Source organism: Peribacillus muralis, assembly GCF_001439925.1.
Taxonomy (GTDB): Bacteria; Bacillota; Bacilli; order Bacillales; family DSM-1321; genus Peribacillus; species Peribacillus muralis.
Genome location: NZ_LMBV01000010.1, coordinates 65,906 through 116,335 on the forward strand (window position 1 = coordinate 65,906; position 50,430 = coordinate 116,335).

46 protein-coding genes and 1 tRNA gene are annotated in these 50,430 nt (G+C 41.7%); 15 read left to right on the forward strand and 32 right to left on the reverse strand.

Annotated features, from left to right (window positions below):
- The first annotated feature begins 137 nt into the window (after positions 1-137).
- Positions 138-476, forward strand: a complete 339-nt coding sequence (locus ASU00_RS13950; protein WP_057914084.1) for a DUF485 domain-containing protein — start codon at positions 138-140, stop codon at positions 474-476.
- A gap of 13 nt (positions 477-489) precedes the next feature.
- Positions 490-2,028, forward strand: coding sequence for a solute symporter family protein (locus ASU00_RS13955; RefSeq protein WP_057914085.1), 1,539 nt, complete (start codon positions 490-492; stop codon positions 2,026-2,028).
- A gap of 66 nt (positions 2,029-2,094) precedes the next feature.
- On the opposite strand, the gene ASU00_RS13960 is transcribed toward ASU00_RS13955, so the two are convergent.
- Entirely contained in the window at positions 2,095-2,541 is a 447-nt protein-coding gene (locus tag ASU00_RS13960) for a threonine/serine exporter family protein (RefSeq protein ID WP_057914086.1), read from the reverse strand.
- Between the two features lie 19 nt (positions 2,542-2,560).
- Positions 2,561-3,316: a threonine/serine exporter family protein gene (locus tag ASU00_RS13965; protein ID WP_057914155.1), complete on the reverse strand. Its 756-nt coding sequence runs from the start codon at positions 3,314-3,316 to the stop codon at positions 2,561-2,563.
- Between the two features lie 409 nt (positions 3,317-3,725).
- Here ASU00_RS13965 and ASU00_RS25780 point away from each other — a divergent pair, with 409 nt between their 5' ends.
- The 3 genes from ASU00_RS25780 (at position 3,726) to ASU00_RS13975 (ending at position 6,491) form a co-directional block, all read left to right on the forward strand.
- The gene (locus tag ASU00_RS25780; RefSeq protein WP_169792913.1) at positions 3,726-3,863 is read left to right on the forward strand and encodes a hypothetical protein; all 138 of its coding nucleotides are present in this window, start codon (positions 3,726-3,728) and stop codon (positions 3,861-3,863) included.
- A 220-nt stretch (positions 3,864-4,083) separates the two neighbouring features.
- Positions 4,084-5,430: a hypothetical protein gene (locus ASU00_RS13970; RefSeq protein ID WP_057914087.1), complete on the forward strand. Its 1,347-nt coding sequence runs from the start codon at positions 4,084-4,086 to the stop codon at positions 5,428-5,430.
- A gap of 98 nt (positions 5,431-5,528) precedes the next feature.
- A complete protein-coding gene (locus ASU00_RS13975) occupies positions 5,529-6,491 on the forward strand; it encodes a class F sortase (protein WP_057914088.1) in 963 nt (320 codons plus the stop codon).
- Positions 6,492-6,578: 87 nt separating this feature from the next.
- Here ASU00_RS13975 and ASU00_RS13980 read toward each other — a convergent pair whose 3' ends face one another.
- Complete coding sequence (locus ASU00_RS13980) at positions 6,579-7,415, reverse strand: alpha/beta fold hydrolase (RefSeq protein WP_057914089.1); 837 nt, start codon at positions 7,413-7,415, stop codon at positions 6,579-6,581.
- A gap of 167 nt (positions 7,416-7,582) precedes the next feature.
- On the opposite strand from ASU00_RS13980, the gene ASU00_RS13985 reads away from it, so the two are divergent.
- From ASU00_RS13985 to ASU00_RS14020, 7 genes are all read left to right on the forward strand, one after another.
- Positions 7,583-8,851, forward strand: coding sequence for a dicarboxylate/amino acid:cation symporter (locus ASU00_RS13985; protein WP_057914090.1), 1,269 nt, complete (start codon positions 7,583-7,585; stop codon positions 8,849-8,851).
- An 88-nt stretch (positions 8,852-8,939) separates the two neighbouring features.
- Positions 8,940-9,143, forward strand: a complete 204-nt coding sequence (locus ASU00_RS25680; protein ID WP_057914091.1) for a hypothetical protein — start codon at positions 8,940-8,942, stop codon at positions 9,141-9,143.
- Complete coding sequence (locus ASU00_RS26940; RefSeq protein WP_082630323.1) at positions 9,061-9,294, forward strand: lysoplasmalogenase family protein; 234 nt, start codon at positions 9,061-9,063, stop codon at positions 9,292-9,294. Before ASU00_RS25680 ends, ASU00_RS26940 begins: the two co-directional genes overlap by 83 nt.
- Before the next feature lie 227 nt (positions 9,295-9,521).
- Positions 9,522-9,803 (forward strand): uberolysin/carnocyclin family circular bacteriocin, encoded by a 282-nt coding sequence (locus ASU00_RS13995; RefSeq protein ID WP_057914092.1) that lies wholly within the window; start codon positions 9,522-9,524, stop codon positions 9,801-9,803.
- Between the two features lie 81 nt (positions 9,804-9,884).
- Positions 9,885-10,892, forward strand: coding sequence for a hypothetical protein (locus ASU00_RS14000; protein ID WP_057914093.1), 1,008 nt, complete (start codon positions 9,885-9,887; stop codon positions 10,890-10,892).
- A gap of 489 nt (positions 10,893-11,381) precedes the next feature.
- Positions 11,382-11,966: an ATP-binding cassette domain-containing protein gene (locus tag ASU00_RS14010; RefSeq protein ID WP_057914095.1), complete on the forward strand. Its 585-nt coding sequence runs from the start codon at positions 11,382-11,384 to the stop codon at positions 11,964-11,966.
- 501 nt (positions 11,967-12,467) lie between these two features.
- A complete protein-coding gene (locus ASU00_RS14020; RefSeq protein WP_236712735.1) occupies positions 12,468-12,851 on the forward strand; it encodes a lysoplasmalogenase family protein in 384 nt (127 codons plus the stop codon).
- Positions 12,852-13,147: 296 nt separating this feature from the next.
- Here ASU00_RS14020 and ASU00_RS14025 read toward each other — a convergent pair whose 3' ends face one another.
- The 15 genes from ASU00_RS14025 to ASU00_RS14095 all read right to left on the reverse strand — a co-directional run bounded on the left by ASU00_RS14025 (position 13,148) and on the right by ASU00_RS14095 (position 30,739).
- Complete coding sequence (locus ASU00_RS14025) at positions 13,148-13,747, reverse strand: class I SAM-dependent methyltransferase (protein ID WP_236712732.1); 600 nt, start codon at positions 13,745-13,747, stop codon at positions 13,148-13,150.
- Positions 13,744-14,943 (reverse strand): class I SAM-dependent rRNA methyltransferase, encoded by a 1,200-nt coding sequence (locus ASU00_RS14030; protein WP_057914098.1) that lies wholly within the window; start codon positions 14,941-14,943, stop codon positions 13,744-13,746. The genes ASU00_RS14025 and ASU00_RS14030 overlap by 4 nt, the downstream gene beginning before the upstream one ends.
- A gap of 110 nt (positions 14,944-15,053) precedes the next feature.
- Positions 15,054-16,046 (reverse strand): PTS transporter subunit IIC, encoded by a 993-nt coding sequence (locus ASU00_RS14035; RefSeq protein WP_236712736.1) that lies wholly within the window; start codon positions 16,044-16,046, stop codon positions 15,054-15,056.
- Positions 16,047-16,453: 407 nt separating this feature from the next.
- Positions 16,454-17,374, reverse strand: coding sequence for a ribose ABC transporter substrate-binding protein RbsB (gene rbsB / locus ASU00_RS14040; protein ID WP_057914100.1), 921 nt, complete (start codon positions 17,372-17,374; stop codon positions 16,454-16,456).
- A gap of 15 nt (positions 17,375-17,389) precedes the next feature.
- Positions 17,390-18,334, reverse strand: a complete 945-nt coding sequence (locus ASU00_RS14045; RefSeq protein WP_057914101.1) for an ABC transporter permease — start codon at positions 18,332-18,334, stop codon at positions 17,390-17,392.
- 1 nt (position 18,335) lies between these two features.
- Positions 18,336-19,817 carry a sugar ABC transporter ATP-binding protein gene (locus ASU00_RS14050; RefSeq protein WP_057914102.1) on the reverse strand — a complete coding sequence of 494 codons (1,482 nt, stop codon included), beginning with the start codon at positions 19,815-19,817 and terminating at the stop codon, positions 18,336-18,338.
- A gap of 18 nt (positions 19,818-19,835) precedes the next feature.
- Positions 19,836-20,228, reverse strand: coding sequence for a D-ribose pyranase (rbsD, locus tag ASU00_RS14055; protein WP_057914103.1), 393 nt, complete (start codon positions 20,226-20,228; stop codon positions 19,836-19,838).
- On the reverse strand, positions 20,225-21,109 hold the full coding sequence (gene rbsK / locus ASU00_RS14060) for a ribokinase (protein WP_057914104.1): 885 nt from the start codon (positions 21,107-21,109) through the stop codon (positions 20,225-20,227). The genes rbsD and rbsK overlap by 4 nt, the downstream gene beginning before the upstream one ends.
- Positions 21,106-22,095, reverse strand: coding sequence for a LacI family DNA-binding transcriptional regulator (locus ASU00_RS14065; RefSeq protein WP_057914105.1), 990 nt, complete (start codon positions 22,093-22,095; stop codon positions 21,106-21,108). The genes rbsK and ASU00_RS14065 overlap by 4 nt, the downstream gene beginning before the upstream one ends.
- Before the next feature lie 255 nt (positions 22,096-22,350).
- A complete protein-coding gene (locus ASU00_RS14070; protein WP_057914106.1) occupies positions 22,351-24,168 on the reverse strand; it encodes an IucA/IucC family protein in 1,818 nt (605 codons plus the stop codon).
- 22 nt (positions 24,169-24,190) lie between these two features.
- Positions 24,191-25,519, reverse strand: coding sequence for a lysine N(6)-hydroxylase/L-ornithine N(5)-oxygenase family protein (locus ASU00_RS14075; protein WP_057914107.1), 1,329 nt, complete (start codon positions 25,517-25,519; stop codon positions 24,191-24,193).
- Positions 25,494-26,078, reverse strand: a complete 585-nt coding sequence (locus tag ASU00_RS14080) for a GNAT family N-acetyltransferase (RefSeq protein WP_201786298.1) — start codon at positions 26,076-26,078, stop codon at positions 25,494-25,496. The genes ASU00_RS14075 and ASU00_RS14080 overlap by 26 nt, the downstream gene beginning before the upstream one ends.
- Positions 26,068-27,870 (reverse strand): IucA/IucC family protein, encoded by a 1,803-nt coding sequence (locus tag ASU00_RS14085; protein WP_057914108.1) that lies wholly within the window; start codon positions 27,868-27,870, stop codon positions 26,068-26,070. Before ASU00_RS14085 ends, ASU00_RS14080 begins: the two co-directional genes overlap by 11 nt.
- A gap of 2 nt (positions 27,871-27,872) precedes the next feature.
- Complete coding sequence (locus ASU00_RS14090) at positions 27,873-29,381, reverse strand: pyridoxal phosphate-dependent decarboxylase family protein (protein WP_057914109.1); 1,509 nt, start codon at positions 29,379-29,381, stop codon at positions 27,873-27,875.
- A 5-nt stretch (positions 29,382-29,386) separates the two neighbouring features.
- On the reverse strand, positions 29,387-30,739 hold the full coding sequence (locus tag ASU00_RS14095) for an aspartate aminotransferase family protein (RefSeq protein ID WP_057914110.1): 1,353 nt from the start codon (positions 30,737-30,739) through the stop codon (positions 29,387-29,389).
- Positions 30,740-31,597: 858 nt separating this feature from the next.
- Between ASU00_RS14095 and ASU00_RS14100 the strand changes: the two genes are divergently transcribed.
- A complete protein-coding gene (locus ASU00_RS14100; protein ID WP_057914111.1) occupies positions 31,598-33,073 on the forward strand; it encodes an alpha-amylase in 1,476 nt (491 codons plus the stop codon).
- 155 nt (positions 33,074-33,228) lie between these two features.
- Positions 33,229-34,464, forward strand: a complete 1,236-nt coding sequence (gene pepT / locus ASU00_RS14105; RefSeq protein WP_057914157.1) for a peptidase T — start codon at positions 33,229-33,231, stop codon at positions 34,462-34,464.
- A gap of 52 nt (positions 34,465-34,516) precedes the next feature.
- Here pepT and ASU00_RS14110 read toward each other — a convergent pair whose 3' ends face one another.
- The gene (locus ASU00_RS14110; RefSeq protein WP_057914112.1) at positions 34,517-36,580 is read right to left on the reverse strand and encodes a catalase; all 2,064 of its coding nucleotides are present in this window, start codon (positions 36,578-36,580) and stop codon (positions 34,517-34,519) included.
- Positions 36,581-36,916: 336 nt separating this feature from the next.
- Positions 36,917-38,365 (reverse strand): DEAD/DEAH box helicase, encoded by a 1,449-nt coding sequence (locus ASU00_RS14115; protein ID WP_057914113.1) that lies wholly within the window; start codon positions 38,363-38,365, stop codon positions 36,917-36,919.
- A gap of 249 nt (positions 38,366-38,614) precedes the next feature.
- Between ASU00_RS14115 and ASU00_RS14120 the strand changes: the two genes are divergently transcribed.
- Entirely contained in the window at positions 38,615-38,947 is a 333-nt protein-coding gene (locus tag ASU00_RS14120; RefSeq protein WP_057914114.1) for a heme oxygenase, read from the forward strand.
- Positions 38,948-39,007: 60 nt separating this feature from the next.
- Here ASU00_RS14120 and rlmN read toward each other — a convergent pair whose 3' ends face one another.
- The 12 genes from rlmN to ASU00_RS14170 form a co-directional block, all read right to left on the reverse strand.
- Positions 39,008-40,075 (reverse strand): dual-specificity RNA methyltransferase RlmN, encoded by a 1,068-nt coding sequence (gene rlmN, locus ASU00_RS14125; RefSeq protein WP_057914115.1) that lies wholly within the window; start codon positions 40,073-40,075, stop codon positions 39,008-39,010.
- A gap of 68 nt (positions 40,076-40,143) precedes the next feature.
- A complete protein-coding gene (rlmH, locus tag ASU00_RS14130; protein ID WP_057914116.1) occupies positions 40,144-40,623 on the reverse strand; it encodes a 23S rRNA (pseudouridine(1915)-N(3))-methyltransferase RlmH in 480 nt (159 codons plus the stop codon).
- A 52-nt stretch (positions 40,624-40,675) separates the two neighbouring features.
- On the reverse strand, positions 40,676-40,813 hold the full coding sequence (locus ASU00_RS25470; protein ID WP_161809739.1) for a hypothetical protein: 138 nt from the start codon (positions 40,811-40,813) through the stop codon (positions 40,676-40,678).
- Between the two features lie 175 nt (positions 40,814-40,988).
- The gene (locus ASU00_RS24560) at positions 40,989-41,150 is read right to left on the reverse strand and encodes a CxxH/CxxC protein (protein ID WP_081092338.1); all 162 of its coding nucleotides are present in this window, start codon (positions 41,148-41,150) and stop codon (positions 40,989-40,991) included.
- 149 nt (positions 41,151-41,299) lie between these two features.
- Positions 41,300-42,520 (reverse strand): S1C family serine protease, encoded by a 1,221-nt coding sequence (locus ASU00_RS14135; RefSeq protein ID WP_057914117.1) that lies wholly within the window; start codon positions 42,518-42,520, stop codon positions 41,300-41,302.
- A gap of 269 nt (positions 42,521-42,789) precedes the next feature.
- Entirely contained in the window at positions 42,790-43,584 is a 795-nt protein-coding gene (locus ASU00_RS14140; RefSeq protein ID WP_057914118.1) for an MBL fold metallo-hydrolase, read from the reverse strand.
- Between the two features lie 6 nt (positions 43,585-43,590).
- On the reverse strand, positions 43,591-44,388 hold the full coding sequence (locus tag ASU00_RS14145) for a two-component system regulatory protein YycI (protein WP_057914119.1): 798 nt from the start codon (positions 44,386-44,388) through the stop codon (positions 43,591-43,593).
- Positions 44,375-45,712, reverse strand: coding sequence for a YycH family regulatory protein (locus ASU00_RS14150; RefSeq protein ID WP_057914120.1), 1,338 nt, complete (start codon positions 45,710-45,712; stop codon positions 44,375-44,377). Before ASU00_RS14150 ends, ASU00_RS14145 begins: the two co-directional genes overlap by 14 nt.
- On the reverse strand, positions 45,709-47,541 hold the full coding sequence (gene walK, locus ASU00_RS14155) for a cell wall metabolism sensor histidine kinase WalK (RefSeq protein WP_057914121.1): 1,833 nt from the start codon (positions 47,539-47,541) through the stop codon (positions 45,709-45,711). The genes ASU00_RS14150 and walK overlap by 4 nt, the downstream gene beginning before the upstream one ends.
- Before the next feature lie 5 nt (positions 47,542-47,546).
- Entirely contained in the window at positions 47,547-48,257 is a 711-nt protein-coding gene (yycF, locus tag ASU00_RS14160; protein ID WP_057914122.1) for a response regulator YycF, read from the reverse strand.
- 282 nt (positions 48,258-48,539) lie between these two features.
- On the reverse strand, positions 48,540-49,958 hold the full coding sequence (locus ASU00_RS14165) for a peptidoglycan DD-metalloendopeptidase family protein (protein ID WP_057914123.1): 1,419 nt from the start codon (positions 49,956-49,958) through the stop codon (positions 48,540-48,542).
- Between the two features lie 403 nt (positions 49,959-50,361).
- Positions 50,362-50,430: transfer RNA gene (locus ASU00_RS14170), tRNA-Phe, on the reverse strand.

The following is a 50,430-nucleotide window of genomic DNA, read 5'->3' on the forward strand; positions in this document are numbered from 1 at the left end:
GACCATTTGATGTCGAACGAAAAGTGGATTGTTAAAGGATTTATAATTTACAATATATTCTGAAAAATGTATACTGAGATTGTTATGGTAAAAATAGGAATGTAAACTAAATTAGTGTTGATGAAGGGGGAACCAACTTGGCAGCAAACGATTCAATTGCTAAGGAAACCGAAGTAGACGCTTCCACAGACTACACCAAAATCGTCCAAACCCAATCATTTCAAGAGCTCCTGAGGAAAAAACGTAATTTCATCGTCCCGTTATCGATCTTTTTCATGGTCTTTTATTTCACTTTACCTATCCTTACTTCCTATTCAAAAGTTCTTAACTCTTATGCTTTTGGGAACATCAGTTGGGCATGGGTTTTTGCCTTTGCACAATTTATCATGACCTGGACCTTATGTATTCTTTATTCCAGGAAAGCGGCACGCTTTGATCTATTAGTTGAAAAAATCGTTAAAGAAGCGAAAGGATAAAGGTGAATTTACAATGAATGTACTTGCTTTTATATTATTTTTAATCATTGTCGGATTAACATTGGTGATTACCTTTTTTGCTTCTAGGCGCACTAAGACGACAGCTGACTTTTATACGGCCGACAGCTCCCTGACTGGTTGGCAGAATGGCTGGGCGATTGCGGGTGATTATATGTCTGCCGCATCCTTTCTCGGGATTGCCGGGATGGTCGCACTCTCTGGATTTGATGGTTTTTTTTACAGCATAGGGTTTCTTGTCGCTTATCTGGTCGTTCTTTATATCGTGGCCGAACCGCTGCGTAACCTTGGCAAGTATACATTGGCGGATATGATCGCCGCCCGTTTCAATGAAAAGAAAGTACGCGGGGTTGCTGCCCTTAACACCATTTCCATTTCAACCTTTTATATGATTGCCCAACTAGTCGGTGCAGGTGCCCTTATAAAACTCTTACTTGGAATTGATTATCTATACTCCGTCATCATTGTTGGTGTTTTAATGACCGTCTACGTCGTTTTTGGCGGTATGACGGCCACCAGCTGGGTCCAGATCGTTAAGGCCGTTTTATTGATGGCGGGAACCTTCATCATCTCCTTCATCGTTTTGGCGAAATTCGACTTTAGCGTGATCGAGATGTTCAAGCAGATGAAAACAGCCACTCCTTTAGGCGGGGATTTCCTCAATCCGGGTAATAAATTCAAGGATCCTTTGGATACTTTATCCCTTAATTTAGCACTTGTACTCGGTACAGCTGGACTTCCTCACATTCTCATCCGTTTCTTTACGGTTAAAGACGCCATTACAGCGAGAAAGTCCGTCGTATATGCCACTTGGATCATCGGCATCTTTTATATCATGACCATTTTCCTTGGATTTGGAGCGGCTGCCTTTGTTGGGTATGACAAAATCATAGCTGCGAATGCTGCGGGCAATATGGCCGCCCCGCTGCTTGCCGAAGCCCTTGGCGGTGACTTCCTATTCGCCTTTGTGTCTGCAGTTGCCTTCGCTACCATACTGGCTGTTGTCGCAGGTCTTGTTCTATCGGCAGCATCTGCCTTTGCCCATGACTTTTATGGCCATATCATCCGCAAAGGCCAGGCCACTGACAAAGAACAAATCGTTGCGGCTCGTTGGGCATCAATCGGGGTATCGATTCTTTCCATCATCCTTGCCTTATTTGCCCAAAACATGAATGTCGCATTCCTTGTCTCCCTTGCCTTTGCAGTCGCTGCCAGTGCCAATCTGCCCATCATCATCTTCACGGTGTTCTGGAAACGCTTTAACACCGCTGGGGCTGTCACCGGGATGATTGTCGGGCTGGCCAGCTCTTTAATTCTTGTTTTCCTAAGCCCCAATGTGTGGTCACCGATAGAGGGAGCGGCCATATTCGTCGGAGAGCCATTATTCCCGCTTGCCAATCCAGGCATCGTCTCGATTCCAATCGGTTTTATCGCCGCCATCGCCGGAACATTGCTGTCCAGCAAGAAAGCCGATGCCAAAAAATATGACGAAATTTTGGTGACGGCCAACACCGGCATGAAAGATTCTTTATAAGTGTAAATCAAAAAAGAGAAAGGAGATCCAGGACTCACCTCCTGATCTCCTTTCTCTTTTGTTTATCTAACCTCTCATTCTTATCTTTCTTCTATTGTACTTGAGTACCAGCTGGTTCATTACTTCCGCAAAGATCAAGCCCATCGCAATGGCACCAGCCAGCATGAAAACCTTAGCCGCCATTTGAACCGCTACATAAAAGTCATTCACGACAAAATGCTTCATTGCATTATATGATAAACCGCCCGGTACGAGGGGGATGATGCCCGATACATTGAATATGGTGATCGGCGTTTTAAACCTTTTAGCAAAATACTGGCTGATGACCGCTACGATAAAGGCAGAGGCCATCGTCGCCATGATGCTGTTTATATCGTTTTCAACCAAGAGATAATATACGATCCATCCTATCATGCCTACTAGACCACATTGAAACAATGAACTTTTCGGTACATTGAAGATGATCCCAAAGGCGGCAGAGGCAATGAAACTTGTTATAAGCTGTGCTAACATCCTTCTTCCTCCCCTTCAATCATAAGAAAACAAAGGCAGCCGATATTCCTGCGCCAATGGCTAAAGCAGTCAACCCTGCATCCGCTCCCTTGGAAAGACCCGAAACTAAATGACCTGCAATGAGATCCCTGGCTGCATTCGTAATTAACAGTCCTGGAACAAGCGGCATCACCGCACCAATGATGATCGTGTCCAAATGACTTCCTACGCCAATATGGACAAAGAAAATGGCGGCCAAGCCTACCACTAAAGAAGCAATGAATTCAGCAAAAAAACGAACTTCCAATAGCCTATGTAAATAAAGCAGACAGGAAAAGCCCATGCCTCCAGCTATACAGGACCAAATGAAGTCAGTCCACTGTCCCTGGAACATGATCAAAAAACAACCGCTCGCTATAAAAGCGGCAAAGATTTGTCCCCATAGCGGATAACCCATTCCAGCCCTTTCAATTTGCTTTAAGCGTGAAAAAGCCTCCGCTGGCGTCATTTCCTTGCTCGAAATGCTCCGGGATATACTGTTCACAAGGGTTACCTTATGTAAGTCAGTAGATCGGTGGGAAACCCGGATCAATTTAGAGGCTGGGTGCATGCCATCGAGCGAAAAAATAATTCCCGTAGGGGTCGAAAAGCTGTGTGAGTCCCCGCATCCGAACGCCGCAGCAATCCTGACCATCGTATCTTCAACCCTTGATGTTTCCGCTCCATTTGAAAGCATGATTTTACCCGCAAGCAAACATACATCTATAATTTCATTGTATTGTATCTGATCATCCATTTTATCCTCTCCATCACTTTCCGTATGAGGTACTCTCATCTTAAGAATCACGAAATTACCCGCTAAATCCACCTCATAATAGCCCAATTCCCGTGAAAAGGATATAAAAATGTTTTCCATATGCTTTTCACATCATGACTTACATGAAGACGATTGTCCTTCGTTCCAGTATTCCCCTTATTGCTTGCTGAAACCAATTAAATGGTTGTAGCTTAGACAAGCCATTCGACAGCACCAATATACTAACGAAGCAGCCGTTTGGTTAATTGTGGTAAAATATTAATTAAGTAGACTTGTTTAACAAGACATTTGATAGGAACGATATTACCATTATTATTTTTTTATTCAGTAATAATAAGCATATGAAAGCAGGTGCTAATTTTCAGCTCCGATTTCAAAGGAGGGAAATATGGAATTACTAGTTGGGATAGCTCTAATACTTATCGTATTTTTTTCTTCAAATATCATTGAAAAAAGATTAAAGAATATAGAAAAACAAAACAATCGTATAATAGAAGTTTTAGAAGAAATTAGAAATCAGAAATAATGGCTCTTTCATTAACAGATCCTCCAATATTGCGTTAGCGTATCGTACTGAATGCCCTTTTCTTCTATCTATAACCGTTGGAAAACACCGTTACCTACCCTATGAAAACAAAAAAAAAAATTCTTTTTAATAATAGTGATCCAAACCCATCCCTCTCTCCGTTTATTAGGTGTAAAGAAAAACGGAGTAAAAAACATGATAAAAGAGGAGAGTGGATAAAATGAGATTCAGTAAAAAATTTATTATTCCTGTATTGGGTGCTTCACTACTAATGCCGACGATGGCAAATGTAAGTGCTGCTGAAATGAAGCCAACAGCCGTTACACCGGCAGCCGATTTACGATCTGACTTGGACTACTTATTATCCGAACACTTCACATTAGCAGTAGCAGCAATGACAACGGCTTACGACGGATCTGAAAACGCAGACGAAGCATTCAAGGCATTGGATCAAAATGCGGTTGATATGGAACCGGCCATTGCATCCATTTATGGAGAAAAAGGCGCTGCTGAGTTTGAGAGAATTTTCAGGGAGCATAACAACTATACAGATGATTTTGTGAAAGCTACAAAGGATAATGACCAAGCTGCGATGGCTGAAGTTGATAAAGAGGTTGAACAATTTGTAAATGAATTTGCGAAATTCTTAAGTACGGCGACTGAAGGTAAACTACCTGAAGCTGCTGCAAAAGAAGCACTTCGCACGCATGAAGACCAAGTAAAAGAGACATTTGAAGACTACGTAGAAGGCGATTATGAAGGTGCTGCAAAAACATATCGTGAAGGCTTCCAACATATGTTTGCCATCAGTAAAGCACTATCCACTTCCATTGTAACGCAAATGCCGGATAAATTTGAAAATACAAAAGCGGATACACCGGCTGCTGATTTACGTTCTACATTGAATAGTCTAGCAGCTGAACACTTTGCTTTAGCAACAATGGGCATGCAAAAGGGCTTCGAGGGTGCTAAGGACTATGACTATATCGGATGGTCTGAAAATGCGAATACAGCTGATTTCAAAGCAGCGATCGGTTCCGTATATGGTGAAGAAGGTGCAGCCCAATTTGAAAAAATTTGGCAAGGTGATCACATCAATGCACAAGCTGAATTCGTAAGTGCACAAATAAAGGATGATAAAGAAGGCGAACAAGCAGCAAAGGAAAAACTCCATAAGTTTGCACAAGAGTTTGGTACATTCTTAGGTGGTGCAACAGAAGAGAATCTGCCAACGAAGGCAGCTCAAGATGCAGTTAAAGCACATGAAGATACAGTGATCAAAACGTTTGAACAATATGTGGAAGGCGATTATGCTGGAAGCTATGACACATACCGTGAAGGATACAAATTAATGTTTGGTGTCGGCCAAGCGCTTGGTGATGCCATTGTAAAGCAAAACCCAGACAAGTTTGCCGGAACAGCAATGCCAACCGATATGCCTAAAACAGGTATGGGCGGTGCATCCGAACAAACAACGAACCCATTAACAATCATTTGGACTGCGTTAGGTTCATTAGCCGCGTTAATGGCAGTAGTGGTCGTACGTAAAAGACAGCTGTCTAAATAAGAAAGATCAAACCTTCCTTACCCTATAGATTAATGAAAAAAAAGAGAGTATTCCCTCTCTTTTTTTTTCAAATTGAGTGATTGAAATGAGGTAATGATATGAATAAGCTAATTCATTTCGCTTGTTTTATCTTAATAGCCATTATTTTAGTAAGTGGAACGATTTATGTGAAACAATTAATGGTTCAAGCATCAGAAACGAAAGAACAGGATTTGAAACAAGTTAAAGAGAAACAAACACAAAAGGAAAATTTAAAAAGTCGTATCACACTTGCAGAAGAATTTACGGTATTGAAGGAGCATAAGACGGAAAAGAAACCGCTCAATAAAAAATTCACTGGCATTATCCCAACAAATGTAACCATTCCTTCCATTGATGTGAATGCTTCAATTGAGCAAGTCGGTTTATTGGAAACCGGTCAAATGGCTGCCCCTTCGACTGAAGACGGTGTCGCTTGGTTTGAACCTGGTTCAAAACCAGGGACGAAAGGAAATGCCGTATTGGCAGGGCATGTAGATAGTAAGTCAGGACCGGCCATTTTTTATCATTTAAAAGACCTCGAAAAAGGCGATGAAATTACGATTAAAGACAAACAAGGAACAACACTCACGTTTGTGGTCAAAAAGAAGCAAAGCTATCCACGAGACAAAGCCCCTCTTAACGAAATCTTCGGATATAGCAAAGGGCGCCATTTGAATTTAATTACTTGCACGGGTACCTTCGACCGATCAAAAGGCACGCATCAAGAAAGATTGGTCGTATATACAGAGTTAAAAGCAGAAGAAGCGATGCAGCTTGAAGATGAAGCTAAGCTTCCAGTTACACCAACGAATGTAAAAATAAGCGGAAATTTGTTAACATGGCACGCCGTACGTGAAGGAAACATCATTGGTTACCGAATATACAAAAAAGTGCCTGGCAGGACATTCACGCATATTGGCAGCATATCAGAGTATGAGCGTAAGAGCTATGTAGATAAAAACAGCTCCAATGCTCACTACTATGTGACAGCAGTTGATGAATATGGCCTAGAATCAGCTCCGTCCAGCATGGCTAAATGATAAAATGAATCTGCACTTACTGCCTTCAAGGATCGAGTCCGGCATTGCACCGGACCGATCCTTTTAATTTTGTGATCAGCGCTTATTTTAAGGGTTTTTCGCGCCCTCCATACCGTCATCTGTTTCCTTTTGAATAAAGTCATTTACGGTTTTATTAAACAAATCGCTTTCTTCCAGGAAAGGACAATGGCAGCTATTTTCGAAGATCACGAGTTGCGAATCCGTGATGTTATCATGCAAATGCTCCCCGGCAGCTACCGGAATGACTTTTTCTTCCCTTCCAAAACAGAGAAGGGTGGGAACAGTAATATTGGGCAGGAATTCACGATAATCAACGATCGATTGGTCGAATAAGATGCTGCTGGCAATCGATTCAGGCATTTTAGTTACTTCCTCGAGCATCCAGTTTACATCCTCCTCGGATAATTCATTTTTAAACATGGAGGATAGGAACGTTCGTAAAAAAGGGGTGCGATTCGTTTGAATCTCTGTCATGAAGGCTATTAATGTGCCAATATCAAATGCACCTATGTCAAAATCGGGCCATTTAAAATCAGAGGCCAATTCATCAACGATAACCGTGCTATGAACATTTCCCTCGCCAAATTGCTTGAGATAATCCCAGACGATAAAAGCTCCCATCGACCAGCCTACGAGTATAACATCCTTTAGTCCCCGTTTACTAATGAACGCATGAAGATCTTTTGCATAAACCGAAACCGTATTGCCATGATGAACATGATTTGATCTGCCGTGGCTTCTTAAATCAAGTAGAATCGTTTTATATTTCCTTGAAAAGTACGGTAGTTGCTTTGCAAAGAATCGGCTGCTCATCCACACTCCATGAATAAAAATAATTGGTCTCCCTTGACCCTCTTCTTCATAATACAACCGGACTCCTTCTTCAACCTCAAATAGTGCCATTGTACCCCTCCCGAACGTTTTTTCTATAATGCATTCCCTATTATTATTTATTTCGTTTCAGCTATTAACAGACCTTCCTATAAAAAAATATTGTCAAACCGCTTTTTAGAGTTGATAATGAAGTATATTTTTATTGACATCTTCAGCCTGAAAGGACGGAATTTTTCATGAAGAGCTTTTTCAAAAACTATCGATCCTCTTTAATCCTTCTCACAGCCATTATTATCGGCGGAATAGCGGGTGTCGTTTTCGGTGAGAAAACCTCGGTCATACAGCCGCTAGGGGACTTATTTCTAAACCTGATGTTCACGATCATCGTGCCGTTAGTGTTTTTCAGCATTGCTTCCGCGATTGCAAATATGAGCGGAATGAATCGTCTTGGCAAGATCATGGGCAGTATTGTTGTCGTTTTCCTGACAACTGCCGCTTTGGCTGCCATCATTGGATTTATTGGGACAACCATCATCAATCCTTTGGAGGGTACAGATACGACAGCCATCAAAGAATTGATGGAAAACAGTTCCTCTGAGGAAAAGATTGAAGAAGTTTCTTTCTTCAGTCAACTCGTCAACACAGTAACCGTGTCCGATTTTCCAGAGCTGTTCTCTAGGAGCAATATGCTCCAGCTTATCGTTTTCTCGGTATTAATTGGACTTTCAACAGCGTTGGTCGGCGAGAAGGCTAGACCGATCACTGAATTTTTGACAGCTGGTACAGCTGTGATGATGAAGGTCGTGAAGATCGTCATGTACTATGCACCAATTGGACTTGGCGCTTATTTTGCGACGATCATCGGGCAGCTCGGGCCGCAGATTTTAGAAGGCTATGCCCGTACCTTCATTCTTTATCTCGTCTTAGCCTTGATTTATTATTTCGGCTTCTTCACGTTGTATGCGTTTATCGCAGGAGGGAAAGAAGGCGTTAAACTTTTTTGGAAAAATGCCCTGGCACCCTCCGTTACAGCCATCGCAACTTGTTCCAGTGCCGCGTCCATTCCAGTCAACCTGGAATCAGTCAAGAAAATGGGCGTACCAAAGGATATCGCGGAAACTGTCATCCCACTCGGGGCCAACACTCATAAAGATGGGTCCGTATTTGGCGGGATAATGAAAATCGTTTTCCTATTCACCTTATTCGGTAAGGATATGACCAGCATTTCAAGCATATTGAGCATTCTTGCCGTTGCCTTTTTGGTTGGTGCTGTCATGGGTGCCATTCCTGGAGGAGGGATGATCGGGGAAATGTTGATTCTGAGCGTATTCGGATTCCCGGTTGAAGTGTTGCCGATCATTGCTGTAATATCCACGATAATCGATGCACCTGCTACACTGCTTAACTCAACAGGAAACACGGTTTGTGCCATGCTTGTCACCCGACTCGTCGAGGGCAAGAACTGGTTAAAGCAAGCATTTGTTAAAGAAGATTCCGCCGTTTGATTGAAAAGACGCCTGGTTAACCAGGCGTCTTTTTTTTAGGGGCAAGGAGTTCCTTCCCGATGCATATAGCAGTGAAGGAGGGATTCCGATGCTATTGAAATGGTTGCTTGTGGCCATCCTTATTACGGGACTAGCCTATATGTTCGTCATACCGGAAGAGCCATTGCTTATGAAAATCATCTGTAAAGTGATTCCGATGCTATTGATTTTTGCTTTACGCCAGCAAAACAGGAGAGAAAAGGAATCGATACCAAATTGCGATACTTCTTGGACTATTCATTTGCATACTTGAAGATGGTTTGTTAATTTGGTTTCTTATCGGCCTCTCCGCATTCTTGATCGGACATCTTTTCTATTATTTAAGCGTAATACCTTTTACCAGTTCAAACTTTAACGACTCTTCATGTCCATTATTAAAACCGCTATATAAGTTGGAGGAGTAGTTAGAGACACTAAGTATTTTTAACTCGTAATTGGTTTACTCGTAAATAATAACTATACGGAGGAGAAGACTAATTTGTTGTGCCATCAAATAATTGATTATTAGTAATAAAGTTCTAGCACTATAATAATTAAAATAATTTATGGGTATATTGTAACGTTTAGTAGGTCTATTGTAATGCGGTTTTTTTCTGATATACTCAAATTGAAACGGGAGGTGAATTTTACCATGAATTTAACTTTAAACAAAAGTTCTTTATTTTATGTTACAGGGATGATTTTGGCATTATCGTTTTTAACTGTATCTTTTCCATATTTAGCAGCTAATTTAGGTATTTCTACAGCTGTTGCTGGAAAAATAATTACAGTGATTGATACCTACAGTACTATAGCAACAATTGTAAGCCTAGCTTCTATCATTGTTGGATATGGGGTTATATCAACAGCATTAGTCATAACTGCAAAAAAAGTTATCTCTAAGTATGGTAAAGGCTACGCTACGACTTGGTAAATTAAAAGAGAAAAAACATACTTACTAATAGTATGTTTTTTCTAGGTTTTATAAAATGAAGGAGAATTAGGGATAACAGGTATGATAAAAGCTATATTAAAACTCAAAAAGGAAGAGATTAATGCTGTTTTTGACAGCTTATTAATAGGATCTCCAATTAATAAAATTTTTTTTAAATATATTATGTTTGTACTTCTATTTTTTTTGTTCATTATTTTTATTGTTTTTCCTGAACAACTAATAGTGTTATTTACAACTTTAAATTTATCAATCTTTTCAATAGAAATAAATTTATTATATCTTATTTCAATATTATCCATTCTTAGTGGTAACAAGAACCTTTTATCTGTTTTAAACAATGAAGTTTTTAAATTTTATGGTAATAAATATTTATTTATTTTTTATTATTTAAAAGAGAAGTTTTTTATCTTATTTCTAATACTTATTGTTGAATTATTTATTCTTGAAAGCTTTATTTTCTCTTTTATTTCTTTAAAAAGTTTTTTAATATCAATCATTTCAACCGTGCTTTTTATAATTATTAATACTTTTCACCTTAAATATTCAACTAAGTACTCTTTCGACATTGAAAGATTGAAATTGATGTTATTATTAGTAGTTTTTTCAACCATACTTTTATTAATATCTATAGACTTTTCAATTTTAAAAAGGATTCCAGTTTATTTAATAATTAATATCCCTTTATTTATTTTTGTTGCGAATCTTTTTATATATTCAGAGTTAATTTTTTTAAATCTAAATTATAGACAGTTATTTTTCATGCATAAATATTTAAAAACTTCAATTTTAAAACATTATAAAAATTCAATAATATATAGGAAAACTTGGCCTATATATTTTAGTATGTGTTTTTTAATTGTTCTTTTTTTACTTTTTAACGATTTAGCATATAAAAATATCGGTATATATATTTTAAATTCAATTGTTAGTTTTTTTATCTTATTATTTCTAACTTACAAAATTGTCATTAATGAGTCTTATAAAGGAAAGAAAAACTATGTTATGTATTTTATTTTTATGGAGGTATTCTTTGTTTTTATCGCAATCAATATTTTTTATTTTAGGTGATTTTTATTAAAAAGCTAATAAAAAAAATTAATTTATTATTTATCTTAAACATAATTATCTTCCTTTCTTTTTTTCTTATTTTAGAGGTGGATAAAGAGGATACTAATGTAGTTCCCTACGGACATCAAAATACATTTTTTTTCAATGTATTAATTATTTTCAAAAATAATTTTATGGCAATATTCTTTTACCTTATACCAGTTATTGGTGCCGGCAAATTTTTATTAGATGTTTTTATTACAGTTAGCTCTATAAAGGTCTTTATGCTAAATCATTCTGCTAGTGATTTAATCTTCTTATTTTTACCACATTTTTTCATAGAATTTTACGTTATGTCTATATGGTTATATTTATCTTGGGCATTATTTAATGTTTTTTTTTATAAGTCTTGTGAAGGATACAATAAAAACTATTTCTATTTAATATTATTATCAATTTTGTTGCTTTTTTTCAGTGCAATAATAGAAGTATTAGAAGGGAGTTTCTTTTTTGATTGAGTTAAAAAATATTGACTTTTTTTATAAAGAAAACGAATTTTTATTAGAAAATTACACTTTATTCTTGAATGATAGAACTAAATATTGGCTAAAAGGGAAAAATGGAACTGGGAAAACAACTTTACTAAAAATTATATTAGGTATATTAAAGGTTAAAAATGGATCATGTGTATTGAATTACAATAAAAAGAAAACCTTATTTATTCCATCTACTCCGTTTTATGAACCTTATATGTCTTTGGAAGACTTTTTAACATTTTATTTAAATAAAATGTTAAACATGAATCTAGGTCATAATAGCATTAAGAAATTAATTGTGAAATTGGAATTAGAAAGCAATAAACAAACTTTATGTAAAGATTTATCAAAGGGAACTATACAAAAAATTATAATATCCCCACTTTTTACAGATTTTCAGTGGGACTATTTATTTATGGATGAACCCTTTGAACATTTAGATATGGATACTTGTAATTTATTAAGAAATAAAATAATAAGTCTGAATTCTTTTTTATTAATTATTAATCATAAGGAACACTTATTAGATAATGTTGACTTCGAGAGGATAAATCTATGAAAACCAGTTTTTCTATAAATTTCATTGCATTATTCGCTATACATATCCTAATTTTATTTGAAATAAAAGATTTATTTGATTTTGAATGGAATTTAACTACTTTTATAGTTTCTATATTCGCATTCTTTTTTGTAATGTTAATTTTAATAATTTTTATAAATATATTATTTAATTTTATTCTAACTCACTTCACATCATATAAATTAGACTATGAAGAAAATCAAGGAAAAGTCCTAAATTCAATTTTCTTAGTCAATGAAATCCTGTTCTTATGTTTGTATGTTTTACTGTTATTCGATAAAAATTTATTTTTCACTTTACAAGATTATAAATATATAACGCCTTTTATATTTTCAATTTTGTTTTCGATATTATTAAATTTAAGATTGAAAGATATATTTCTTTTTAATTTTGGAATACTATTGGCAAATGGAATGTTAATGGTATCCCAGAAATTATTTCTTTATATTTTTACTAATTCATTATAATTTACTAGGTTATATCTCCTTTTCCTGGCTTCGATTCGCAACGATTGTGCCGATTGCCGTTTACTCGACAGTGATAGGCCGTGAAATCGTCCTGTCCTTGATTGATACAGGTGAAACTGGCCTCATCATTCCTGTAATCGGTTATGTGACGGTCATCTCCCTCATGGGCTGGACGGCCATTATGAGTGGAAATGCCACCGTGATCACTGGCGGAATCCTGTTTGTGATTTCCGACTCCATCTTAGCTTGGAACAAATTCATCGACGTTATTGCCTTTTCCGGTCCACTGATCATGCTTACCTATTATGCATCCCAGTTTTTCGTCGCTGATAGCATTCGCAGCGTGCCTTCCTTCGGGTTGGCGAACGATCTGAAAAATGACACTCCTATCCAATGAAACAATGATGCTGGTTTTAGTTCCACATGAAACAATAAAAAAGGCAGTCACAGCTCTATTTGTATTAAATTTGGTTTTTCCCTTAAAAACAATAACCATCTATCGACTTATTAGATAGATGGTTGTTTTTAATGACTTATGTTATTTCAAAACATGAAAAATAAATGATTTCGTTTCTGAAGTCGCTTCTTGAAAGACCCAATCACCATAAACTCGGATTTGTGAAAAACCTATATTCTTTAATGAATCATAAATCGCTTCTCGTGGCCGAAACTTTAATCGCATTTTTTGAGAAATTAATACTTCAGTCGTTTGAGGATTTTTAACACTTTCATGAAATGTATAAATGTCTTCAACAAAGCCATCATTTCTGTCCAAATTTCAAGGCGCTCACGAGTCACTGGATGCATGGCCACATCAGGCGTAGAGTCTTTTTCCCATTGTTCCCATACTTGTGCTAATGGGTTGCGCGTATCAAAAATAAAATGTCCTCCAGGTTTTAATGCGCGATAAGCATCTGAAATGACTTGTTCCCAACTTTCATCTGTAAGAAATACTTGTGCGACATTCGCAGTCATAATAACTACATCATAGGCGCTGGTTTGTAAATTCGAGCTATCTCCAACAATCCAAGTAACTTTGTCTGCACCGTTCTTAATTCTTGCCTGTTCAATCGCTTCATCATTTGGGTCAATCGCTGTAATTTGATAGCCTGCTCGTGAAAAATGGGTTGTCAGTCTACCTGTTCCGCAGCCTAAATCAGCTAGTTCTTTACAGTTTAATTTTTTTAAAAGTTCTAAGAAAAACTCATCATCTTTTCCCCAGCCATTAATTTGGTCATATACTAACGGAATTATATGATTACCTTCTCTCTTCATTTCATTGAAATTTTTCAACCCTTGATTTTCTTAATGAAGACCACCTTTAAATAATTGCCTTCCTTATATTCCGAAACTGTTTTAAAATCGGTTGGTAAAGAAAATTCCTCGATAATCTCGTACTTCCCGTTCATTTCCCTGAAGGCTGCATCAATGAAGCTCTTGAACTTTTTCATGTCAAACGTGCTGCAGTTCGTTGATGCGATAATGACCCCATTGTCTTCCGTAATGGCAATGGTATCCTTCAATAGATTCGTATAGTCTTTTCCAGCACTGAAAGTAAACTTCTTCGATTTGGCAAAGCTCGGTGGATCGAGAATGACCATATCAAATTTCAACGCTTTCTTCACTGCATATTTAAAATACTTGAATACGTCCATCACGACTATGTTCTGCGTTTCAGGATCTATTCCGTTCACACTGAACTGTTCAATTGTCTTCGGTAAACTGCGATTTGCCAAATCGACACTCGTTGTTTTTACGGCACCGCCTAACGCAGCAAATACGGAAAAGGCTCCAGTGTAAGAGAACATATTCAATACCGTTTTCCCTTTTGCATATTCATCGCGGATTTTCCGTCTGACATCACGCTGATCGAGGAAAACACCGACCATGGCGCCATCGTTCAAATAAACAGCGAACTGCACACCATTTTCTTTTACGAGAAGCGGAAATGCTGGTTGTTCACCCATGACGAAATCGTCTTCATCGACATATTGACCCTTCGTATCAAAGCGTTTCTTTTGATAAATCGATTTGACCTCGACCGTATCCTGCAATGCCTTGATAATGGTGTCCTTAAACGAATAAATCCCTTTGCTATACCAGCTAATGACATAGTGACCATCATAATGATCGATGATTAAACCGCCGACCCCATCGCCTTCCCCATTAAACAAGCGAAAAGCAGTCGTCTCGGGATTTTCAAAGTAGTTCTTGCGAAATTCTACGGCGGCGCGGATTTTTCCATTAAAGAAGGTTTGATCGATTGTTTCATTCTCGCTTTTGGTCAATACCCAGCCATAGCCTTTGTTTTGTTTCCCATAATACCCTTTTGCTAGAAAACGGTTATTTTCATCGACCAAGCGCATTATTGATCCTTCTTCCTGAAGGACATGAGAGTTGGCGATCGACTCTTTAATAACTAAGGGAAAGCCCTTGCTGATTTTGCTTGCGAATTTAGTCTTCACTTTAATATTTAGTTCTTTTCCCATCTATATCATCCTATCTATGTTAATGCTTATCTCACCATTTTACCCTAATTGCTTTATAAATAAAAACCAGCCTGATTGCTTCACCAGGCTGGCTTCACGAAAATCTTTGATTATGATACTTCTAAATGCAGGTCGCCCGGCTTCACTTTACCCATGATTTTCAATACTCGATGCAGGGCAAGGGTGATCACTGCTGGCAAGACCATGCCAACTGCTACATAAACCAAGAACGTGTACAGCCCTTGACCAGTAATGATGGCAATCGGGGCAATCATTGAGCTTAATCCCATGCCTCCAAGCTCATACGGTACTTGGAAATCAAATGCCAAAGTAGCGATGGGAGCACAAATGATGGCCGCAACAAAAGGCGGAACGACATATAAAGGATTTTTGATTAAATTAGGAAATTGAACCTTTGGCGTAACGACCATCTGGGCAAGGAACCCGCCCATGTCATTATCTTTATAAGACATCACAGTGAACCCGACAAACTGAACGGTACATCCGATTAAAGCTGCCGCACTAGAGACGGGATCTAATTGTAAGGCAATCGCAAGGGCCGCGGATGACGCTGGGGTCATCAATAAAACGCTCCAAACCAAGGCAATGACCATGGAGCCGATTAAAGGCGATCCTCCAACGGCAGCGGTGATTTGACCGCTTAACCAGGTTAGGAATGGTGTGGTTACAAGAGCAAGTCCATATCCCGATACTCCACCGACAAGAACGGCACCTAACGGAATCGCCATGATATCCAACTTTATTTTGCCGATTAGGCGCTTACCTACATAAGTTGCAATGACTGCTGCCAGGACGGCACTTAATGGCTGCCCCGTAACGATCGTGAAGGCTCCCTCGGCCGTTCTGTGAATCGCAGCACCGCCAACGGCACTCGAGGCCATGGCGCTAAAGATGATCAAGGAATTCCCGCCAAGCTGATATGCGATTCCAGCCCCTAGCGCCGGTGCAAGCAAGACCTTCGCTGCTCCGCCTATTGCAAGGAACACCTCCCAATCCAAATACCCTCCTATGGATTCAAACAATAACCCAATTCCTAACGTAACTAGAACTGCGTTAGCTATTCCTGTTGAAGCCTTGTACATTCGATCCGTGATGTATGCTTTCCTGCTCAATATATTTCCACTCCTCATTATCTATCAGAATTATCACTAGTAATAAAACAAAAAAATCCCTGTCCATATGAAAAATCACTAAGCGGACCTGATGCCTGTTGGTATAATAACATGAATTTTCTGATAATGTAAGTCGTATTTATATACTAATAAAATAAAAACGCTTACAAAAAGTGTGATTTTAATAGGGTTTTATACAATTAATATGCAAAATTGTATTATTTCAGTATATTCGTTCTGTCTTCCGGTGGTTAAGGAATGTAATATACACGAACTATTCGTCACCCTCTTAAGTCACCAACACAATATGATTCCTAGACCCTAATCCATAAAAAAAGAATGCCGGGAACAGCTCCGGCACTCTCAGTATTTGCTTTTTATTCTTTCGTGACCAATTTCAGTGGAACGGAGATGGTTTCCTCCACTTTGTCACCTTTCAACACCTTTTCAGCCGCATTAACCGCCTCTTCACCAATCAGGGCCGGCTGCTGGGCAATTGTAGCTTTTAGTTCTCCGCTCTCGACTGCCTTCAATGCATCATCATTGCCATCGAAACCAACCACGATGATGTCTTTGCCGGCTGCCTTGATCGCTTCAATGGCACCTAAAGCCATTTCATCATTATGTGCGAATACCGCTTGGATGTCTTTATTTCCTTGCAGGATATTTTCCATGACGTTAAGACCTTTTGTGCGGTCGAATTCTGCCGTCTGGCTTGTCAGAACATCCAATTGCTTGTCCGCAAGATTGTGGAAGCCTTTTCCGCGTTCACGAGTGGCAGACGCTCCAGATACACCTTCAAGCTCCACTACCTTTGCTTTTTCGCCAAGCTCCTTAACTAAATATTCCGCAGCTATTTCACCACCAGCGACATTGTCTGAGGCGATGAACGTTTCGATATCGCCTTCGTCGGCTGAGCGGTCAATCGTAATGACGGGAATGCCCGCATCATTTGCATCTTTAACGGCTGAGGATATCGCGGCAGAGTCTGTTGGATTCACAAGAAGAACATCCACCTTTTGCAGGATTAAATCTTCAATTCCGCTAGTTTGTTTAGCTGTATCATCCTGGGCATCTACAACTGTAACTTTCATGCCTTTTGCTTTTGCTTCTTTTTCAATGCCATCCTTTAATGAAACGAAGAATGGATTGTTTAACGTTGAAATGCTGACGCCGATTTTGACGCCTTTTACAGAGTCTTTCTTTTCTTTTTTATTTTCTTTCAGACCCGAATCCATTGAGCAGGCAGCTAAGACCATTAAAGAAAGAATCATGATGATCGATACGATTTTTTTCATATATTACACCTCTGCTTATGATTTTTTACGGTCAAGTAAGACCGCGATTAATATAACTGCACCTTTTACCACTTGTTGGTAGAAAGAGGATACACCAAGTAAATTCATTCCGTTATTCAAGGTGCCGATGATCAAGACGCCCACGAGCGTGCCGAACAATCGGCCTTTACCGCCTGAAAGGCTCGTTCCGCCTAGCACCACGGCTGCGATGGCATCCATTTCATAGGATTGCCCTGCCGTTGGCTGTGCCGAGTTCAGACGCGAGGTCAATATCGCACCGGCAATGGCTGCCATCGTACCTGCCAGCCCATAAATGGCCACCTTCACGCGGTCAACTTTAATTCCGGAAATGCGTGAAGCCTTTTCATTTCCGCCAATGGCATAAGTTTTGCGGCCAAACGATGTTTTATGCAATAGGAACCAAAGGATGAAGAAGGCGATGACCATCACGACCGCCGGTACTGGCAAGCCCAGGAAGTAACCCCGTCCAAGCATTTGGAACGTGACCGAATCACCAATTCCCGTTATTGGCTTCCCATCCGTATAAACGAGCGTCAATCCACGGAAAATCGTCATCGTAGCCAGAGTAACGATGAAGGGCGCCATTTTTCCTTTTGATACGAGAATTCCATTGATTACACCCATTATTGTCCCAAGCAGGACCCCTACCAATATAGCAAGGATCGGGTCCATTCCCGAGACCATCATGCCAGCCATAAGCGCACTGGATAGTGCCAGAATGGAACCGACTGACAAGTCGATGCCGCCTGTCAGGATGATGAAGGTCATCCCGAATGCAATAAGTGCATTGATGGAGGTTTGACGCAATAAATTCAAAATATTGTTCGGTTCCATGAATGATGGATTTAAAACGGTTATTACGATAAATAATAGAACCAAGGCGAGTAACGGACCGAATTTTTGCCAGATCCCGCTTTTTCCTGTAGTCTCAAGTTTCATCCTAGTTCCCCCCTGTCGCCAATGCCATAATTTTTTCTTGTGTCGCTTCCTGCTTTAACAATTCCCCAGCAATTTCACCTTCGTGTACCACAAGGATCCTATCGCTCATACCAACGATTTCCGGAAGCTCCGACGAAACCATGATGATGGCGATCCCCCGTTCCGTCAATTCATTCATCAATTCATAAATTTCCCGTTTTGCTCCAACATCGATGCCTCTCGTAGGCTCATCCATAATTAATACCTTTGGGGAGGTGCCGATCCATTTTGCGATGACCACTTTTTGCTGGTTGCCTCCGGATAGGGTGCCGATGATCGTCTCAGCAGAAGATGTCTTCACGTGAAGTCGTTTGATCATCATATCTGCAAAATTTCTCTCATCCCCCGTTTTTACGAGCCCGCTTGGAGCAAAGCTTTTTAAATTCGGCAACCCGATATTTTCCCTTACGGAAAAGTCGAGGATCAGCCCCTCTTCTTTACGGTTTTCCGTAATGAAAGCCAGGCCGTTCCGTACCGCATCCGAGGGTTTTCGTATGGAAACCCTCTTGCCTTCCACGGTAATCTCACCGCGATCTATTTGATCGACACCGAAAAGGGCGCGCACGATTTCTGTTCTGCCTGCTCCCATCAATCCGGCTACACCCACAATCTCGCCTTGCCGAACTGAGAAATTAATATCCTCAAACATCCCTTTTTTCATTAATCCTTTTACATCAAGGACTACATCGCCAAGCTTCGCTTCACGGTGAGGGAACCGATCCTCCAGCTCCCGCCCGACCATTTTTTGCACCACCTCATCGAAATTCGTCTCGACGATTTTTTTCGTATCAACCGTTTTACCGTCACGCATAACGGTGATCCTGTCACATATGGCGAATATTTCTTCCATCCGGTGCGAGATATATACAAGTGATACTCCCTTTTTTGTAAGGTCCTTCATCACTTCAAAGAGCTTTTCGATTTCCCTATCGGTTAACGCTGCGGTCGGTTCGTCCATGATGATGACTTCTGCCTCCGTCATAAGTGCCTTGGCAATCTCAATCATTTGCTGTTCCCCTACGGAACAAAGTCCGGCTTCCTTATCAAAGGGAAGGGAAATATTAAGTGTTTTAAACACTTCTTTTGCACGCGCTTTCATTTGCTTCATTTTCAAGACGCCAAAGCCATTTACCATTTCCTTGCCGATAAATAGGTTTTCCAGCACGGTCATTTCCGGCCATATATTCAATTCCTGACGGATAAATGCCATCCCCGCCTCTTCTGCTTCCTTTGAATCCTTGAATGAGATTTCATTGCCGTTGATTACAATCGTTCCTTGATCGTGCTTATGAAGACCAGTCAAAATGTTCATCAAGGTTGATTTACCCGCTCCATTTTCCCCCATGAGTGCATGTACCTCACCAGCCTCTAACGAAAAGTGAACACCTTCCAATACCTTGTTTTGACCGAATGCCTTATATATATTCTGCATTTCGATTTGCATCGCTCTTCACCTCTTTCTTTAAAAGAATACTCCAGACTGCAAAATGCAATTTGAATACGGCGTCGTCTCCCCGGTTCGGATGATCGCTTTCGCTTTAGCTGTCAGCTTCTTGAAATCCTCGTGTGAAACATATTCAATTGCTTCGCCGAATTGCTGATCCATATATTGATGCTGATCTGGATTTTTCTCTTTCACCTCAGTGGCGGCGATGACCTTTTCAATGACCATATCATCGTATACGGCACCGACGACAGCTTGAAACGACGGGGTCCCTGGTGTCAGTGCTAAGTCTATCTTGATGACCCCCGGCGGCACCGGCAGCCCGGCGTCACCTACAACTATATAATCGGTATGACCAAGGTCGACAAGGACCTTGGCTATTGAACTATTGATGATGCCTTGACGTTTCATCCTTCAAGGCCCCTTTCCACTTCCGCCCTATGCGGCATGCCTCCTTGGGCGCCTAGCTTCGTCACGGAAATGGAAGCTGCCCGGTTCGCGAATATCAAACATTCGTCATAGCTTTTCCCTTCTGCAACGGCCACTGCGAAGGCAGCGTTGAATGTATCACCTGCACCTGTCGTATCCACTGCTTCAACTACAAAGCTCGGAACAATCTTTTCTTCATGTCCGTCGAAATAGCGGACACCGTTTTTTCCTTCTGTAATGAATAATTTATTGGGATACTCAGTCAGAGCCTTCGTTCGATCTCTCCCATCGAAAAGGATTTCGAATTCATGTTCATTGGGCGTCAGGAATGCTGCCTGTTGAATGACAGCCTCGCTTAGCTTTCGGGCGGGAGCTGGGTTCAAAAGCAATCTTTTTTGGAGTGTTTTGCACAACTCAGCCACATATTCGACCGTTTCCTCGGGTATTTCCTGCTGAACCATGACGATATCCGCTTCCTCAATCGCCTTTTGAGCCTTTTGGACATAATCGGGAGTAATGAAATCATTTGCCCCTTTAACGACAATAATGCTGTTATCACCTTCAGAAAGGATGATATGTGCCGTACCGGACGTTGAACCTGTAACCGGTTCCACATAGTCCGTATTTACGCCATTTTTTTTCAGGTTTTCTAAAATGACTTCTCCATAAAAATCATCTCCTACACAGCCAATCATTGTTACATCTGCACCAAGGCGAGCTGCTGCCACTGCCTGATTGGCTCCTTTTCCACCTGGGACCGTGATGAAGGAATCTCCTAAAACTGTTTCTCCTGCTTTTGGGCGCTTAGCTGATGTCACCACTAAATCCATCGAGGAACTCCCCACTACTGCAATTTTAATCACGGCTTTTCCACCTTTCTTCTCGTTGTTTGTCTTTCCACAAAAGAAACAGGTAGCTTCTTATGTGTTTCTGCAATTTTTTCCTGATTGATTTTCCTGATTAGCATTTCCGCAGCTTGTGCACCCATCTCATAGGCTGGCTGGCGAATTGTCGATAACGGCGGATGCAATAACTGCGTGAAGGCGATATCATCATAGCCGATCAATTGAATATCCTCCGGAATCCGGATTCCCCGCTTCAAGATTTCTTGAAGGGCAGCAGCTGCCACAATATCATTACAAGCGATGATTCCATCCGTGTTTGGATATTGCTCGAACAGCTGTCGCGCACAAATTTGTCCGCCTTGAAGGGTCAAGGATGAGTCCATCACCTGCACATTCACCTTCGCTTGTGTCAGCTCCTCCAATGCGGCCATATACCGTTCATAAACAGGCTTTATTTCCACTGGTCCTCTAATCAAAACGATATTTGTACTGCCCCTATCTAGCAATACCCGTGCTGCCAGCCTGCCGCCCGTCTTTTGGTCGGAATACACGGCTGGCAATTTCTCTCCCGTCCGATCTAGAAGAACGACTGGAATTTCGAGATTATCAAAATTTTCATTGGCTTCTTCACTTGTCGAAGCAATCATGCCCACTACATTATTCTGTAGAAAAGTATCGATATATTCTATTTCCTTCTCTCTCTTCTCATCGCTATTCCCGAAGATCAGCCGATATCCAAATTGCTGCAAATAATCCTCGACACCCCTCGCCATTTCTGGGAAGAAAGGATTCGTGATGTCCGGTAAGATCAAGCCAACCAATTTGGATTTACGATTATAAAGGGACCTTGCCACTTCATTCGGTTTATAATTCAGTTTTTCAACAGCCGCCATGACGACCTTTTTAGTGTCTTCATGTGCATAGCCGCTGCCATTCATGACTCTAGAAACCGTTGCTACGGAAACTCCTGCTTCCTTCGCAACCTCCCGAATAGTTGCCACCATTTCCACCTCAATAATATTGTGTAACCGTTTACATAAATCTTATCACTATTTTATCGGAACGGCAAGCTTTATTGTAAAGATAACTTTTAGGTAATCGAGACCAAATGACATGACATACTCGATGATAAATTTTTTGTTGACGATTTGTACTTAGACCGTTGCTTTCCACTACATTTTTGGAGACGTGAACGCTTCCCTTCCTATCCAATAAGAAAGCAAAAGATGCTGGCTCAGCGATTTGAGCCAGCTTATTGATTAAATGGATTTGGCAGGTAGCTTTTCGTAAAGAGCATTATTGACATATCCGAATTCTGATGCATGCGGACGATCTTCGCCATCACTGTAGCCATATTGAAGCATCCTGTTTCTGTTTAAACAGAGCTTTGTTAATTTCGGGGCGAAGAAATTGAATAGGTCGAAACGGTCCTGCAACTGCGGGAACTTTCGCTGATGTGCAAGGATGGCATTCGTGACGCCTTCCCAGAAAACATTCTCATTCAATAGTTGCCTTTTCATCAGGATGGTGGACAAGTAACGGAAGTGACATATAAACAGTCCCGTGAAAATGAATTGAACGAGGCCTTCAGGCGGCTCGCACCTTAATACCTTTTTTAAATCATCAGGAAGCTTGCTCAATTCAGGAAGCGGCTGATCACTTATGTTTACGTCATCAACAAAATCCTTGATTGCCAGTCTATGCGGCTTGTAATCCTTCAATACTAAAATCGTATTTTGGCCATGTGGTGAAAAAACAACTCCATATTGATAAATGAAATGTAATAACGGTGAAAGAATGACATCGAATAGTTGGTCTGTCCACTCTCCAGCGGTTAACCCCGATTTTTCGATTAGGCTTTCTACATACGGCTTGCCATCATGGTCCACATGCAACAGAGAAGCTAACGTAACGGGCTTCTCGCCTTCTTCCATATAACTGTATATGCTTTCCCGCCATATACCGCCGAGCATTTCCAAATATTGATAAGGTACGTTTTTCAGCTTAGAGAAATAAGGATGATCGACATTTAAACTGGCGATTTCACCAGGAAGCACCACTTTGCATTCTTCTTTTAAATATCGATCATTGTCGTAAATATCCTTAATATACTCCGTGATTTTTGGTGCGATGACTGTACGTTCTGCTGGCAACCCGCGATAGACGAGCGTATTTAATATGCTCATTGGCAGCTTGACGTGGTGTTTGTCCTTATTGGATAGGTTAACAAAGGTCCGAATCGATTGCTGCGGCAAATACTCATCGGGACCATTTCCCAAAGCCACGATCAGCTCCTTTGCCAAATCATCGGTGAAATTTTGGATGATGACATTCTTCCATTGCCATTCATGGATTGGCAGGTAATAGTAGTCTTTCTCTTCTAGCCCCTTCTCTGCCAATCTATCGGAAAAAAGTTTTCTCGTTTCGATATCCAGTTCGTTTTCCATCAATTGCTTGTAGTTTAAGGCCCCGATGGAATTGAAAGCAGCTCTTGTTTTATGGACGGCTATCCATGATAGCTGAATTTTCTCCTGGTTTTCCGGAGCATACTTCAAGTAATCATCATAACCGAATCCGATCCTCCCCTTATTATAGGCGATCCAAGGGTGGCCGCTCATTTCTCCCTCAAGCCATGCATAATCCAGCTCGACTAAATCATCAGCACTTTGGTCTGGTTTGGTTAGCAATTGCAGGTCGGCAAGCAATGTATGATTGAATTCCTTAATCAAATGGCCGGTTGTTTCTGCCGTCATCCCAATTAGCGGCTGAAGGTCCAAAATGAATTGGATGGCATCATCGGCTTGTGTAGCTTCCCCTGTTGCCATTTCATAGACTGAAATCGAACCAGCCTGAACTTCATAGCTGTCAAACAAGCGAGGCGAGGCTAAAAATCGATACGATATTTCTTCATTTATCTTTAACTCGTATACGTTTCCACCTGCATCTTCCATCAAGACAGCTGGATGGATCATATCCTCATACATATATTCGGAAATCATTTTGGCGAGCAGATTTTGGTTTACGATCGACCAGTTTTTTTTCGTTGCCACATTTTCCACTTCATTTACGAATTGCATACACTTATCTCCCCTTCACTTATTAGTAGGCCGCGACAGGTGTTTTGACACGGAATGATTGAAATGCTCCTTTTGGTTCGGCTGGATAAACGTCCCTGCCTGCTAATTGATTAATAATAATTGAATTTCGGTATGCCCCTAACCCTAAATCCGGTGCACCTACACCATGCGTATGTATCTCTCCGTTCTGAATGAAGAGGTGATTGGAAGTAGGGACGGTCGTGCCAATCCGGTAGTCCTTGCTTATTTCCAAACGGCCAAGCTCATCTCGGACAAGAAGGTTTTCCATGCCATCAAGAAAGGTAGGAACGGTTGATTTATATCCTGTTCCGAATACTATCGCTTCTGTATCGACATCAAAATCACTATCCTCGACCCATTGTCTACATTTCAATGTCCATCCACCTTCACCCGGTTTTAATGCAGTAACCTCCGTCATTGCCCTAAGTTCAATGGCAAGTTCGGCATTTCCAATCGTTTTCTCATAAATTTTGTCGAAAATCGATGCAATCGTCGTCGCACTGATTCCTTTATACAAAAGGTCCTGCTTTGGCAGAATTTCATCCTTCTTCTCCTGCGGCAGACGATAAAAGAAATCGAGATAGTCCGGCGTGAAGTATTCCAAACCAAGTTTTGAATATTCCATAGGGAAAAATCCTTTTGACCTTGTATACCAGTTCAGCTGATAACCATGATTTTCCTGTTCATTCAACAGATCCTCAAACACCTCGGCTGCACTCTGGCCCGATCCGACAACCGTTATCGATTTTTTATTCAATATATTTTCCTTATTCCGCAAGTAATCGGCAGAATGCAGGATACTTTCTCCTACAAATGGGCTAAAAGCAGCCGGCACCGCTGGGGCACTTCCGATTCCCAGTACCACATGACGGCTATGATATACCTCTACCTGTCGAGTTTGTTCATCCCTTACGTGTATCTGGTAAACGGGCTCCTCTTGATCCTTTGTATACTCTATCGTTTCCACCGCTTTTCCAAAACAGCAGCTATCGAGCTGATTGGCAGTCCAGCGACAATAATCGTTATATTCTTTCCTAGGTATCAGAAACTTTTCAAGAAAGTAGAAATGATAAAGCCTGTCATGCTGCTGTAAATAATTCAAAAAACTATATTTACTAGTCACATCCGCCATGCTGACTAAATCAGCGAAGAACGGCACTTGCAGCGTCGTCCCCTCAAGCAGCATCCCTTCATGCCAATTAAATTCCTGCTTCCTTTCAAAAAAGAGAGCATGTAGTTCTGGAGTTTTCTCCAATAAGGCGGCAAGGCCCAAATTAAAAGGACCAATACCGATCCCGATCACATCATAGATAAATGGTTGCTTCTCCATATTTCCACTTCCTTTCGAAATTCTCACGCGTGCAAGCCATAAGCAAACCGGTTTTATCTGGAAGTTCAACTTCTTTAATTGGAGTGAATCCGCATTTTTTAAATAAATGAATCATCTTTTCGTTTCTGATATCCGGTTCAGCCATCACCTTTTTAGTATGGGCAGTCATGAGCTGGTATTTAACCATCGACCGTAAAAGTGGCAAAGCCAGTCCTTTTCCAAGATATTCAGGATTGCCAATGAGCAAATGAATGCCCTGGTCCCCCTCCTCGGCCTCATAATAGTCCTCGATGATATCGCCTTTAACCCAATACGATTCCCAGTAGCTCATTGGTATTTCATCGAGGCAGCCTAAATAGAGAGTTTGGTGTGAATCGGCCAATGCCTTTTGTAAATGGCGCGAAAATTTCTCTTTAGTGAAATTCAAATTCCAATACGGTATCACATGTTCTTCGTGCATCCAATCATGCAGCGTATCGATATCCCTATCAAAGTCGACTTTGACAAATGATAGCATCTGATTATATTCTTTGAGCATTTCCTCATACCTACATTTCATTGACGGCCGGGACCCCTTGCGCAAATGGATTTTCGATGGTCGTATAGACGGATTGTGTCTCAAGTGAACCCACAAGCTCATCCAAGTCATGGAAACGTGTCAGTAAATTCGCTTTACAAGGCAGTTTTCGCTCCTGAAGCAGTCTGAATACGACTCGATTCAGCCCTTCATCATCGCTCTTTGCGTTGATCGATTCTAATAGTTTATGAACGACTTGTAATAGTTTCTTTTCCGATATCAATCCCTCTGTACCAAAGTTGTTGATCAGCCCTAATAAGTGATTGAAGAAGAAATAGTATTGCAGTCTTTCTTCAGCGACTTCATCGGAACAAATGGTGAAGCTTTTTTTGCTAAGCTCCGGCAGGATGCCTAGCAAGCGGTCCACCTTGGATTGACAATAATAATAACCTTGGTTATCACGGTAATGGAATGTGGACGGATACCCATTTTGTAGCTGAATGATCGAATTTTGTTGATGAGCCTCTAAAACGATTCCATACTTTTCGAATAACCAAAGCATTGGCTCTACGGTCATCGACAGATAGCTAGTGAACCAATCGATACTCACTTCTTCTGTCGTTCGGTTTTCATCAGCGGACAACTTGCGGATGATCGCTGCAAGCCTTGAAGGTGCACCAAAGGCATTATCTTGGCAGAGGCCTGCGATCAAGCTAGTTTGCTTATCGTCGTCATGAAAAGGATTTTCCCTTATATCTACATCGAAGCCTGAGTCTTGTTCCGTCGTTTTTATCGTTATGTACGCAGGATCCTTTATGATACGGAAGGCCGGATGGTGTTTTCTGAGTTCATCGCCTAATTCCGAATCTAGTAATCTAGCGATTTCGACACCACGATCCAGTTCCTTTTGCAGATTCGAACGTAATGAATTGGTGATTTTAACCGGTACCGAAAACTTATACATATACCGGGATGAAGCACTATAGACGGTCCTGAATGAAGACGTTGCCGTGAACTTCTTCCCGAGCGGACCTGCATGGATAAGCTGTCCCGACTCGATTAACACCTTGACCTCACCTTTTTCGACAAGATCCTTTGCCTGTAGCGGGTGTGCCGGAATAATGATATATTGGCTATCTTTATTGCAATACTTATCACGGAATTCTTGCGAAACTTCAAGGTCTGCCATTAATTCCGTTTTGATGATTTCACTTGCAGACAAGGTCTCACTGGAGTCCTGGATGACGATTGCAGGATCGGCCAAAAAGTAATGCAGCTGGAACTCGCCTTTTAATTCAGGTGAATAAACCGCTTCATCTCGTTCTGAAATACCTTGCTTACTTTTTGGAGTAGGATGGAGCAGGTGGCCTAGTAAAAGGGACTGCTCTGCCTCGATATATGTAAAATCACAGCTTTGAAGGGCATCGAAGTCTTCAATCCTGGCTTCGACATAGCGTTGGATATTTTGGCTGCTCAGGATGACGCGCAGCATCAGCTCATCTTCGCTATCCGTTCGGCCCTGTTCAAGCAATAATTCTTTGCTTATGGCGGAAACCATTGTCACGTAGTCCAATTCACGGATTTGTTTGGATGATGTTCGGTAATAGGCTGGGAAGGTAAAAATATGGCGCCCCGTTTCCGACCAATATTTAATTGGAACAAGCAAGGTAATATCTTGGGATGTAAGATTGCAAACGATTAAAGAATCCGGAACCCCTTCCTCCAATTCAGGATAGTTCTTCGATTCTTCCAATCTGCCATTTCCGGTTTCCCTGAAATAACAATTCAGAAAGCTTTGCATCGTCGCCCTTTGAGCTATTTGCTTACTATTCATCTTCATTCCTCCATCATATTGAACATTTCACCTAATACGCGGATCTCATCTAGTATGTCTTCTATATGCTCAAGCCTTGTCATCGGATTCAAAAGGGTCATTTTTAAATAAACTTGTCCCTCGAAACGTGTTTTTGCTAAAAATGCCCGGCCGCTATTCAATAATTCCTGTTGGATCTGCTTATTTAACTGATCTACCAACTGAACACTCGCTCCATCTGGATCATAACGGAAAACGACTGCATTCAATTCAGGATGCTTGTTCAATACACGGAAACCGTCCTCTTTATCGATCATTGCCGCTACGTCACGCGCAAGATGGCATGTATAGTCAATCATTTCAGCAAAGGTATCAAGTCCGACAACCTTCAATGACATCCAAAGCTTCAGCGCATCGAATCTCCTCGTCGTTTGAATAGATTTATTGACTAAGTGGACCATGCCTTCTTCTTCATCTTCCTCGGGATTCAAGTAATCGGCATGATGCTGGATATATTGAAAATGCTCGCGATCGGAGACAAGGAAAGCACCGCAGCTTATTGGCTGATAGAATAGCTTATGAAAATCGACTGTAATGGAATCAGCATCTTCCAATCCCTTTACAGCGGCTTTGAAATCGCGACTTAACATCATGGCACCGCCATATGCGGCATCCACATGCAGCCAAATCCCGTTCGCCCTCGCAAGTTCAGCCAATTTGCCCACTGGATCGATCGAACCGAAATCCGTCGTTCCACAAGTTGCAACAATGGCAAATGGTAGTAACTCCTGCTCCTTCAAGAGCTCGAGCTGGTGAGTTATTTCAGCGATGGAAAGACGGTGATTTGAATCCGTCTTGATCGTAATCACCGCCTGTTCTCCAAGCCCAAGCTGCGCCGCCGATTTACGAACCGTAAAGTGGGCGGACTCCGAGCATAAAATTCTTAGTTTACTCGCATCTGCAGGAAGTCCATGCTGTTGGACATCGACATCCCACTTACGCTTGCAATAAGCATCCCTAGCCAGCAGCAGGCCCATATAATTCGATTGTGTGCCACCGCTTGTAAAAACCCCATCCGCTTGCTCCGGTAATCCTGCCTGCTTGCACAACCAATGGATCAGTCGCTCTTCAACAAAGGTTGCAGTCGAGCTTTGATCCCATGAATCCATCGATTGATTCAACGTACTGATGATCAACTCGGCAGCCACTGCAGGTATTAACGTCGGGCAATGCAAATGCCCAATACAGGTTGGACTGTGTACATTCATGCTGTCCTTGATTACAAATTCAGCTAGTTCAGCCGCTGCCGACTCAAAGTTCTCCCCTTTTATGGAAGCGATCGATAATTCATTTAACCTTGTTTCCAATTCATGCGGTTTTTTGCCAGAGTAGGGTGAATTGTTACCGTTTAAAAAATCAGCTAACGTGTTCTCTATGATTTTTAAAGACTGCGTGTAGTTTTGGATGCCTTCCTCGTTATTCAAGAAAAATGGAGCATAAGCAAAATCAGCTTTCTTCACTGTTTCAATCATTATTTTCAGCCCCTTGCTATTGCTGCACGAACAGCTTGTTCAAAGATTGCAGTAGCTTCCCATAGTTGGGCTTCCGTTACGATTAATGGCGGCAAGAACCTCACTACGCTTCCGTGTCTGCCTCCTACTTCCAAAATCAAACCTCTTTGGAAGCACTCCTGTTGTATCGCGCTGGCAAGTTCCGAATTGGCTGGATAACTTCCATTTTGATTTTGAGCTTCTTGATGATTAACCATTTCAACGCCAACCATGAGGCCGCGGCCTCGGACATCGCCAATCTGCGGAATATCCTTTTGCAAACCCTTCAGGATGTCTTGTAATCTTTCACCCATTTTCGCTGCATGCTCAATAAGGTTGGTCTCCTTCATGAACTTTAAACTTGCAGTGCCTGCTGCCATTGCCAACTGGTTCCCGCGGAACGTCCCAATATGTGCACCTGGAGACCAAACATCCAAATCTTTATGATAGATCACAACAGATAAGGGAAGGCTGCCACCGATTGCTTTCGATAGAACAAGAACGTCCGGAATGATCCCTGCATGTTCAAAGGCGAACATTTTGCCTGTACGTCCTATGCCTGATTGAACTTCGTCAATAATCAAGGGAATGTCCTTCTCTTTTGTTATTCTTCTGATTTCCTTAAGCCAAGGAATTGGTGCAGGTATCGAACCGCCTTCTCCTTGTACGGCCTCCAAAATCATTCCCGCAGGAGCTAATAATCCGGATTCAGGATCATTCAGCAGATTTTCGATATATTGGCTACTGATTTTATGACTTTCCTCTCCGCCAATTCCAAAAGGACAGCGATATTCATAAGGATATGGCAGGAATTGTACATCTGGCATCAACCCTTGAATCTTTTCCTTCGGTTTTGTATTTCCGCTAATTGACATCGTTGCGTGCGTTGCCCCGTGATAAGCACCTTGGAAAGATAAAATGCCTCTGTTGCCTGTAGCAGTTTTAACTAACTTAAGTGCGGCCTCTATCGCATCCCCGCCAGTAGGCCCGCAAAATTGGATTTTTGCATTTTTTCGGAATTCTTCAGGCAGCCATTCAAAAATTTCATCAATGAACTGCTCCTTTATCGGCGTAGTAAAATCCAATGTGTGCAAAGGACTTTTATTTTTAAGAACTTTTTCCATTTCTTCTAGCACGGCCGGATGATTATGTCCAAGTGCTAATGTTCCGGCTCCTGCAAGGAAATCTATATATTTTTTCCCATCCATGTCTGTAAGGTAAATGCCCTCCGCTTTTTCGATGGCCATCGGTAATCTTCTAGGATATGAACGAGCGTTTGACTCCCTTGTGTTTTGCTGTTCCAGCAATTGATCATTTTTAGTAGGGGTAATAGTTGCCATAATGAGCCTCCTAGTTAATTTATATAAAATAGTTAATTGATAATAATTATCATTTTCATTTACGCAAGTTTCATTCTAATGATAATGATAATTATTATCAATGAGCAAAAACACTCATTTTCCTGCAAATAAATTCCAATTAACTTGCAGGAATGGTTAAAACTGGGACATATTCTCTATAAACTATTTAACATAAAAAGGCTCTTACGATTTAATTAAGATTGAGTTTTGTAACTGAATGCGGACAATAATCAGTAACAAAGTGTTTGAGTTTAAGGCAAAAGACACCGGCTAAAGAATGCCGTACCCAAAGCAGTGCCTATTGCAACGTAACGGTCGAAGTATAAACCTCAAAACTGGGGGCAACAGAAATTCAACTTTCGTATTCACCCAAAGTGGGATGGAACTGACAAAGAATCACGAAATATGTGGGGAGAGATGCTCTTTCTGGATATTAAAACTGAGTGGAATGAAGCGGGTGTGCGACACTCCTGCGGGAAATGCGTGTCTTCGTGAGACCCTGCAGGCCGAAAGCCGAGGAGGCTCACGGACCGCCTCTGGATAAGCGAGCGGCTGCAGTGCAATGCAACGGTCGATGTCCTATACACCAAACCTGTGTCCGATATGATACCTTCTCCCGGTTATTCCTCGACATTTAAATATATTTTTTTAGCAGCTCACCAATATAAAATACCCTTATCTGGTATAAAATAGTAAAATAGAAGGAACAAATGAACCTCCAGAGCATTATCCACTTGTTTATCATTTGAATTTTAAGGGTAATGATTTCCATTATTAGTTTATCCGATCGTGCAGTTTCAATTTTGCAAAAACGCGTCGGTGTCAGGGGGGAAACGGATGAAAAGAAATCATACGATGATGCAATTTTTCGAGTGGCATCTTGAGGCAGACGGGTCTCATTGGGACAGATTGAAACATGCGGCCTCCAAATTGAAGGATACAGGAATTGACTGCGTCTGGCTTCCGCCTGTTACCAAAGGGCAGTCCGTTGGTGACAATGGTTATGGAATATACGATGGGTACGACCTAGGGGAATTTGACCAAAAAGGCACCGTTCGTACCAAATACGGGACAAAAGAAGAATTGCATCAAGCAATAACAACCTGTCATGACTACGGTCTTTGCGTATATATCGATTTAGTCATGAACCACAAAGCCGGAGCTGACGGAACCGAAAAATTTGAAGTCATCGAGGTCAATCCCGACAACCGTATGGAAGACATCTCAGAGCCATTCGAAATTGAAGGCTGGACAACGTTCGATTTCCCAGGCCGCAATAATAAATACTCTAACTTTAAGTGGAACTACACGCATTTTAACGGGACTGACTATGACGCTAAAAATGACAAAATGAGTGTGTACCGGATTACAGGAAATAATAAGCACTGGAACCAGCATGTCATTGATGAATTCGGCAACTATGATTATTTAATGTTCGCGAACATCGATTACAGTCTGCCTGAAGTTCGCCAGGAAATGATTACCTGGGGGAAGTGGATGGTTGATACGTTAAAGTGTGATGGCTTCCGTTTGGACGCCGTTAAGCATATCGATTATGAATTCATTAATGACTTCTTACAAGAACTCCTTCCATATACAAAGGAACATTTCTTCATGGTCGGAGAGTTTTGGAAGGCAGATGTTAAAGCTTGTCAAAATTATTTGGAACAAACCAATCATGACCTCAACTTGTTCGATGTTTCCCTGCATTATAAGTTTCATGAGGCATCAAAAGCAGGTTCTGACTTCGATCTCTCAACCATCTTTGATGATACCCTCGTAAAAACCAATCCGGAACATGCTGTCACTTTTGTTGACAACCATGATTCCCAGCCACATGAATCACTCGAATCGTGGGTGAAGGATTGGTTTAAACCGTCGGCATATGCCCTAACTTTGCTTAGGCTTTGCGGTTATCCCTGTGTTTTTTATGGTGATTACTACGGAATTGGAGGCCCTTCGCCTGTACCGGGAAAAAAGGATATATTGGATCGCCTTTTATATGCCAGATATGATAAAGCATATGGGGAACAGAAGGACTATTTCGATGATCCGAATACGATTGGCTGGGTTCGCTTTGGGGTCGAAGAGCTGAAAGGCTCGGGCTGTGCCATCATTGTCTCCAATGCAGACCACAACAGTGATAAAAGAATGTTCGTGGGTGAACATCGGGCAGGCGAAATCTGGACTGATTTAACCTGTCATAGAGATGATCACATCACCATTGAAGAAGATGGCTACGCGACCTTTCCCGTACATGGAAAAAGCGTATCCGTCTGGGCCTTGAATGATGCACCGCATGAAACCGCATAACTTTAGCATTCCGATAACGAAGAACAGCATGCCGTTTCGTGTATGCTGTTCTTCGCTTTGAAAAGATCGAAAAATTTCTCATCCCCCGCCATGTAAGAACTGTTAACGATACAACCATTCATGGTAAGATAAGGAAAAAAGGAGTTGATGGACAAATGAAGAATGATATCATTACTAGATTTACTTCTTATGTGAAAGTGGATACGCAATCGAATGAAGAAAATCCCTCATGCCCCTCTACACCTGGTCAGTTGACCTTGGCACATGCATTGGTAAAGGAACTGCAGTCCATAGGTATGGAGGAAGTGACCATTGATGATAATGGCTATGTGATGGCGACTCTTCCATCGAATACGGATAAGGATGTCCCGACGATCGGTTTTTTGGCCCATATCGATACAGCAACGGATTTCACAGGAAAAAATGTAAAACCTCAGCTCGTTGAAAACTATGATGGCCGCGATGTTACTCTACATGAAGAATTGGAAATCATTCTCTCACCGAATGAATTCCCTTCGCTTAAGAATTATGAAGGGCATACTTTGATTACGACTGATGGGACAACCTTGTTGGGCGCAGATAATAAGGCCGGCATTGCAGAAATCATGACCGCCATGGATTATTTGATTCAACACCCGGAAATCAAGCATGGAAAAATTCGTGTCGCCTTTACACCAGATGAGGAAATCGGCAGAGGTCCCCATAAGTTTGATGTGGATGCTTTTAATGCCCAGTTCGCCTATACAGTCGACGGCGGCCCCCTTGGCGAGCTTGAATACGAGAGCTTTAATGCGGCATCGGCCAAGATCAAAATCAAAGGGACGAACATTCACCCTGGTACCGCTAAAGGAAAGATGGTCAACTCGGCTAAAATCGCGATGGAATTTCAAAATTTGCTCCCAGCGGCAGAAGCACCGGAACACACCGAGGGTTACGAAGGCTTTTACCATCTGCTATCCTTTCAAGGCGATGTCGAAGAGACGAAGCTTTCCTACATCATAAGGGATTTCGACCGCCAAAAATTCAATGAACGCAAAGAATATATCTCCCAAATCACCAAGCAATTAAAAGAAAAATATGGCCAAAAACGCATCCAGCTTGAATTGCAGGACCAATACTTCAATATGAAGGAGAAAATTGAGCCGGTCAAAGAAATCGTGGACATCGCCCATGAAGCTATGGAAAAAATCGGTATTAAACCAAAAATCTCGCCAATACGCGGTGGAACGGATGGCTCTCAATTATCGTATATGGGCCTGCCGACACCCAATATATTTACCGGCGGCGAGAATTTTCATGGCAAATACGAATTTATTTCCGTCGATAATATGATGTTGGCCACAAAGGTAATCGTTGAAATTGCTTCCCGCTTTGAAGGAAAAGCGAAGTAGCTTGATAGAAATATATGAAAACCCCAAACCTTAATGGTCTGGGGTTTTTTTATTATACGCGTATCCAGTGTCGGTGCTTGGCAATGGCCTCGATAAAGGCAGTACTGCTATTTTCATCAGTAATGGCTACTACACCTGCATTTGAATCAAAAGAACCTATTCCTGCCTTCGTTAAGATATCGACTCCTTCTTTTCCTGTACCTATTGCCTTGAAATGATCGTAAGCTTCGGTCACAAAGTAAATCGAGTCCTTCAATGTTTTTAGAGCATCAACACTTTCCTGACCTCCTGCTACATACACCGCATCGAACAATACCGAATCGGCTGTCAGGAATGTTTGATTCACTTCAACCTGCTGTCCTGTTGAACTTGTAATCATTCCTCGATTAATGCTGACGATTTCCGCAGTAATTCCTGCCATCTTAAACGATTCCAATACTTGCTGAACCTCAGTTCCATTAAAACCATCTGCAGCCAAGATTGCCACTTTTCTTGTTGCGGCCGTTTTCACTTTCATCTGCTCTTGGCTTAGAGCAGGAGAGGACAGCTCCGTTTCGGCCTCTTTCTTGTTTGTTGGAGGATTCACTCCGACACCGCTGGCGATTGCTCGGGCCAGATCGAGATCTACATGGCTGAACATCTCGACAACCTGCTGCTGAACGTCCATACTTTTCACTTTTCCCACTTCAAAGTGGAAAGCAGAAATAATATGCTCTTTCTCCACTTCCGTCATGCTATTCCAGAATAGCTTGGCTTGGCTATAATGGTCCTTGAAGCTTTCACTGCGCTCACGCACCTTCCTGCCATCGACCTTTTCCTGGTAGTGTGCATAGCCGCCTTCCGCTTCTGAAGCAGGTTCTGGCGAGTTACCTGCAAGGGAGTTCTTATGGTAGCTGACCGGTCCTGGATTGATTGACATTCGATGCATCCCATCGCGCTGGTTGTTATGAAAGGGGCAAACCGGCCTATTAATCGGAAGCTCATGAAAATTCGGGCCTCCCAATCGCGATAACTGTGTATCGGTGTATGAGAATAAACGTCCTTGAAGCAGCGGATCATTGGAAAAATCAATGCCTGGTACAACATGTCCAGGATGGAAAGCGATCTGTTCCGTTTCTGCAAAGAAGTTATCAGGATTTTGGTTCAAGACCATTTTCCCGATTATTTTCACCGGCACCTGTTCTTCGGGCCATAGTTTAGTAGGATCGAGAATGTCGAAGTCAAAATTGAATTCGTCCTCCTCCTTGATCAATTGCACGCCAAATTCAAATTCAGGATAATTTCCTGTATCAATCGCTTCCCACAAATCCTGGCGGTGGAAATCGGGGTTCTTTCCGGCGATTTTCTGCGCTTCATCCCAGACAAGCGATTTAACCCCAAGGACAGGCTTCCAGTGAAATTTAACGAAATGGGCTACGCCTGCTTCATTTACAAAACGGAATGTATGGACACCGAACCCTTCCATCATCCTAAAGCTTCTCGGGATCGCCCTATCGGAAAGATGCCACATAATCATATGTGCCGTTTCCTCATTATTGGCGACAAAATCCCAAAAAGTATCATGAGCGGAAGCGGCCTGTGGTATTTCGTTATGAGGCTCAGGCTTCACCGCATGAATCAAATCAGGGAACTTAATCGCATCTTGGATAAAAAATACCGGCATATTATTCCCGACCAAATCATAGTTTCCTTCCTCAGTATAGAACTTTGTCGAAAATCCCCTTACATCACGAACCGAGTCTGCCGATCCCCGCGAACCGGCTACAGTGGAGTAACGAACAAATACCGGGGTCTTGACCGAAGGGTCTTGAAGAAATTTAGCCTTTGTAAATTCAGTCATCGGCTCATATACTTGAAAATATCCGTGTGCCCCTGACCCACGTGCATGCACAATTCGCTCAGGAATTCGCTCATGGTCGAAATGGGTCATCTTTTCACGGAAATGAAAGTCCTCCATCAATGTCGGACCGCGGGTTCCCGCTTTCAAAGAATGCTCATCCTCCGAAATGCGCAACCCTTGGTTAGTCGTCATCTTTTTCCCGGTATCATCCACTCGATATTGATCCAACTGTCGATTTTTGCTTTGTTCATTGATTTTCCCGCTTTCATTTACCATTTTTTCATTCCCCTCCATATCAAAAAAATTAAGGTCGATTCATGTTGTATGTATTTTTATTATTGAAAATATTTACTGTATACTTCCTCATATACCACTCTATTTTGAAGGATAAACAGCATTCCAAAAAATTATTATTAGGTTGATATATCTCCGGATTTGGTCGAATTATCTCCCAACCAGGTCGAATCACGCTCGAATCCTGTCCAATCACGCCAGGATAGGTTGAATTATTCCTCCCCCTAGTTGTGTAAGACCGGGTTGGGCTACAAAACATAAAAAAAGAAGCAGGAAGACCAATTTTTTGGTCTTTCCGCTTCTTTTCATTCAACACTTTTAGTTTTTAAAGGCCTCCGAAACCTTCAAAAGCTTGCCTTTGACCTTCGTGTTTTTCATCGCTTTCAAGACGAGCGGTCCTTTTTCATTGAGGATTTCCACATAAGAGACATTATCTTGAATCGTGATGATTCCGATATCTTCTGCTTTCACTCCTTCAATTTTAGCGATTGTGCCGACAAAATCTACCGCTCTGATTTTCTTTTTCTTCCCGCCATTAAAGTACAGCTTCATGATTTGTTTATTCAATTTTTCATTTTTGTCTTTTTTTATTTTTGGACGAGCTTCCAGCTTCGCCTCGAAGTCGGTTTTTTTGTTTGATACCTCTTCTTTTGAAGGAGCAGCCCTCTTTTCGATTTCAAAGCCGATGTATTCTTGGATCTCAGTCAGGAATTTGTCCTCATAAGGTGTCACGAACGTGATGGCTTTGCCTTTTTTACCGGCACGGCCCGTTCTTCCTGTCCGATGTACATAGCTTTCCTTCTCCAGCGGCAGGTCATAGTTAATGACGTGGGTGATATTATCTATATCAATTCCGCGTGCGGCAACATCCGTCGCCACCAAGTAGCGGAATTCGCCTCGTCTGAATTCATTCATCACCGCAAGCCGATCTTCCTGAAGCATGCCGCCATGTATCATATCACAAGGATAATCCAGCTCCACCAGCTGTTCACATACTTGGTCGACCCGATCCTTCGTCCTGCAAAAAATGATGCAGCTATCAGGGTTTTCGGTAATCGTGATGTCTTTGAGCAGAGAGAACTTGTCATCCTCTTTCACTTCAATAAGGGCATGTTCGATTTTATCCGTCGTTAACCCTTTAGCTTTAATTTCAATATCCAGGGGATTCTTCATATATTGCTTGCACAGCTTCTTTATACTCTCGGGCAACGTCGCAGAAAACAGCATCGTTACTCGCTCTTTCGGAAGCTCTTTAATGATGGCCTCCACTTGTTCGATGAAGCCCATATTAAGCATTTCATCCGCTTCATCAATCACCAAATGTGTAAGGCGCTCCAAGGCAAATGTCCCTTTCTCGATATGATCGAGAACTCGGCCCGGGGTTCCCACGACTACATGGCTTTTTTGCTTTAATTCCGCTTTTTGCAGGGCAAATGGATGTTTTCCATAAACCGCAGTGGCCTTGATCCGTTTAAATCTGCCTATATTGGTGATATCCTCTTTTACCTGAACCGCAAGTTCACGTGTCGGCGTTAAAATAAGCGCCTGTGGCTTATTCTCCTGCCAATCGACCATTTCACATATCGGGATCCCGAAAGAAGCGGTCTTGCCGCTTCCGGTTTGCGATTTCACGACAAGGTCCTGCGCTTTCAATGCGACCGGTATCACCTCACGCTGCACTTCCGTCGGGCTTTGATATCCTAAGCTCTCCAATGCCCTAACAATTTCATCACTTAATGTATAATCAGAAAAATTTAATTCATTCATATAACAGCCTCTTTTATTGTTTAGTATCTTGCCTTATTGTTTCCATGATCGTAATTGCCTTATACAAGGTTCTATTATACGCGATATAGTACGATAAACGATGCAATTATCCATTTGCAATGAAAAACTTGGGTAATCGAGGAAACGATCGTGATCAATCAAAATGGACCGGCTGCTTTTCAGCATGCTAAAATATGTATGAAAAAAGGTGTAGCTTGAATAACAGATATCCAAAAGGAGAGCTGATTTATGGTAATCGTGACGAATAGAATCAGAGTCAAAAAAGGGATGGGGGCAGTTATGGCTCCAGGATTTACTGCACCAGGTCCACTTGATACGATGGAAGGTTTTGTGAAGGTGGAAGTATTATTGACCCAGAACTTAACGGATCATGATGAACTGAGCGTTAATATGTACTGGGAGAACCTCGAGAACTTTACTGCTTGGAGAAATAGCGATGCATTTAAAGCTGCACATAAACGACCAGAATCAAGTTCCGATTCACCTAAAAAGGAATCACCGATCTTAGGCAGCGAGCTTACTACATATGAAGTTGCCTCGGTAAAGGAAATAGCAAAATGAATTTATGGCAAAGAGGCCGCTAATGCGCTGCCTCTTTTTCTTGTGCTTATTACCCAGACTTTATTGCGCCTCGGCTTTCTTGATTTGCTTACTTCTTAGCTGTCCGCAGGCTGCATCAATATCCGTCCCATGCTCTTGGCGGATTTTACAATTGACGCCCCTTTTTTTCAACGTATCGTAGAACGCGAGAACGGACTCCTTCTCACTTCTTTGATATTGACTATGCTCATCTACCGGATTATATGGAATCAGGTTAACATAGAGGCGATGTTTTTTATCGTCCAAAAGATCGGCGAGCTGTTCGGCTTCTTCTTTATGATCATTGACATCCTTCAATAGGATGTATTCAATCGTAATTCTCCGATTCGTTTTTTCCAAATAATAATCAAGTGATTTCATTAATTTTTCAATTGGAATCGCCCGGTTGATTTTCATGATCTTTGTCCGAAGCTCGTTATTAGGTGCATGCAAGGAAATTGCCAGATTCACCTGTAATTGAGTATCGGTGAATTCATAAATTTTCTTGGCAAGACCGCTCGTCGAAACGGTAATGCGCCTAGCAGCAATGGCAAGACCCTTATGATCCATAAGCACCTTCAAAAAGTCGATCATGTTATCAAAGTTATCAAACGGCTCGCCAATTCCCATTACTACGACATGGCTGACGACATCCTTTTGCTCCAATTTATCGAGATGCAGTTGGACATTCATGATTTGCTCGACAATTTCCCCGCTGGATAAATCACGGCTTTTCGCCAATAAACCACTTGCACAGAAACTGCAGCCGATATTGCAGCCCACTTGGGTGGTGACACAAACCGAAATTCCGTATTTATGCCTCATCATAACGGTTTCGATAAGGTTTCCATCCTGTAATTTAAACAGAAACTTGATCGTGCCGTCAGCTGATTCCTGCTTAACGTGCTCAGTCAAGGTCTGGATTGAAAAATGCTCCTCCAGTAGCTGGATACAATCTTTATTAACATCGGTCATTTCAGAAAAACTCGTCACACGTGTCCGATAAAGCCACTCCCAGACCTGCTGTGCTCTGAATTTCCTATGACCACGGTCCAAAAGCCATGCTGTCAATTGTTCGAATGTTAAACCATAAATGGACTCTTTCATCATTAGTTACCCTCTTTTCATACATTAAGATTTAAATCTATAGCCTTACAAGCCATTCCTCTATAATCAGCTCATTTATGATAGGGCTCATTTCTATTTATCCGGAAGGCCCGATATATTTGCTCCAATAAAACGAGCTTCATCAATTGATGCGGAAAGGTCATTTTGGAGAAGGAAAGGGCATAATCACTTCTTGAAATCACCTCGGTGCTAAGCCCGAGCGAACCGCCAATGATAAAGGCTATTTTGCTTTTCCCATAAGTGGCCAGCTGGTCGATATGAGTGGCCAGCTGATCGGAGGTAAGCTGCTTCCCGTTGATCTCAAGCGTTATGACGTAGGTGTCGGGGCTGATTTTAGCGAGGATGCGTTCACCTTCCTTTTGCTTTACAATCTCCATGTCCGCTGCACTCAAGTTCTCTGGTGCTTTTTCATCCGGTACTTCAACAAGTTCTATAGTAGCATAGGCACTTAACCTTTTTGTATATTCAGCGATACCTTGCTTTAAGTATTTTTCTTTTAGCTTGCCAACCGTCATGATCGTTATTTTCATATATAAATATCCTCTAGCTTTCCTTATGTTTGTTGGATTTGCCTACCTATTATCATACCTCACAGATGCCTATAAGCAAAACAAGCAAATCACTTCCAATTACAAAGATGGCAGCATCACCTAAAAAAACGCTGACCCTATACGAGGCAGCGGCAACCAGTGGTTCAGCGAGAAGGAAATTGGTCAACATGACCCATCCCCTTGATGGATGTTGCGAAAATAGTTACGCGGATATCTGCACGTTAGCTTATCCCCAGTCCTAATGAAATGCATCGTGAAAAAATGTTAAGAACAGGTTACAAACATGTTATCCACAAAAGTTATCCACATATCCACATTTTCTATCCACATCTTGTATGGGAATATTAGTTCCCTACTAGATATATTGCCACGTTTCGACAATATTCACAGGTTGTTGATAACTGTTTTTCTTCCGAAACTTGCGTTAAAACCGGATAAGTTTCACATTCGTATACCACTTCATCCAACGCCATTTCCACGTGCTCCTGACAGCAATATAATTCCATCCTTGCTTCCCCCTTTCTTAAACTATTATCCACAAGGTACTCAGTATCTTTAACTTCTCATATATCCACAGGTAATCGTAACAAAAAATAAAAAAAGCGCAAGAGAATATAAAGAACAGGAAGCAATGCTGCCCCCTGTCCTATGCATGTTAAATTTCGCTGTTTGAAAGTGTAACTTCAGCCGATTCTTTCTTTCCGTCACGGTAATAAATGATTTTAACCTTATCGCCGATCTTCTTCTCATTATAAAGGTATTTTCTTAGTTCCACGACGTCATGGATTTCTTCATTATCCATTCCAACGATGACGTCAAATTCCTTCAATCCCGCTTTAGATGCCGGGGAATTGCTTTGAACGCCCGTTATCGCAACACCTGCCGTTACTTTCTTTGGCAGTTTTAACGTATTTTGCTGATGGTATTGTGATATTTCTTCTACGGATGCCAAATTCACACCCAAGAATGCGCGTTTCACTTCACCAAATTCCTCTATGTCATTGATGATTGGAATGACCGAGTCGATCGGGATCGAAAGTCCAATCCCTTCTACGGCATTTTCTGCAATCTTCATCGAATTTATTCCGATGACCTGCCCTGACATATTTACGAGGGCGCCACCGCTGTTGCCTGGATTAATCGCCGCATCCGTTTGGATGACCTCTGCATTCCAATCCACTTGTCCGTCCTCATTGATATCGACCTCTATCGTACGCTCCAAACCGGAGATGATTCCTTGTGTGATCGAACCAGAGAATTGGAGGCCGAGAGGGTTACCGATAGCAATCACTGGCTCACCCGGCTTCAATTTTTCCGATTTTCCGAACTCTGCAATCGTCTTGATTTTATCACCATTCACGACGATGACCGCTAAATCTGTCCACGGGTCGCTTCCTTGCAGCTTTGCAGGCAGTTTAGTACCGTCACTTAATGTCACTTCCAGCTCATTGGCGCCCTCAATAACATGATTATTCGTAACGATATAGGCTTTTCCGCCATCCTTTTTGTATACGACACCTGAGCCTGTGCCAGCTTCGGCCGAACTGTCATCAGCATTTTTCCCTTGGCCCCAGAAGTTCGTTTCCTGGATGTTGGTGATGCCGACCACTGCGTCGCTTGACTTATCGACTGCATCGGTGACGGCACTTGTTACATCTACAGCAAGGCTTTGCTGCGATTGCCTCGAAGGCTGGTTACTTGTTGATTTCTGTGTTGACGTATCATTATTTTCGTCATTAAGTATTCCGCTTCCGGGAAAAACCAATAATATAAGTAAAGCACCAATGATCGCGCCTCCCAAGCCAGTTAGAAAATAGCTTGCATGACCCTTTTTCCGTTTATTTCGGTTCTCATCATGATCATCATAATAACCCAAGACCGCTTCATCCTCTCATTTTAGGAAAGTAATAATAGCCATTCTATTGTTTCGTATCCTCCCTCAATTATACTTAATTAACGCATTTATTCTAAAAAAAGGTATCCTTATTTCAAGAGGGAGCTTATTTGACTTAGGTCAGCCGTTTTTCCTATACTTATACAGTTCTAACCAAACGATACCCCAATTAAACCAGTTTGTAACGTTCGAATGGAATTTTCAGCAATAAAAAAAGGAATGAACAGGTTTCCCTTATCCATCCCTTTCCTTTATAACGTAACGAGCTCGGTTGGTCGTTTCGGGTCAGTATCGAATAAGGAAAATTGCTCGCCAACGACTATCCCCTTTGTCTTCAAGGTCTGCTCCACCGACATTCTTGCTAAATCCTTCATATTGTTATCAAGGCTTAAGTGGGCCAGGTAAATGCGTTTCGTCTTATCACCGGCCACTTCACTCATCGCAAGAGCGGCATCTTCATTGCAGACATGTCCAACATCACTTAGTATCCGGCGCTTGATGCTCCATGGATATTTACCCATCCTCAGCATCGAAACATCATGGTTGCTTTCGAAAACATAGGCATCGGCATTCGATATGATCCCTTTCATCCGATCACTTACATACCCTGTATCAGTAATGACCACAAGCTTCTTATCTTCATGATGGAAAACATAAAACATCGGTTCGGCAGCATCATGCGAAACACCAAATGACTCTATATCAAGACTGCCGAACGTTTTGACTTGTTCCATTTCAAACGTGAATTTTTGCTCGGTTGAAATGGAGCCGATTGAGCGTTCCATCGCATTCCATGTCTTAGCGTTCGCATATATCGGCAGCTTATATTTTCTGGCGACCACGCCCAGCCCTTTAATGTGGTCACTATGTTCATGGGTAACAAGGATCCCGGATAATTTCGACATATCCCGGTCTATATCCTGGAACAATGCCTCCATCGCCTTGCCGCTTAATCCGGCATCGACAAGAAAGGATTGATCCTCCGTTTCCACGAAAAAGGCATTTCCTGTACTCCCGCTGGCGAGAACACTAAAATGCATAGTCATACATACTCACTCCAGTATTTTTTCTTCAGTATTTAATTCAATGACCTCTCCGTCAAAAGCATTCACGAAAAGATCCGTTTCGTTATCAAGGACCACCCACCATGTCGGCACAAGTAAATGGGACATGGAAGTCGTCTGCAGCGAATTATAAAAACCCAGTTTTATGTTCGTGACTTTGCTTTTTGGAACAATATCACGATTGTCATATAAAGCTCTAATCGCTTTGATAGGAGTGACCAGTTCTTTAGGTTTATTGAACTTTTCAACTTCCTCTAAATACATCTGTTCATAGGAGACGATTTCACCTTTTTTATTCAAATATAAAGTGACCTTCCCCTTACTGTTATTAAAAAACATCTTATTATCTGCCACTTGATAACAGATGATCGTCTGGTTGATCTTGTCATAACTCCAAAAGCGGTACTCATTACCTTTTAATACATAATCCTTCAGGAATATATCTAGGTCTGCCTCATTAATGTCCGCCTTCATGCCCACCGGTGTTTTGAATGTGCCTACAAGCTTCTTATCATCAATGATCTTTGCTTTTTGATTTTTCAAATACTGGATATCTTTCTTCTCGAACGTCTTGCTTTTCGCTGTCAGGAACTGGTCCTTCAGCTTTTGTTTCGGAAGCTGGACTTCTATGGAAATATCATCTTCCTTCAAAAGCTCATCCGTTGAGGATTCCGCGAAATTCTCATATTGGTAGTCATTGATTTTTTCAAGGAATTGATAAAGAAGAAAGATATTCAAAACGAAGAACACCATGATGAATATTGACTTTGTATTATTCCAATCCACTTTGATCGCCTCCCGTATCTCCTTCAAAAGGCACAATGAACCATTTATTGCCGATACGATAATACCAAGTGGGTTCAAGGGTGACCAAGGTAACTAGCTTGGAATCAAGGGATTTATTCAGTCTATACCCGATAGAGATGTCCTCCACGTTCTTGAAATCGATATTATCTTTCGATTTCAACTGATCCAATACTTCCCTGCCGCTTGCCAACGTCTTCAGTGCGCCTTCTGACGGGAGAACCGAGGCAAGTGAGAAGTATGGACGTTCATAGCTATAAATCTCTTCCTTGCCCCAGATTTGTTCAATCTCAGTCATTCCGTTTTCATTGAAGGCGGGATAACCGTTTACGAATAACCGGAAAACCACCCGTTGCTCAGTCTCCGACATATAGGCGTAGCGGTAGTTGTTATCTTCCCAGCCAGCATGATCATTGATGAAATCTATGCTTTTTTGCAGAAGATCACTCGAACTGCCAAATGACTTGCTCTTTTGTCCCGGATTGATATAAGAGATCAGGTAATTTTCTTTATTGATCGTCATCAGCCTTGTTCCATCCGTGTATTCATCGCCGACCGAAACCGATTCCTGGCGCACATACTTAGGAAAATTAAATAATGCATTTTTCAGTTTCGCTATATCCAAATAGTCGATATAATACTGAAAGCTTTTAATCTCCACCGGCTTTTCCGGTACGAACAGCGTCTTTTTGCTGTTTATCACTTCTGCCGTGTATTCAGGGTGCTTATTATAAGAACCCGTATAGAACTTACTCATGAAACCTTTTATTCTTTTGGAATCCACCATACCCTGATAGATTTTCTCTTGACTGTATGAAACAAAATATACGGCGGATACTTTTTCACCAATATCCCTTTGCTTAATGATAATCCGGTCAAAGGAAAAGGGAGGCACTTCCTTATCGGTAATATTCAATAACGTTTTATAGATGGATATTGGGACATCATCGGAAAATTGAATTTCTACCGATCCGTCTTCATGGACGAAATCATCGAATTTCCTTTGTAGCCTCTTTACCGATATCTCTCTGACACCGCTAAAACTCCATTGCGAATATTCCTTCTCCATCCTGCCTATTTCGATTGGGTCGGAAGTCCGGAAATGCTGCCCGTTACCATGAAAAAGGATACTAACCGGTTTAATGATATCACTGACGATCTGCACATCGCTTTTTATCTTTATATAGTCCGTCGATTGACTCAATTGATCATACTCAGGCTCATACGTCCAAATGCTCCAGGTCAAGAAAATGCTCGTCCCCACCAAAATTATCAGTATAATGCTTTTTGCACGTTCAAAATTCATGACCAATCATCCTCTTCTTCCTGCTCGTAAGGAAGTGTAAAGAATACCGTAGTTCCTTTTCCATCCACACTTTCCGCCCAAATTTTCCCGCCATGCGCCACGACCATTTCTTTTGCGATCGCTAAGCCAAGACCGGTTCCACCTAAGTTCCGCGCCCTTGCTTTATCGACACGGTAAAACCGGTCGAATATTTTATCAATGACGTTTTTCGGGATGCCCACGCCTTGATCTTTAATGCTTACCACGATAAAGCCATCGGAAGCCATCGCTTTGAAGGTCACTTGCCCGCCTTCAGGTGAGTATTTTAGCGAGTTGGAGATTACATTATAAAGAACCTGAGTAATCTTATCCTCATCAATATCGACGAAGTAAGCTTCTTTAGGCAAATCACGCTTAAACGTGATATCGTCATTTTTCGTCATTTCAAAACGATCGATGATATGATCATAGAACTTATTGAAATTGACCCAGCCGGTTTTAAGCCTGTAATCCTTGCTGTCCATTTTCGAAAGCTGCAGCAAATCATTGACGAGCCTGATCATTCGCTCCGTTTCATTTTGGGTCACACTTAAGAAGGATGGAGCGATTTCCTCGTCCTTCCATGCCCCTTCAGCCAAAGCCTCCAGGTAGCTCCTCATGGTCGTAAGCGGGGTCCTAAGCTCATGGGATACGTTGGCAACGAATTCCCGGCGTTCACTCTCGATTTTTTCCTGCTCGGTGATATCATGCAAAACAGAAATCAAGCCATTGACGAAGCCCGTTTCCTTTTGAATCACCGAAAAGTTCGCCCTCAAAATGAACGGCTGGTTCTTTTTGCTGTAATCAAGGATGACGGATTCCCGTTCTTCCAGTAAATCATCAAATTTATATTCTTCTTCAAGACCCAATACCTCAATGATCGGCTGGTTCATGACGGTTTCACGCGAAATGTTCAATAGCTGTGCCGCCGGTTCGTTGATCAAGTTCACCCGGCCGCGCCTGTCCGTCGAAATCACGCCGTCCGTCATATTGGTAAGGACGGATGAAAGCTTGCGCCGCTCTCCTTCCGTGCTTGATTGCGACTCTTGAAGCTTCTTGGTCAAATTATTGAAAGTGACGGCAAGCTGACCAATTTCGTCATCACCATATACCCTGACCTTTCTGGAAAAATTCCCTTTCGCCATGACCAGGGCCTGTTTTCTCATATCCGACATGGGCCGGGTGATCGTTCGTGCGAGCAGGATCCCCAAAATGGCGGTGATGACCAAGGCAATGGCCGTACCCGTCATGAAGATACTATTGATTTCATCCATCTGCTCAAACACATTTTCCATCTCGGCTATTACATAGACGGCTCCAATGACCTCGCCATTTGCTTCGATCGGTGTCGAAAGAACCCAGAGCCTCCTGCCTGTCTTAAGATCGCGGAAAACATCATTATCCTCTTTCCCATAAACGAGCGTATTCTTGATGAGGATCTCTGTGGTCTTTTTTCCGACAATATCCTGTTTACTGGGGTCAGAGGTTCCGATCACCCGCCTGCTGCGGGTATCGATAACGCGCACCTCAGAAATATCATTGGATGAATTATCACGGTCTTTCAATATCGTATCAATCGCTTCTTCGAGGGTTGGGTCTTCCTCTCCCCTCTCTTGCTCCATTTCTTCCCCTATACTATAGGTAAGCAGGTTAACGTGACCCTTTATCGATTTCGTGAAGTTCCCGACAAGATTTTCTTCCAATTCCCCAACAAAATATACCCCGATTATTTGCATCGCAACGAATATGAGCAACACATAAATCAGGACAAATTTAAAATGAATTGAGCGAAAAAACCCAACCTTTTTCATAAGGACTACTCCTGCTCAGGGTTACGCAAGTAATAACCGACCCCTCTTCTAGTTACAATCCAGCCAGGATGGCTTGGATTATCTTCGATCTTCTCGCGCAGGCGTCTGACCGTTACATCGACAGTCCGTACATCACCGAAGTAATCATAGCCCCAAACGGTTTGCAACAAGTGCTCCCGTGTCATGACCTGACCGATATGCTTGGCCAAATAATGAAGCAGCTCAAACTCACGGTGGGTTAATTCGATCGTATCGCCCCGCTTTGATACCACATAGGCATCCGGATGGATCGTGAGCGTCCCGATCGTAATTTCCTTCGGTTCGTTGGCATCTTGATCAGGAACAGGGACAGCTTGCTGACGCCTTAAATTCGCTTTGACACGGGCAATTATTTCCCGGGTACTAAATGGTTTTGTGACATAGTCGTCTGCACCAAGCTCCAAACCTAACACTTTATCAATCTCTGAATCCTTGGCAGTCAGCATGATGATCGGCGTTTCATACTTCTTCCTGACCTCCCTGCAAACCTCCATGCCATCGCGCTGCGGCAGCATGATATCAAGCAGAATCAAATCAGGCTGACGTTCTTCCACCATTTTCAGCGCTTCATTGCCATCATAAGCACAAAATACCTCATAGCCTTCTTTTTTCAGATTGAACTGCAATATATCAGCGATTGGCTTTTCATCATCCACTACTAGAATTTTCTTATCCATATGCTTATCTCCTTTTTAATAACTAACTTCAATCTATTAAAAACCGTGTCCTTATCCGGGACCTTTATTCACTTTTCCTTCTGCCTGCACCAATCTATCTACCCTGGATTAGCAAAAGTTCTATACATATACCCAATAAGAGGGCCTGAACACCTGAATGAAAGCGAATTGTATCTATTCTACTTTATCATTTTATAGGCATTAAATCACCTTTTTCCTATTATTCTCATCTATATGGGAAGCAGAAGAAGCCTTCGAATATTTTTCGAAGACTTCCATCAATTACTGACTTATATAGTTTAGCGGATTTACAAGCGACCCGTTTTTATATACTTCAAAATGGAGATGGACGCCTGTCGAGTTCCCTGTTGAACCCATCATCCCGATTTTTGCACCCTTTTCAATCTTTTGTCCTGCTTTAACATCAATTGAATTGAGATGGGCGTACACTGTCTTATATCCATTATTATGATTGATCGTTATCTTGTTTCCATACCCGCCGGAGTTTCCAGCAGATTCAATGATTCCATGATCGGCGGCCGTAATGGTTCTCGAGGAAGGACGAGCGATATCAATTCCCTTATGGAGTTTCCCCCATCGTTGGCCCTGCTTACTGGATATATAGCCTCCATCTGCAGGCCATGCATATGTGCCGCTTCCCTGTGACGGAATGACCTTCGTGCCCTTTTTGATGATTTCCGTTTTGGCCTTATCCGTTATTTCTTTTTTCGTGATCGCTTCACTGATTTTTTTACCGTTCGTTTCGGAAACGTTATAGGTGAAAGCCTCGATCCCGTCATTGCCTACTTGTTCAGTGATGATCTCTCCCTTTGGCAGGTCGTCATCCTCCTTGACCTTCTTTTCAAAAGGAATGTGATCTTCTTTATATACTTCCCTTTCTACCATTACGTTCACATAAGGCACAAGCTCAGTCACTAAGAGACGATCGCCCTCCTTAAGGTCCTTGCCTTCATTCCGGCCTGGGTTCAGCTCCAACAGTCGACTAGCGTCCATATCATGGCTAGTTGCAATTGACTCCAAATCCTCATTCTTCTTAGCCTCATAGATGACCTTTTCTTCCTTGCCTTCTTCGAGCATGGTGATGGCTTTCTCGACGGTCATGATTTCATCAGGATCGACCTTTGTCTCGTTAAACGTAACCGGAAGCGAAAATTCGATATCAAGGATTCTGCTTCCTGGTTCCTTTAACGATTCATCAGCTTTGTCATCCTCATCTTTAGCTGTTTCATATTGTTCGTATTCCTCTTCATCGACATAGAGTAGCATGAGCTTTTTCAACACTTCCTCCGCATCACCCTTTGATGGGACATAAGCGACCGCTTGATGATCTATATCAATTTCATACGCTTTTGCCTTAATATCCAACCGATCGGAAATTCCCTTAACAGCCCGATCGTCTTTCACTTCCCGATCGAATACCTCTTCAGGTACAAACTTCAGCTGGGACTCTTTATCGAATGTATAATCAGGATATTCTTCCTGTGCTTCCTCTACCTTATCCGCGACAATTTTCTCTACCTTTTCTTCATCCGTCACACTCCCGACGAACTCGTCGTTAACATAAACATGGTGAATGGTTGTAGTATCCGAGAGGCCTGCAGCCGTAACCCGATTTACTGCAAGCATGAATACGAAGGAAACGAGCAACAAGGTGATTCCCTTTGCCTTTGAGCTAAACATATATGTTCCTCCTTACTGGCTCAGTCACCAATTAAGAAACTAATCAAATGTATGTTGAGATTTATTAGTCCAATTTAAAAATGCACGTGCCTATGACTGATTTCATAATATTTTTCCACTCATTACTCTACCATATGAGGAAAAAAAACAAGAAATAGACTTCATAATGTAATAGAACTGTATAAATGTTTACAACATGTTCCAATAAATATTTCTACATAGAAAGATGAATCTTAAGCATTAATAAGGGTGGATGCAGGCGTAGTAAAGGTTAATCCGAAGCGAAGTACTAACTGGTGAAAATTGTTATATTACAAATCAATAACAATCCAATAACGAGATTTCATTTATAATACGTAGGATACAAAAAAAACGCCCCAAGCAAGGGCGTTTTCATTAAGAATGGCTCAGGACGGAATCGAACCGCCGACACAAGGATTTTCAGTCCTTTGCTCTACCGACTGAGCTACTG

Bases quoted from the DNA above. Each gene is read 5' to 3' on its own strand.
- ASU00_RS13955 (WP_057914085.1), top strand. From the start codon at position 490: ATGAATGTACTTGCTTTTATATTATTTTTAATCATTGTCGGATTAACA.
- ASU00_RS13960 (WP_057914086.1), bottom strand. From the start codon at position 2,541: ATGTTAGCACAGCTTATAACAAGTTTCATTGCCTCTGCCGCCTTTGGG.
- ASU00_RS13965 (WP_057914155.1), bottom strand. From the start codon at position 3,316: ATGGATGATCAGATACAATACAATGAAATTATAGATGTATGTTTGCTT.
- ASU00_RS25780 (WP_169792913.1), top strand. From the start codon at position 3,726: ATGGAATTACTAGTTGGGATAGCTCTAATACTTATCGTATTTTTTTCT.
- ASU00_RS13970 (WP_057914087.1), top strand. From the start codon at position 4,084: ATGAGATTCAGTAAAAAATTTATTATTCCTGTATTGGGTGCTTCACTA.
- ASU00_RS13975 (WP_057914088.1), top strand. From the start codon at position 5,529: ATGAATAAGCTAATTCATTTCGCTTGTTTTATCTTAATAGCCATTATT.
- ASU00_RS13980 (WP_057914089.1), bottom strand. From the start codon at position 7,415: ATGGCACTATTTGAGGTTGAAGAAGGAGTCCGGTTGTATTATGAAGAA.
- ASU00_RS13985 (WP_057914090.1), top strand. From the start codon at position 7,583: ATGAAGAGCTTTTTCAAAAACTATCGATCCTCTTTAATCCTTCTCACA.
- ASU00_RS25680 (WP_057914091.1), top strand. From the start codon at position 8,940: ATGCTATTGAAATGGTTGCTTGTGGCCATCCTTATTACGGGACTAGCC.
- ASU00_RS13995 (WP_057914092.1), top strand. From the start codon at position 9,522: ATGAATTTAACTTTAAACAAAAGTTCTTTATTTTATGTTACAGGGATG.
- ASU00_RS14000 (WP_057914093.1), top strand. From the start codon at position 9,885: ATGATAAAAGCTATATTAAAACTCAAAAAGGAAGAGATTAATGCTGTT.
- ASU00_RS14030 (WP_057914098.1), bottom strand. From the start codon at position 14,943: ATGGGAAAAGAACTAAATATTAAAGTGAAGACTAAATTCGCAAGCAAA.
- ASU00_RS14035 (WP_236712736.1), bottom strand. From the start codon at position 16,046: ATGTACAAGGCTTCAACAGGAATAGCTAACGCAGTTCTAGTTACGTTA.
- rbsB (WP_057914100.1), bottom strand. From the start codon at position 17,374: ATGAAAAAAATCGTATCGATCATCATGATTCTTTCTTTAATGGTCTTA.
- ASU00_RS14045 (WP_057914101.1), bottom strand. From the start codon at position 18,334: ATGAAACTTGAGACTACAGGAAAAAGCGGGATCTGGCAAAAATTCGGT.
- ASU00_RS14050 (WP_057914102.1), bottom strand. From the start codon at position 19,817: ATGCAAATCGAAATGCAGAATATATATAAGGCATTCGGTCAAAACAAG.
- rbsD (WP_057914103.1), bottom strand. From the start codon at position 20,228: ATGAAACGTCAAGGCATCATCAATAGTTCAATAGCCAAGGTCCTTGTC.
- ASU00_RS14065 (WP_057914105.1), bottom strand. From the start codon at position 22,095: ATGGTGGCAACTATTCGGGAGGTTGCGAAGGAAGCAGGAGTTTCCGTA.
- ASU00_RS14070 (WP_057914106.1), bottom strand. From the start codon at position 24,168: ATGCAATTCGTAAATGAAGTGGAAAATGTGGCAACGAAAAAAAACTGG.
- ASU00_RS14075 (WP_057914107.1), bottom strand. From the start codon at position 25,519: ATGGAGAAGCAACCATTTATCTATGATGTGATCGGGATCGGTATTGGT.
- ASU00_RS14080 (WP_201786298.1), bottom strand. From the start codon at position 26,078: ATGAAATGTAGGTATGAGGAAATGCTCAAAGAATATAATCAGATGCTA.
- ASU00_RS14085 (WP_057914108.1), bottom strand. From the start codon at position 27,870: ATGAATAGTAAGCAAATAGCTCAAAGGGCGACGATGCAAAGCTTTCTG.
- ASU00_RS14090 (WP_057914109.1), bottom strand. From the start codon at position 29,381: ATGATTGAAACAGTGAAGAAAGCTGATTTTGCTTATGCTCCATTTTTC.
- ASU00_RS14095 (WP_057914110.1), bottom strand. From the start codon at position 30,739: ATGGCAACTATTACCCCTACTAAAAATGATCAATTGCTGGAACAGCAA.
- ASU00_RS14100 (WP_057914111.1), top strand. From the start codon at position 31,598: ATGAAAAGAAATCATACGATGATGCAATTTTTCGAGTGGCATCTTGAG.
- pepT (WP_057914157.1), top strand. From the start codon at position 33,229: ATGAAGAATGATATCATTACTAGATTTACTTCTTATGTGAAAGTGGAT.
- ASU00_RS14110 (WP_057914112.1), bottom strand. From the start codon at position 36,580: ATGGTAAATGAAAGCGGGAAAATCAATGAACAAAGCAAAAATCGACAG.
- ASU00_RS14115 (WP_057914113.1), bottom strand. From the start codon at position 38,365: ATGAATGAATTAAATTTTTCTGATTATACATTAAGTGATGAAATTGTT.
- ASU00_RS14120 (WP_057914114.1), top strand. From the start codon at position 38,615: ATGGTAATCGTGACGAATAGAATCAGAGTCAAAAAAGGGATGGGGGCA.
- rlmN (WP_057914115.1), bottom strand. From the start codon at position 40,075: ATGATGAAAGAGTCCATTTATGGTTTAACATTCGAACAATTGACAGCA.
- rlmH (WP_057914116.1), bottom strand. From the start codon at position 40,623: ATGAAAATAACGATCATGACGGTTGGCAAGCTAAAAGAAAAATACTTA.
- ASU00_RS25470 (WP_161809739.1), bottom strand. From the start codon at position 40,813: ATGTTGACCAATTTCCTTCTCGCTGAACCACTGGTTGCCGCTGCCTCG.
- ASU00_RS24560 (WP_081092338.1), bottom strand. From the start codon at position 41,150: ATGGAATTATATTGCTGTCAGGAGCACGTGGAAATGGCGTTGGATGAA.
- ASU00_RS14140 (WP_057914118.1), bottom strand. From the start codon at position 43,584: ATGACTATGCATTTTAGTGTTCTCGCCAGCGGGAGTACAGGAAATGCC.
- ASU00_RS14150 (WP_057914120.1), bottom strand. From the start codon at position 45,712: ATGAATTTTGAACGTGCAAAAAGCATTATACTGATAATTTTGGTGGGG.
- walK (WP_057914121.1), bottom strand. From the start codon at position 47,541: ATGAAAAAGGTTGGGTTTTTTCGCTCAATTCATTTTAAATTTGTCCTG.
- yycF (WP_057914122.1), bottom strand. From the start codon at position 48,257: ATGGATAAGAAAATTCTAGTAGTGGATGATGAAAAGCCAATCGCTGAT.
- ASU00_RS14165 (WP_057914123.1), bottom strand. From the start codon at position 49,958: ATGTTTAGCTCAAAGGCAAAGGGAATCACCTTGTTGCTCGTTTCCTTC.